This is a genomic window from Dorea ammoniilytica (assembly GCF_025567415.1).
Taxonomy (GTDB): domain Bacteria; phylum Bacillota; class Clostridia; order Lachnospirales; family Lachnospiraceae; genus Claveliimonas; species Claveliimonas ammoniilytica.
In genome coordinates this window covers 1-57,671 of sequence record NZ_JAOQJV010000010.1, presented here as the reverse complement: position 1 = coordinate 57,671, position 57,671 = coordinate 1, and the positions used below count along the sequence as shown (strand labels likewise).

Sequence of the window (57,671 nt, the reverse complement as noted above, 5' to 3'; positions counted from 1 at the left end):
GCTTCCAGACCTTTTTTCAAGCTGACTGCTACATCTTTCAGATTCTTCTTACCAACACTTACCATGATCAGGTCTGCGTCTGCCATAGCCTGGATGCCGTCCTCTGAATCAATCAGATATGCATTGTAATTCTCCAGTGCCAGCGGTTTTCTCTCACCAGGTCCGAAAGATACATGATAACATGGCTCTGTCTGCAGTGAATGAATCAACTCTTCATCCTTATCCAGAAATGTGATGGATTCTGACTGAAAGAAACGATTCAGATAACCTCTTCCGGTCTGTCCTGCTCCGATAATTACTACATTACTCATGTCCTTTCACCATCCCCTGCTCTTTTAATTCTTCTACAGATTTTAATACTTCTGCATATAATGGCTCGTCTTTATCCATCTCGCATACATTCTGAAGTACATATTCAATGCCGTGTGTCTGACGCATCTCTTTCAGTTTCATAGCTGATTCATCTGTCGGTTCATCAAAATACAGTGCCTTTGCAATGGTATCGATTAATGTCTTCGGATAAATGCCATGCTTCAATGCCATACGACAAGGTGCTACCAGACGATCCTGCGGCCCAAGCTTACGGATCGGATCTTTTGCATGACGGATAACCTTGTCCACGATGACTTTGTCACAGTATTTTGCTCTTGCTTTCTTAGCAAATGCTTCCTGTTGCGCCGGATCTACACCAAGCTCTGCTTCCAGTGTCTGATTGATCTCTTTGTATGCACTGTCCAGAAGCTTCTGGATTTCCGGGCTGTTAGCTGCATCTGCAAGAATATCATATCCAAGTAAATATCCTGTGTATGCAATAACAGCATTGCTCGTGTTATTGGTATACATTTTCTGTGTCAGGAAATTACCAAAATGATCCATCAATTCTACACTCTTGATCTCCGGGATCTCGCCTTTTAACCTCGACTTATCAATTGGCAGATACCAGAAATTCTGTACCCATACATCCTGTGGATACTTCTTAGCCAGTTCTTCATCCGGCTGTGTAGCAGTACGCATCAGTACAGCTTCTGAGATTCCCACATATTCTTCAAATATCTTACAGTTTTCTTCGTTTAATGCTTCCATCAGCGGCTTCTTAAATGTCTCTGCTGCATCTTTCCAGTTCTCACATACGATAATGTTCTTCACTACTTTCTGCGCTCCATATGTGTTGATAATATCTGCAACACTCTGAGCTGCTGCCGGAAGGTGATTGCCACCTACAGATACAAATGCCAGATCTGCTTTGTAGAACTCATCGTAAATCTCTTTTTTAGAATCGTATGTAAATGCCTGAATACCTGTAACATCACTGTCTAATGATTCATCTCCGAGTACATGTACATGATACTGTTTCTTTTCATTCAACACATTTACAATTGGTTCAAATACATCTACAAAGGTAATTTCAAAATCACTAAGATAAAGTAATTGTCCGATAAATCCTCTCGCAATCTTACCCGCTCCAAATATAATCGCTTTCTTTTTCATGAATTTCCTCCAAATGTTTATATTTCCTGCAATTTTAGTAAACAAAAAAGTCAGCAGATGCTGACTTTTTTATCATTAGTTTTCTGATGCAATCTTCACAAATGTCTGTGCTCTTCTGGTCAGTTCATCGTAATTTCCTTCTGCGATTACTTTCTTATCAAGGAGTCGTCCGCTGATACCAGCTGCAGAATATCCTGCTTTCAGGAAATCTGCAAAATTCTCTTCATTCACACCTGCTGCTGCAAGGAATTTCACATGGTTAACAGGACCTTTGACATCCTTCAGATATCCGAGTCCAAGCCATCCTGCCGGGAAGATCTTCACGATATCTGCGCCAGCATCATGTGCATCCAGAATCTCAGACGGTGTCATTGCTCCCGGAATAGATACCAGACCGGCAGCCTTTGTAGCTTTGATTACATCAATATTTACATTCGGTGACAGGCAAAATTCTCCGCCTGCTTCTTTGGTAGCAATTACGTGCTCTACACAGGTTACAGTTCCTGATCCGACTTTCATGTCCGGAAACTCTTCTCTGATCATACGGATTGCACCACAGGTCTTCGCGATTGCGTCCGGATCTGCCTGGTCGAATGTTACTTCAGCCATACGGACTCCTCCTTTATGAAGAGCAGTGATCACCTTGCGGAGATCATCTCCATAATATCCACGACAGATTACCAATACCTTGTTGTCTTCAATAAATTTTACTACGTCACTCATTGTATTACGCGCCTTTCTTATAACCTATACATATTTTTCAACCAATTCCTCTGAATCCGATACTACAACACGGAAGAATACTTTGATTCCTTTGTCGATCAGATTTCTCAGATCCTGATTCTCAGCTTCGCTTGTGGAAATATTCTTATATAATGTCTTACGTCCTGCTTTAGCGCCAATACCGCCCACATTAACAGATTCAAGTTTCACGCCTGCATCTGCAAGAGCTACCAGAACGCCTGGTGTCTTAACCAAAACCAGGATTTTCTTTCCATCATCTTCACCCTTTAAATAATCGATTCCATCTGCCACGTTGAAAATCTCAAGGTTAATCTTTGCAGGCACACTGGATTTCATGATCATCTGGATAAATGCGTCTTTTGCCACACCGTCATCTATAATTACTACCTCATTTGCATCAGCGTGCTGAATCCACTGTGTCATTACCTGTCCGTGAATCAGACGGTCGTCAATTCTTGTCCATACAATATTTTTCATGATTATTCTCCTTTCTTAACACCGAAATACTCTAAAATGTGATCTACAGCTGTATTGGTCATCAGATTGATTGCCTCTACACTTACTGCAGCAGTATGCGGACTTAATACCACATTATCAAGGTTTTCAAATTTCTCATTGATATGCGGTTCCCCTTTAAATACGTCCGTACCATATCCGTATATTCGATGCTCTGCGAGTGCCTCAATCAGCGCCTCTTCATCTACCAGAGAAGCTCTGGCAGTATTGATCAGAACTGTATTCTTATTCATAGAAGCCAGTTCCTTTTCTCCAACTAATGGAGTTCCATCCGGATTTCCCGGAACATGAAGGGTAATAATATCTGCTTTTTTGAAAATCTCTTCCGGCTCCATAACCGTGATATCGTTTTCCTTACAGTAAGCTTCGTCTAAGAATTTGTCATATCCAAGAATCTTGCAGTCAAAACCTTTCAGTCTCTTTACTACCTGGCGTCCGATAGAACCAAGTCCGACAACGCCTACGGTCTTGTGGCACAAGTTGATACCAGTCTCTTTCTGCCATGTTCCCGCTTTCAGGTTCTTATCTACCGTGCTGATATGACGCATTACAGAAAGCATCAGTCCGATCGCATAATCTGCAACTGCTTCTGTGTTGCAGTTTCTTGTAATGGTAACTTCAATATTTCTCTTTTTAGCTTCTTCCAGATCGATGTTATCAATACCTACACCATAACGAGAAATGATCTTTAATTTATCTGCTTTCTCTAATACTTTTTTGCTAACTGTGTCTGAACCAAGGATGATTGCGTCTACACCAGGTACTTCACCCATCATTTCCTCTTCATTCATAATGTGATGATATCTGTTGCCGACTACCTCCCAGCCCAGAGACTCCATGAGTTCTCTGGGTTTGGAGTCAAATTTTCCAAAGCTGTTAGATGTAATTAATACCTTCATGTCTAAATGCCTCCTACAGAATGCCGATCAGTCCACCGACAATACCTACTACAAAAATACCAATGATTACTTTGTTGATGCTTACTTTCTTTTTACCAATCAACCAGAATACCAGCATAACTGCACAGAATGGGAGCAGGTTCAGGATTACGGAATCAAGGATATCTGCCTGAATGTTCAGAACCTTTTCTCCAAGTGTCAGTTCCAGTGGTGTACTTAACTTAACCGTATTGGCCGCCAACGCTCCGATTGTTACAGAACCCATCGTAGTGATGATAGTCATGATCTTCTCCATACGGTTACCCTGGAAGAATTCTGCTACGAAAGCAGTACCTTTGTCGTATACTTTCATGAACAGTGTGTGGCTGATACCCCAGTTAAGTGCCAGAGTAGCAAGCATATAAAAGATTGGTGCAAACAGATTACCTGCCTGTCCAAGTGCAATTGCGATAGATCCGATGATTGGGATCAATGTTCCCTGACGGAGTGTATCACCGATACCTGCCAGAGGTCCCATCAAACTTGTCTTGATAGCACTGATTGCCTGTCCGTCGATGTCAGCTCCGTTAGCTTTTTCTTCTTCCATAGCGATTGCTGCGCCAAGGATTACAGGTCCTACCAGAGCGAACTCTGAGTTGTAGAATTCCATGTGACGCTGGCAAGCTTCTGCTTTCTGCTCCGGATCATCCGCATACAATTTATCAATGATGTTTCTCATACCTGAGAAGAATCCAGGTGCCTGCAGTCTTTCATAACTACAGCAAGCCTGTGCATATGTTTCAAATGTCCAATATGCTTTATTCAAATCTTTTTTTGTCAAAGATACTTTCTTCTGTGTTTCCATTGTCTGCTCTCCCATTTTCTACACCTCCTGATCTTTAAATTTCAGTTCGCCGTATACGTATGCAAGGATACCAGCGAAGATTGCAATTACCAGCATTCCAAGTCCTGAATATGTCTGAAGGAAGAATCCAAGTACGAAGAAAAGAAGGATTCCTTTTCTTGTGTTCAGCATCTTCAGAAGCATTCCGATACCAATTGCCGGAAGGAGGCTACCGATTACGCTCAGGATGTGAAGTGGTGTTCCTGATAATGCATCGATTGCGCCCTGTACTGCTGCTGATCCAAGGTATACCATTGCGGCTACAGGAATTGTAGTTACCAGGCATGCGAAAATCTGGGTTGGCCATTTCTGCCAGAACGCCATTTTCTTTGTATCACCTGTCAGTGCGTATTTATCCATCTGGTGTACGAAGTAAATATTTACCGTCTGACGCAGTGTCCAAATCATTGTACCTGCGATACCAAGAGGTACTGCGATAGCGATTGCTGCCTCAGCAGAAGCTCCTGATGAAAGTGCAAGTGCGGTACCTACGATACCACCGATACCGGCATCCGCCGGAAGTGTTCCACCTGCGTTGATAAATCCAAGGTACAGTGTGTTGATTGTTGCACCGATGATAACGCCCTGTGTTACATCACCAAGGATCAAACCTGTGATTGCACCACACACGATTGGCTGACGGATAGATACACTACCAAGACCGGTTACCCACGGTGTTCCGTTGTTTGTCAGGTAATACAGTAAGCCTAACAGAATTGCCTGAAATATTGAAATATGCATAATTCTCTTCTCCTCCTTTTAGATCTGAATCTTGTCTTTTAAGTTAACGATGCCGTCCGGACCTGAGGTCAGGCAAGCGTTCTTGAGTTCTTCCAGGGTCATATAGGATGTACCGGATGCCGCTTCCAGAACCATCGGTAAATTAACTCCGGTAATACACTCCGCCTTCACTTCACTGCCTAATTCATAAAAGCTTCGTGCAGTTGCATTGTACGGGCTGCCTCCAAGCAGATCGGTCAGAACCAATACTCCATCTCCTCCTGACTGCTCTTCCAGTCGGACGATTGCGTCCTTGACTGTATCTTTCAGCGCGTCTATATCGTCACCATGATATAATCCGTAGCTCTCAACCAAAGGTGCTTCTCCCATGATCAGCTTTGCGCTTCCTACTAATGCATTTGCCAGATCACCATGTGTGACCAATAATAATGCTACCATCTAATTCTTCCCTCCTTCATTCTCCGGAATTATTGCAATAATCTCGATGAACACACTTTAGCACCCAACTATTTTTTTGTAAAATTTTAGGTTTTTTTACACACTGCGCCTTTTGTGTATCTTATCTTTTTCCGCCATTTTATGCTGTTTTTGACAACTTTGTTCTATTTTTCACGAATTTTGCAGTTGAATTTTTACAGTTTTTCATAGATAATACAAAGTACCGACACGGTAAATACACTTTCTGTGTTCGAATTACGCAATAATTTACACAGTTTTCTTTATACTTTTTTTATTTTTTTGCTCAGAAGGGAGACACCATGGAGAAAAAAGAACAGGTATATCAACATATTCGTAATGATACGATTACCAAATTAAAAGAAGAACAATTTGAATCGCTGGGTCTGGACACGCTGACGGTCAGCCTGGACCTGAAAATGAACCGTGCCAACATATCCAGACTTCTTAATCAGCTTTATAATGAAGGAAGACTGATCAAAACGGATTCGAGACCGGTATTCTTTATGGACCGGTCAGCACTGGACCGCTATGTAGAACACGCTTACATTCCTTCCATCATTCCAAAGGACAAGACAATCAAGGACTATCTGGCTACCGCCAATGCATCTGCATCCAAGGTACGGCAGGATCATATCAACACCTTTAACCGCTATATCACCAATCTTCGTCATTCAAAAATGGCAGAACCGGTGCGCAAGGCAAAGTCAGCAATCCTGTATCCTTCCGGACTGAACACACTAATCATCGGCGATAGAGGTACCGGACGTTTTCAATTTGCGAAGGCAATGTCCAATTATGCAAGAGATGCACATTTTATTGATGATAAGAAGAAGGTTCATATTGTCGAGTGTCTGAATTATAGCGGTGCTCCCGATAACACATTGCTTAAATTGCTGTTCGGTGAATACATTGCAAAAACGAACACCTGGAAGCGAGGACTTTTTCAACAGTCTTCCAATCATATTATCATTATGAATAATATCGACCAGCTGCCGTCAGGTGTGTTAAGTTCCCTGTACAATGCCATTTTGGATAAATCATTTTCACCGATCAATTCCAACAAGACGATTCCGTTGTCATCCCTGATCATTGCCACTGCATCCACAGCAGTTCTGAGAAATGACGGGGATTTACGCAGATGTTTTCCAATGTTTATCGATATGCCGAATCTGTATGAGCGATCCATTGTAGAAAAACTGGTGATCATCATGCAATATCTTCAGGATGAAGCACTCACAATTGACAAGACGATCCGTATTTCCAAGGACGCGCTGAGCTGTCTTACCATGTCTGAATATAGCGGAAACCTGGCGCATCAGCGTTCCGAGATCCGTCAGGCATGTGCCAGTGGTTATCAGCGGTATATCGAAGAGAATTCTATGTTTATCGACATCGATCTGGATGATCTGTCCACACCTGTGCTGGAGAATATCTTCAATGTCGACGATCACATTGCAGAGCTTAATGAAACACTGAACCTGTTCTCAACAGAATATTTCTTCTTTTCAGCACAGAAACTCAATCCAGAACTGCAGCTTCTGTATGATCTGGATCAGCCGAACAAGAATGATAACCCGTTGACCGTCCGCAAAGTTGGTGATGAGCTCATCAATCAGTGTATTAGTGATATTGAATCTGCTGCTAATTCACAGCTGAACAGCCTTCGGTCTGTCATGTTACAGTCGCTTTATGACACGATCCATCCGATCGTCCAGAATCATGCAATCTGTAAAAGCGAGAATCTGCTCTATGGTCTGCTTCTTCACATTTCCGGAGAGCTGAACAATCTAAAATCAGGCGTTACCTCTTCCACCGTCAGTCTGAATAACAAGATTGCCAGAGGAAGTGATTACGCCTATGCCAGCAGGATCTCCTCCACACTGAACGAAACAGATCACGTTAAGCTTCCGTCCATTGAAGTGGATTATATTGCGACATATCTGTACCTGTCTTCCCAGTGGATTGACAGACGATATATCCAGCTTCTGATCATTTCCTCCGGAAGAGAAATTTCCAGAAATTATGCTGATTTTATTAATGGTCAGAAGTTCAAAACCCATGCATCCTATATGACCGTATCAGAGGATGAACCGGCAGAAGCAATTATGCATGAAATTGCTGAGAAAATGCGCAAAATCGACCGTGGTCGAGGTGTTATCATCATCACTGACCAGTCAATTATTCCAAAACACAGTTCGCTGATTTCAAAACATTTTTCCGGCAAATACACGATCGTAGAGGATATGACGATTCAGAAGATCGTATCGATTGCAGAACACGTCGAATCTCTGGGTGCTACGATTCAGTCCTCCAATGCTTTTGATTCACTGACCACCGAACAGGTCACGGCAGAGACTTCGGTAGAGACACCGGCGCAGGAACTTCTTCAGAATATTCAGGAAAAGCTGCTGTCTGAATCGTTGGTCTTCCTGAATCCAGAAAAGGCATGCCAGGCTCTGTTCCATGTTCTGTTGAACATTTTGCAGGATCTGTCCATTCCGTATTCGGACGACCTGTTGATCAAATTCATTTTTCATACATCGTTTGCTTTGGAACGTTGTATAAGAAAAGAGCCGTTCGTCTATCCAAAAGCACGTATACTGATCAAACAGCATGCGACACTATTCAATGTATTGGAGAAAAATTTTGAGATCATCACTGAATTATTTTCCGTACAGATTCCTGCCAGTGAAATGGGATATGTTATAGAGATATTCCTGCCTTACTATCAGCAGAATGAAGAAAGTTAAGAGAACCTATAAAAGCCATAGCTCTGAGCCATGGCTTTTATCTTCTATAATTATTTTAATCATTCTTCACCGGAGTTCCGCAATTAGTACAGAATGCAGCGTCATCTTCCAGTGGCGTTCCGCAGGCGGCGCACACCTTTCCTGACGGATTCGGTGTAGCCGGTGCTGGCTCACGATTGATAGCTGTTCCGCAATTCACACAGAACTTCGCATTCGGGTCCAGTTTCTTACCACAGTTCGGACATACCTCAACCATTGAAAGTTGCTCAATCTGCTGCTTATTCGCCTCCATTGTCTGATAAAGCTGATCAATCTGTTCAATCAGATCCGGACATTTCTCTTCACACTCGTCTTTGTGATTTGCATAGTATCTTAATCCAATCTGATAGATAAGCTTCTCAACTTCTTTTTCCATAGATTTATTCGCATTATTCAGGCGATAAATCTCTGTCGTATCTTTCGCCTTCTTGCTCAGATCCTGACTTTTCTCTGTCAGGCTGTTCTTCACATCATCAAAAAAGCCCATGTTCCTGCCTCCATTTATTATCTCAGAACAGCTGACGATAGATCTTCACCATCTGCTCCACATTAAACTTTACATAGCTCTGGTTCAGCAATCTCTGCTGGTTCTGCTCTACGCCTTCTGCAAAGCTCTGGATCTGATCCTCTGTCATGCCATACTCATGAAGCTTCTTTCTGGCAATGATCTTATCTAAGAGCTTCTCGATTTCTACATATACCTGATCTACTTCGCAGTGAAGAAGTCCGGCAAGATGCTCATTCAGCTCTTTTAATTCTCCATCTGGATTCACTCTCTGATATTCTGCAAATACAGCTGTCAGGAACAGATAGTTGGCTTCGCCGTGTGCCACATGATACTCACCACTCAGCGGATAGGACATAGCATGCACCGCACCTGTTCCCGCATTGCCAAATGCCACACCGGCAAGATCACTTGCTATCAAGAACTGATCCAGAATCTCCATGCGATATTCCGGTCCATGCTCCACAATCTTCTGGAATCCATCCAGGATCATTTCCATTGCCTGGTTGCTGAACATCCGTGTATACAGCGTTGCCTTTGGTGACACATAAGATTCGATGGCATGGATAAATGCATCAATCGCACTGGTAGCAAAAAATGAATACGGAAGCTTGGTCAAAAGCTCCGGCACAAGCACTGCCTCATCCGCAAAAATGCTGTCGTCCGCTAATCCCATTTTACTGTGAATACTGGTCAATTCTGCGATAGATACGTTGGACACTTCTGATCCTGCACCGCAAGTGGTAGGTACTGCAATCAGGGTATGCGCTTTCTTCAGAGGTACCTGTCTGCGGTACACCTGCTCAGCAGTATGTTCACCTTCCAGCACCAGAATCTTAGCCATATCGATGACTCCACCGCCACCGATCGCTATGATACGGTCACATCCGGATGCTTTATAATCTGCGATCAGCGCATCGATCATCACATCCGTCGGTTCTCCTTTTCCATACTCGCTCTTGTATTCCACATGGGCATCCAGACCTAACGGCGTAAAATACGCATCATAGGTACTCTTGCTCGCCAGGATAAAATCTCCCTTGCCAATCTGATACGCCTCTGCAAATTCTTTTGCCGTCTCACATTTGTTAATTACCGTCTTCTGCTGAAATAACTTCATTGCACATATCCTCCGTGTCTTTCCTTCAAATCTATCGTTTTATTCAATAACCTGCAGTTCTTTAGTATAAGAGTTCAGCACTTCCACACCGTCTTCTGTTACCAGTACCAGATCCTCAATTCGAACTCCTGTATCTCCCGGCAAATAAATACCAGGCTCAATAGAGAAGATCATGCCAGGCTCTGCTTTTGTCTCATTTGTCAACGATACATCACCAAACTCATGCTCAGACAATCCGATAAAATGTCCCAGACGATGATTGAATCCCTCACCGTATCCTGCTTCAGTGATAATATCTCTGGCTGTTTTATCCAGTTCACAAAGCGGTACGCCAGGTTTGATCTTTGCGATAGCTGAACGATTTGCATTCAGTACCAGATTATAGATCTCTTTATTCTTCGCTGTTACTTCTTTATAGCAGAAGGTACGTGTCATATCAGAGCAGTATCCGTCCTTGATACATCCCACATCAAACAGGATCACATCTCCTGCTTTCAGCACCGTATCATCTGGCATGTGATGCGGATCGGCTGCATTGGCTCCAAAAGACACGATCGGATCAAAGGAGAATCCCTCTGCTCCCAGTTCTTTGTAGATCTCAAGAGTCTGATCAGCGATCTCTTTCTCTGTAATGCCTTCTTTTACAAGCTCACGGAATCTCGCTATAGCCTGATCATTGACCTTAGATGCTGCACGCATCTTGTCTTTTTCTTCTTCATCCTTAATACCACGGGTAAGATCCACTGCCAGAGAAGAATTCTCAAATCCTGTAGCTGCCTGATTTTCCATCAGTGGCAATAAGAATCTTGCTTTGATATCTTTATCCACGCCTAATTTACTGCCTTTATCGATATATTCCATCACATAATCCATGACTGGATCCGTGTCACTGTACCATACCTGCTTCAGCTCCACACCGTCCGGAATGGTAAACAAGTTATTCAAAAATAATACATGCTCCCCATTTTTTCTTAACAACAGTCCAAAGAAACGCTCATATGGTTCAATGTAAATTCCTGTCATATAATAAATAGACATCGGATCTACTACCAACATCTGGCTTAATCCACGTTCTTCCAATGCCTTCATAATGCGTTCTGTTCTTGTATTCATTTGCTTATCCTCCTGTGAAATGGAATCTCATAACCTCAATAATCGAGCAGGCTGGCACCTATTCGACCTGTACAAAAATCCGCCGATAGTCATCACCATCGACGGATTCATTATATCACATTATTTTGCAAGCTTCAGCATAATCTCATTACTTCTCTGTACGAAAGCTGTCATCTCTTCCGGTGATAACGGCTTATGCGCCAGCATAGCCAGGTCATATAACTGCTTACAGAAGATACCTGTATTCTCTTCATCCTTATGTGCCTGTACATACTGTACCAGCGGATGATTCGCATTCAGTACCAGTGTGCCGGTCGTTCCAAACATAGACGGATCCATACCTGCCATACCATACATCTTCATCATATCCTGCATACGGCGACTTTCTTCTGACAGTGTGATCATAGCTGCCACAGACTCATCTTTGATCTTCTCTACCTTCACTTCCAGATTCTCATTGCCAAGCTCTTTACGGAACAGTGCAACCAGTTCATCGGTTGTCTTCTGGAATGCCTCCTTCTCTTCCTCAGATACTTCTTCCTTAGAAGATGCATTGACATCCGCATCAATTCTCTGGAACTTCAGTTCCGGATTGCGCTGCTCTAACTGTGTAATGAACGGAGAGTCAATGTTGTGTGACAGGATCACAGCATCCTGTCCCTGCGCACGGAACATATTGATGTACTGGCTCTGCTGCTGTTCATCTGTCACATAGTAGATGGTAGTCTGCTCTTTATTCTCAGCGTTGTCACCTTCCGGCTTCTCTGCTTTCTTATCTTCCAGCTTGCCACCATTATTCTCTACACACTCTTTCAGTGTCAGATACTTATGATCAATATTCTTGAACAAGATGTAATCTGTCATCTTATCACAGAACTTCTCATCCTTCAGGCATCCAAACTTGATAAACGGACTGATATCATCCCAATACTTCTCATAAGACTCTTTGTCTGTCTTGCACATTCCGCTCAGCTTATCTGCAACCTTCTTGGAAATATAATCCGCGATCTTATTAACAAATCCATCATTCTGCAGAGCACTTCTGGATACGTTCAGTGGCAGATCCGGGCAGTCAATCACTCCCTTTAATACCATCAGAAATTCCGGAATTACTTCTTTGATATTATCTGCGATAAAGACCTGATTGTTATACAGCTTAATGGTTCCCTCTACAGAATCATATTCGGTATTAATCTTCGGGAAGTACAGGATACCTTTCAAGTTGAATGGATAATCCATGTTCAGATGAATCCAGAACAATGGCTCCTTGTAATCCATAAATACCTTGCGGTAGAAATCAATGTAGTCTTCTTTGCTGCATTCATTCGGATGTTTCGTCCACAACGGTGTCGTATCGTTAAGCGGTACCGGACGCTTGTTGATCTTAACTTTATCCTTGGCAGGAGATACTTCTACCATCTCCTTCTCACCATTTTCATTCTCTTTTTCTTCCATCTTGGCTTCTTCATGGATACGCTCTACGACTACGTCATCCTCTTTCAAATCTGCCTCATCGATAGTCTCATACTCCTGCTCCGCATTCGCCTTCTCCAGATAGATCGGAACAGGCATAAATGAGCAATATTTCTCCAGTACTTCTCTTGCACGGTATTCATTCGCGAACTGTAAACTATCCTCATTCAGGAACAGTGTGATCTCGGTACCAACACCTTCCTTATCGCCTTCTGACATCTCATATTCTGTGCCTCCGTCACTTACCCAGTGTACCGGCTTTGCCCCTTCTTTATAAGAAAGTGTATCAATATGAACCTCATCGGCAACCATGAATGCAGAATAGAATCCAAGACCGAAATGACCGATCATATCATCTTCTGATGTCTTATCTTTATACTTCTCCAGGAATTCTGTTGCACCGGAAAATGCAATCTGGGTAATATATTCTTCAACTTCATCTTCTGTCATGCCAAGACCATCATCGATAAACTTCAAAGTCTTATCTTCCGGGCTTACAACAACACGAATCTGTGGTTTGTAATCATCCGGAAGCTGATATTCACCCATCATATCCAACTTCTTAAGCTTAGTGATCGCGTCACATCCATTCGACACCATCTCACGGAAGAAAATGTCATGATCGGAATATACCCACTTTTTAATAATTGGGAAAATATTCTCACTGCTGATTGATAATGAACCTTTTTTTGCCATGTCTATCACTCCTGTTTTTATTCTATATAATATCAGAGCCTGCCAGCCCTTTTTCCCGTACTTTATGTACAAAAATTATGATAATACTGTAAAATTTAAAAGTCAATAGAAAATTAGCACTCTTTCAAAAAGAGTGCTAATAATTTCCTTAAATTTATAAACTGTTTATTAAATCTGTCTTCCAGGTCCACCGGAGCATCTTCAAGAAGATTTACTCTACGCTCTTCAAGGACTCCACCATATTGATCTTCTTCAGTTTAAAATACATGATCCAGTTGATCAACAATGAAAATCCCACGGTAAACAACAGACTATAAATAAAACTCGGCAGATAGATACTACGTCCAAACATAGCTGCATCTACTTCCACCGTCTGAATCGTAAACAAATGCAGAACCTTGCCAAGCACAACACCCACTGCTGCGCCGATAAACGTCAACAGAATATTTTCACGGAATACATACTGTGCCACTTCTCCGTCGTAGAATCCCAATACCTTCAATGTAGCTAATTCCCGCTGCCGCTCTGTGATATTGATCGTATTAAGATTATAAAGTACAACAAATGCCAGCATTCCTGCTGAAATGATCAATACAATAATAACAAGATTAAGGCTGGACAGCATTTCATCCAACTGTTCCTGAATATCATGAACATAGCTGATACTTAAAACTTCATCCCGTTTCATAATCTTCTCGCCAACGTCTTCTACCTGTGTCTGGCTATAAGAATCATCCGTTTCAAACAAAACACTGTTATACTCCGGCATTGTACCAAACACCTTATTATAATAAGCTGGTGTCATATAGATATAATGTCCCATATAATTCTCACATATATGAGAAATGGTAAGTTCTTTATCGCCGTTTTTCTCATCCTGAATCGTGATACGATCTCCCACTTTAGCGTTTAGAAGCTTAGCAGTCTTTTCACTGATGATCACGCCATCATCTGTCAGTTTGTATTTCTCACCTGATTTCCGGTCGTGAAAATCTACATACCGTCCTATATTTTTCACATCTCCAAACACCGTAATGTAAGCCTGACGCTCTTTCTTTCCATTCTTAAGTGTAATGCTCTTCATATAAGCATCCATATAAGACACTACGTCTTTGTCCGTATCCAAAAATGTATTCAGGTGTTCTCGATCCTGCTCATCCAAATCTTCCTGCAGCACGATCTGACCGTCATAAAGCTGGATCTCAGAATACTGTATATCTGCAATCTCATATACAGAATCCCTAAGTCCATATCCCACGATCATCAGCGCCATACAGCCACCAATGCCAAATATTGTCATAAAGAAGCGCTTTTTATACCGCATCAAATTGCGTACTGTAGATTTCCACGAGAAATTCAATCGTTTCCATATAAACGGAATCTGTTCCATGAAAACCCTTTTTCCTACTTTAGGAGCCGGAGGACGCATCAGCTCAGACGGCTGTGCTCCCAGTTCCTTATAGCAGGCAAAAATTGTTGCCATCAAAGTGCACACAATTGCTGCTGCCGATGCCATAATACCGTATGACGGCACATATGGCACCAGAATCTCCGGAATGTGATGATATAAAATACCATATGAATAAATGATTATATACGGCAAAATCTTCTCACCAACCAACACTCCGAGAATACTTCCGGTGATAGTTGCCAAAAACGCATAACCAATATACTTCATAGCAATTGTTGATCTGCGATATCCAAGTGCTTTCATCGTACCAATCTGTACTCGTTGTTCTTCTACCATACGAGTCATACCGGTAAGACTGATCAGAGCGGCTACCAAGAAGAACAATACCGGGAAGACTTTTCCTATAGCCTTCATCCGATCTGCATTCTCCCCATAACCATTGTACTCCGGCAATGTACTTCTGTCATAAATATACCATTCTGCCTCCGGGATATCATCGATCTTTTTCTCACCATCTGCAATCTTATCTTCCCCATCCGCAATATCCTGTGCTGCTTTTGTTCTGCCTTCTTCCAAATCTTGTTTTGCATCTGAGATCTTATTCTCATTTTCCGTAATCTCAGACATCCCTTTTTCCAGTTCCTGTTCCTTCTCCGACAGTTCTTGCCAGCCGGCATTAATCTGCTCCTGTCCACTTGTCAGCTGCGCCGGTACTGACGCCAGCGCTGCCTCAGATGCATCCAGTGCGGCTTTCGTATCTGAAAGCTGCTGTTCCGCAGAAGCGAGCTGATCTTTTGCCATCTGCAGTTGAGCTGAAAGCTCTGTTTTCTGCTGCTCCAATCCCTCCAGCTGCTGCACCAGTCCAGCGTATTGTGCTCCTATCTCTGTATTCGGATTTCCATAAATGGATTCATCATTACCACACATATCTTTGAGTGCCTCTAATCCATTATTGCAGATATCAATCCCCGCCTGAATCTGTTCAAGAGCTGCTTCGCCTTCTGTAATCTTCTGTTCTGCCTCTGGCTTTCCTGCTTCAAATGCAGTCTTCCCTGCTTCATATTGAGCACGTCCATCCTGTAATTGCTGCACACCATCTGCATATTTTGCTTTTGCCTGATCCAGCTCCTGCTGTTTCTGTGTCAGCGTATTCTTTGCTTCCTCTATCTGAGCCCTGCCGCTTCTGATCTTTTCTTTCGCATCTGCCAGCTGACTTTCTGCATCCGCTATCTGTGTCTCCGCATCTGATAATTCCTGTTCTGCCTTCGCTTTTCCCTCTTTCAGATCTATCTTCGCCTGATCCAGCTCTCTGGTAGCATCATCGACCAGTTCCCGTCTCCTGATGATTCCCCGATCATTGGAGAGTTCCTTCACATCATCCATAGCATCATCTATCAGATCTTCGTATTCATCTGTATAAGCAATACACGCTTTCGCTCCCTTTACTAACAGATAGCATTCTGTGTACACGTCCTGTGTAAATGTCTCCCTCGGAACCACAAGAAATGCTGACAGACTTCCGTTACCGATCGTCGTACTGCCTCTGCCGTAAGATATATAATACGGACTGTTCCCTGTGCCAACCACAGTAAGTTCATCTGTTGCCAGTGTATCTGTAACCGGGTCTTCCGTACCGGACGTAAGCTTGATCTTATCTCCGACCTTATAGGTGCTCTCGTCATCTGCCAGACATTCGCCAGACTTCTCCGGAAGTCTTCCTTCTGTAACCGTAATCTGATTCATATCCTCAGACAACGACATCACATGCAACGCACGCTGTTTCTCCCCATCATAATTCAGAAAATCCCCACTATATGCGCCTTCTGCTTTATCGATACTGTCCAGTCCTTCGAATGCTTTCACATCATCTTTTGTCAATCCCAGTGTACTGATAACCTTGATATCCATCAGATTCGCCTGGTCAAAATACGCATCTCCTGTCACACGCATATCCGGTTCCGAAGCACGGATTCCAGAGAAAAATGCAACACCAAGCGCCACAATAAACAGAATCGACACAAAACGTCCCGAGCTTTTTTTAATCTCTCTGAAAAATTCAATCGTCGTAGTCTTCATATCCAAGCTCCTACCATTCTATCGTCTCGACTGATACCGGATGCGGATTCAACGTCATCTTCGATACCTTACCATTCTTAATCTGGATCACCCGGTCTGCCATTGGTGCGATTGCCGAGTTGTGCGTAATCAGGATTACCGTCATCCCCTTTTCTCTACAGGTATCCTGGAGCAGTTTCAAAATCGCCTTACCTGTATTATAGTCCAGGGCTCCTGTCGGCTCATCACAGAGCAGAAGCTTCGGATTCTTCGCCAACGCTCTCGCAATTGATACCCTCTGCTGCTCACCTCCGGAAAGCTGTGCCGGGAAATTCTTCAATCTGTCACCAAGTCCTACCTCCCGCAACACCTCTTCTGCCGGTAACGGATCCTTACAGATCTGAAGCGCAAGTTCTACATTCTCCAATGCAGTCAGATTCGGAATCAAGTTATAGAACTGAAATACAAATCCGATATCATCTCTTCGGTAAGCTGTCAGCTGCTTTGCAGAATACTTTGCAATATCTACTCCATCTACCAGCACCTGACCGGATGTTGCCGCATCCATGCCGCCAAGGATATTCAGTACTGTTGTCTTTCCTGCTCCACTTGGACCAACTACAACTGCAAACTCTCCCTTTTCTATCTGAAAAGAAATGCCATCAGCTGCAGCGATTTCAACTTCACCCATATGATATATCTTACGGACATCGTCCAATTTCACAAAATCTTTCATAAGTCCCTCCGTACCAGTAATTTGGAATTTAAAGATATATTTAGTATAACATTAGATGCGTCAGAAAAACATTCCCCGATTTCACAATTTAGAGTTATTTTAGGATTTGTATATAGAAACAGAAATGCCTCGGAGCGGCAACTCCGAGGCATTTCACTCATACTACATATGCAAATGGCTAGACAGAGGGAAATAGCATAAATCCAGCCTCAGGATTACTCTCTGTCTATCTGTAATATAGCATATATTATCCTATATTTCAAGTTTTATTTTTATTATTTGTATAAAATACTTTTCTTTTTCTTTTCATATTGTTTAATTATTTAAACCATGTTATACTCTATCTACTGTCTCACCTATACAAGGCAGTAGATAGGAGGTGAGGCCGTGAATGGATTAGAATCATTTATTCTCTCTGTATTGGCAGGTGTAGTATCTTACTACATATGCAAATGGCTGGATAGAGAGAAGTAGCATAGTCCAGCCTCAGGCTTAATCCACCTGGGAAAAACGGAATAGAAATGCCTCGGAGTGCCAGCTCCGAGGCATTTCGTTTTTTGTTCTTATGAACGAATTAGAATCTTTCAGCTTATCGCCTAATAAGATTATAGCATAAGCTTCATCCATTTTCAATCATTATTTTTAATTACCGTATCACGGTTCATCCATTTTATTCTTTACCATTAAAGCAGTATGTACATACTTTACACGGCTCGATACCGATAGACGCCAGCAGATCATCCAGTCTGTGATATCTCAGTGTGGTGAAGTTCTGCTGTTTCCGGATATCTTCGATCATCTGCTCATATTTACAGGTGCATGGATCTGCATATTCATCCAGTACTTCCTGTGGGCAGTTATCTCCTTCTCTCTTCTGGATCATCTGACGTGCGATCAGCTCCATCTCTGATCTGGAACGTGAGAAGTTCAGATATTTACAACCGTACATGATCGGCGGGCAAGCCGGACGCACATGAACTTCCTTTGCGCCGCTGCGATACAGAAATTCGGTTGTCTCACGAAGCTGTGTGCCGCGGACAATGGAATCATCGATGAGTAGAAGCTTCTTATCTTCAATCAATGCTTTCACCGGAATCAGCTTCATACGTGCGATCAGGTTACGCTGACTCTGATTGGTCGGCATGAATGATCTCGGCCAGGTTGGTGTATATTTGATGAATGGTCTTGCATACGGAACGCCGGATTCATTGGCATATCCGATGGCGTGTGCAATACCGGAATCCGGTACACCTGCTACGATATCCGGATGCACAGAATCACCGTCACGTTTTGCAAGCATGCTTCCGCAACGATAACGCATCTCTTCTACATTCACACCCTCATAAGCAGATGTCGGATATCCGTAATATACCCACAGGAAGGAACAGATCTTCATTTCCTTTCCAGGTTCTACCAATGTCTCCACACTCTCCGGAGTCACATAAACGATTTCGCCAGGTCCCAGTTCTTTATAATCCTGAAATCCAAGATTAATATATGCATGGCTCTCAAATGACAGACAGTATGCGCCTTCCTTATGTCCTACAACGATCGGAGTACGTCCCATCTTATCTCTTGCTGCATAAATTCCGTCCTTGGTCATCAACAGCATACTCAATGATCCATCCACCAGATCCTGCACATAACGGATACCTTCCGCAAAGCTGTCCTTCTCACAGATCAATGCTGCGATCAGTTCTGTCACATTGACCGTTCCATTCGTCATTTCCTGAAAGTGTGTCTTAGATCTGCTATACAGGTCTTCCAGTAATTCCTCATAATTATTAACTTTACCGACAAATGCAAGACTAAAACTTCCAATCTTAGAACTGAACAGCAGTGGCTGCGGTTCATAATCTGAGATACAGCCAATACCGATATTGCCTTTCATATTGCCGACATCTTTGTCAAACTTGGTTCGGAACGGTGTATTTTCAATATTATGGATTGCACGGTCGAAGCCGTCCGCCCCATGAACTGCCATACCTCCACGTCTTGTTCCCAGATGGGAATGGTAATCCACTCCGTAGAAAAGTTCCAGTACACAATCTTCCTTCGATGCTACTCCGAAAAAACCACTCATAACTTTCTCCTTATCTTATCTGTTATTCTGACATACTATATACAGTATAGCACCCGTCGATAAGATGCAGATATTATTTCTCCTAATCTTATTTATAAGCTGTGTTTTCTGAAATGCAGATAGGATGCTACAGCCGGAATCAGTGCCACGATTATAATAATCGTCAGACTCACATAAACCGGATCTACCCATGACTGAAAGCCAGCCAGAAAGGTTAACACACCGCCGAGTATCCACCATTTGCCAGCCATCCGGTGCGTATAATCCCAGTTTTCTTCGTCTGCCAGTGTCCATGGCAGTTTAATACCTATCGTATAGTTCTGTCTGCATTTCGGCAGATAATTACCGACCACGATCAGTATCACAGCCATCAACGCATTTATCCAGACTGTACTGTTTACGCCCTTATAGTCAAGTGCATTGCCATAAACAGTGACACCCGCATAAATAGATACCAGCGGACAGATACAGAGGATCAGACGATAAACTTTCGGACTGATATTCTTTCCTTTGGGATCCACACTGGTCACCAATGCACAGAATACATGTATCGCCAGGCAAAACAGATAAATCCCTATTACCGCAACCAACTTACTGCTGTATCCATTCGGTGTACCATCGGTTCCAAAGTGTGTCGCCACCCGTTCCGGCAGCTGATTCCATAACAGCAGTCCGACTAATATTGGCAATATCGTAATAATACACGTTACAATAAAAAACTTTTTATTTGCTTTCAGCATGAGTTCCATCCCCTTTCAGCTCTGACAGCCAGAGCATTACTTCCTCAACTACAGAAGTATTCAGTGTGTAGTAAATGTAATTCTTTTCTCTGGTCTCAAAGACCAGTCCGGCTTTTTTAAGTATTTTTAAATGGTAAGAAATTGTCGCACCTGTCATGTCAAAATGTGCTCCAATCTCTCCAGCCGACATCCGTCCTTCTCTCAATAAAGAAAGGATGTCCCGGCGTGCCGGATCTGACAGTGCTTTAAATGTCTCTCCAAATCCCATATTCACCATCCTTTACCTGTCATGAATCTATTTAGAAATATTTCTAATTAGTTTATAACACACCTCATCACAAAACGCAACAGGCATTTAGATATTTTTCTAAATACCTAAATGCCTGCCTGTTTTTTCTATAATAATGCTGTTAATAATAATGTCTCATTCTGTCTTAAGCTAACATCTCACGAAGCTTCTTATTAACCGCTCCCGGATTGGCCTTGCCTTTCATTGCCTTCATCGTCTGTCCAACCAGAGCTCCCAGTGCTTTTTCTTTACCGCCTTTATAGTCAGCCACGGCCTGTGGATTGTCTGCGATAACCTTCTTCAGCACTTCTTCCAGTGCTCCGTCATCCTGTACGATCTTCAGACCTTTTTCTTCTACGTATTTCTCAGGATCTACGTTCTCATCGAAGATCTTCTCAAATACTTCCTTGGCTACGGAGCTGTTGATCGTACCAGCTTCGGTAAGTTCAATCAGTTTTGCAAGATGTTCCGGTGCAAAGCAGATGTCTTCCGGTTCCTGTCCGCGTTCCTTCAACAGTCGCAACGTCTCTACCATCAGCCAGTTAGCCACCTTCTTCGGCTTACCACAAATTGCTGTTGTCGCCTCGAAAATGTCTGCCATCTTTTTAGAGTTGGTAATAATCTCTGCATCGTAACGTGGAATATCAAACTCTCTGTTGTAGCGCTCCAGCTTCTCGGTACGGAACTCTGGCTGTCTGGCTTTGATCTCTGCGATCCATTCATCGCTGATCACGATCGGCACCAGATCCGGTTCAGGGAAGTAGCGATAGTCCTGTGCATCCTCTTTAGAACGCATAGCATGCGATGATTCTTTATTGTCATCCCAGCGCCTTGTCTCCTGTACGACTGCACGTCCTGCTTCTATTAAATCAATCTGTCTCTGACGCTCTCCGTCAATGGCTCTTGCAATCGCTTTAAAAGAGTTCAGGTTCTTCATCTCTGTACGGGTACCGAATTCAGATGCCCCTACTTCACGAACAGACAGGTTCACGTCAGCACGCATGGAACCTTCCTGAAGCTTACAGTCTGATGCGCCCAGATACTGAATGATCAGACGAAGCTTTTCCAAATAAGCCATAACTTCATCGGCTGAACGCATATCCGGCTCGGATACGATTTCTACCAGTGGCACACCGCTTCGGTTATAGTCTACCAGAGAGGTATCATCCCATTCGTCATGCACCAGTTTACCCGCATCCTCTTCCATATGCATTTCGTGGATACGAATCTTTTTCTTCTGCTCTCCAACTTCGATCTCTACATATCCGTTTCTTGCGATCGGCAGATACAGCTGCGAGATCTGATAGTTCTGTGGGTTATCCGGATAGAAGTAATTCTTACGGTCGAATTTGCATACCTGTGTAATCTCACAGTTGGTTGCAAGACCAATAGCAGCTGCATATTCTACTACCTGTTTATTCAATACCGGAAGAGACCCCGGCATACCGGTACATACCGGACAGGTGTGTGTATTTGGTGCACCCCCGAATGCTGTACTGCATCCGCAGAATATCTTCGTCTTAGTGGCAAGTTCTACATGGACTTCCAGTCCAATAACGGTTTCATACTGTTTTGCCATGATTATCTGCCCCCTTTCTCAGCTGCTTCTGCCAGCTCCGGCCGTGCATAACTTCCTGTCTGTTCATATGTGTATGCTGCCTGGAGCAGTTTCTTCTCCTGATAACAGTCACCGATCATCTGCATACCAATCGGCAGTCCTTTGGAATCACGTCCCACCGGAATGCTGATACCCGGCAATCCTGCCAGGTTCACAGATACAGTATATACATCACTCAGATACATTTTCATCGGGTCGCTTAAGCTCTTACCAAGTTCCGGTGCAGTCGTCGGTGCAGCCGGTCCAATGATCATATCGTATTTTTCAAATGCGCGGTCAAACGCTTTCTTGATCAATGCCTTGGTACGAAGTGCTTTCAGATAGTATGCGTCATAATAACCGGAACTCAGCACAAAGGAGCCAAGCATGATACGACGTTTCACCTCCGCTCCGAATCCTTCAGAACGAGATTTCTTATACATATTGTGAAGTCCTTCATACTCTGCTGTCCGGTATCCGTATTTCACACCATCAAAACGGGACAGGTTGGAACTTGCCTCTGCCGACGCGATGACATAGTACGCTGGAATTGCATATTCTACCAGGCTTAAGTCAAACTCTTCTACAACCGCTCCTTTTTCTTCCAGTACCTTTACCGCTTTCAGGATGGCTTCTTTTACTTCCGGATCCAGTCCTTCACCGAAATAATCTCTTGGAATACCGATTTTCATACCTTTCACATCTTCTACAAGTGCAGATGTGAAATCGTAGCTGTCTCTTCCTATAGAAGTGCTGTCTTTTTCATCATGTGCTGCAATCGTTTCAAGAATTGCTGCGCAGTCCGTCACATCCTTTGCCACCGGTCCGATCTGATCCAGAGAAGAACCATAAGCAATCAACCCATATCTGGATACTGTACCATAGGTCGGTTTCATTCCAACTACGCCACAGAATGCGCTTGGCTGACGGATTGAACCACCTGTGTCAGATCCCAATGCACAGAAGCATTCTTCTGCTGCCACTGCCGCACAGGAACCTCCGGAAGATCCGCCCGGCACATGGGCAGTGTTCCATGGATTCTTTGTTACTCCATAATAGGAAGTCTCGGTTGTGCTACCCATTGCAAATTCATCCATATTGGTCTTGCCAAGGATGACTGCGCCGGCTTCTTCCAGCCGTTTTACCGCTTCTGCCATAAATGTCGGCACGAAATTCCCCAATATCTTAGAACTGCAGGTTGTGAGCACGCCTTCGGTACACATGTTGTCCTTAATGGCAACCGGCACACCTGCAAGCGGTCCCGTAAGCTCTCCTGCATCAATCATTTTCTGCACCTGATCTGCACGTTTCAGTGCTTCTTCTCTGCAAATTGTCACGTAACTGTGGACTTCTGATTCCACACTGTCTATCTGTGCAAGAGACGCTTCCACTGCTTCACGGACGGTAACTTCTCCTGCCTGTATTTTCTTACCCAGCTGAACTGCTGTCAGACTTCTGATACTCATCTCTTATCCTCCTGACTCTGTCTATCCAATGGTCTTTGGCACTTTGAAGCACTGTTCCTTCTGAAGTGGTGCATTCTTCAAAGTATCTTTACTTCCGTCTCCATTCGTCACTACATCTTCCCGGAATACATTATTTACCGGAAATACATGCGACATCGGCTCAATCCCCTCGGTGTCCAGCTCATTCAGTGTATCGATATAATCCAGCATCCGTTCCATATCGGATCTGGCTGCTAACTTCTCTTCTTCAGACAATTCCAGCTTTGCCAGAATGCCTACATATTCGATGGTCTCATCTGATATCTTATTTGCCATAACTACTCCTTTATCCGTACTCTGTTCTATGGTTCCAGTCTGCTTAAGTCTCTTGGGAAGAGTGTAGTCTCACGGACATTGTCCTCTCCCACCAGCTTCATGGTCAGGCGCTCCAGACCAATACCCAGTCCACCATGCGGCGGCATACCGTGTTTGAATGTATCCAGATAATGTTCCAGACCTTCCTCTTCCATACCACGGACTGCGATTTTCTCGCGAAGTGCTTTGTAATCATGGATTCTCTGACCACCTGTGGTAATCTCCATCCCCTTATACAGCAGATCAAAACTTAATGTGTATCTGGTATCTGCCGGATCATCCATTGCGTAAAACGGACGTTTTTTCGAAGGATAATGGGTAACAAATACAAAATCACTTCCCCATTCTTCCTGCGCATACTGTCCGATCAGCTGCTCTTCTTCCGGTTCCAGATCAAATGGATTCCGCATCTTATGACCGTATTTTTCAGATACCTTCTGTTTGATCTCATCAAACCTCACTGCCGGGATCTTGCTGACATCCGGAAGTGTAATATTCAAAATCTTCAGTTCTTTCGCATAATCCTTAGCGAGCATTGCCATCATGTACTGCAGGAATCCTGTTTCCATTGCCATAATGTCTTCAAATCCATCGATGTAACCCATCTCGAAATCCAGACTGGTGTACTCATTCAGATGACGCTTGGTGTTATGTTTTTCTGCCCTGAATACCGGTGCTGTCTCAAATACTCTGTCAAACACGCCGACCATCATCTGCTTGTAAAGCTGAGGACTCTGCTGCAGTACTGCCGGTCTGTGGAAATAATCCAGACGGAACAGGTTCGCTCCGCCCTCTGCACTCTTAGCTCCGATCTTCGGTGTATAAATCTCCGTAAATCCCTGTTCATAAAGAAAATCACGAAATGCTCTTGTAATGCCTTCCTGCAATTTGAACTTTGCACGTTCTCTCACATTACGCAGTGCGATCGGTCTGTAGTTCAGCTTGGCATCCAGTGAGGTGTTCAGCTTCCATTTGGAAATGGCAAGTGGCATCATATCTGCTTCCGGCTCACTGAGGATTCGCAGTGATTCCATGCGAATCTCGATGCCGTTCGGCGCTTTTTCATTCTTCTCCAGTGTTCCCTCGATCTCTACGGCATCCGCTTCCCGCAGATCCTTCAGATCAAATCCGGCTGTGCCTTCCTCATATACACCCTGCAGCAGTCCTTCTCTTTTTCTCAGAACAACAAATGCTACGGTTCCCATGTCACGGATCGTATGAACGGCTCCGTTAACCTTAACCTTCTGTCCTGCCAGATCTCCGGCAAGCAGTTCACTGATTTCTAAAGTCTCTTTCTTAGCTACTCCTGTTAAATATTCCATGATTGGTCCTCCTTTTTTTGAACGGGACGGATCTGTAATTCATTGCACAAAAAAGTCCCGGAACATGATCTCTCATATTCCGGGACGGATCTGACATAATCCGCGGTACCACCCGCTTTGAATCTCCGGGAATCTTCTCCCTTTTAATTCCTCTCTTATGCTTAACGCGCATGACACGTACTGTCCTACTAAGTCATAACTTTTCAGCCAGTCTGCTCCCAAGTGTTCCCATATCTCTCATTCCCTAAAAGGTGCTCTCAGTCGGTGACACCTTATTCCTGTCAGGTTCCAGAAAGTTGAGTCTTGTTCTCAGCATTCTCTGAAATTTGATTCAATCTTAGCACAGCCATCTTTGTTTTGCAAGTTATAATTTTAATACTTTCATTTTTCAAATATTTAATCAATAAATTTGATGTTTCATTCTTCTTTTCCAGTGTATTTAAAATGTGCGTGTCACAATTTATTTCAACCATATTTACAGCATTGAAAGAAGCACACAACCATGATATGATGCATGTATGTGTGCATGTCATATAGTCATATAGGATAAGGAGGTTACTCTATGAATCACATTTTCGGTTGTCCCATGCATTACGGAGTGGGTGCCCCGGGACTGATCAACAGTCTGGATTATCTGCAATCTTTTTGCCCTGAACTAGATATTGATATACTTCCGGAAATTACCAGACCGGAAGAGAACCTGAGCAATCTGAAACATCTGAACAGCGTAATTGCAAGCTGTTCACAAATTGCTGAATCTGGATATCATGCATTATGCAAAGGTGAATCACCACTTTACATTACCGGCGATCACAGTTCCGCCATCGGAAGTGTCTCTGCCGCCGGAACATATTGCGAAGATCTTGGTCTGATCTGGATTGATGCACATCCAGACATCAATACCGACAAAACCACTGTCACCGGTAATATCCACGGAATGCCCGTTGCCGCTCTAATTGGTATGGGCGAACAGTCATTGACCAGAATCTTGTCAGACAAGCCTAAAGTCAAACCATCTAACATTGTCATGCTGGGGCTTCGCGACATTGACCCGCCGGAGATGGCGTTTCTGAACAAGCTTCATATTCGCTATTATACCTGGCAACAAATGGCAACTCTTGGTATCCAACGCTGTATCGATGAAACACTTCAATATCTGTCTCATCTGCAGAATGTCCATATCAGCTTTGATATTGATGTAATGGATCCCGCATACCTTCCCGGAGTCTCCGTTCCGGTTCCAGGCGGTCTGTTGGAGGAAGAAGCGTTTACGCTTATGCACCAGCTTCTTACCGGTCTTCCTGTAATATCATGTGATATTGTTGAATTTAACAAGGATTATGATATATCTGACCGGACTGCCACGTTCGCACGCCAAATGGCACACCAAATTCTGACAGATTTTTAAAAACAATCCCCTGCGCAGGTTTCTTAACTTTCCTCCGCAGGGGATCCTTTTATTTTGTATCTTTTTTTGATTTATCGTTCTTTGTATTGCTGTTCTTCACTTCACTAGCCGATTTTACTGATGGATCCTTCTGTGCGATCGGCAGTGCATCCTGCACTTTCTTCACGCCATCACCTACAATCCCATCTGTTCTGTTCAGAGATGCTGTCACATCATCTGTCAGATTCGTAAGTCCTGTATTCTTTTCCAGATTCTCCGGATCATCCAGTGGCAGAATAAAATATTCATTATCCGGATTCTGATCCATGTATACCCAGGTTGGAATAAAATCTGCGCCATCAAGAGAAATATTGCCTTTGGCATCTCTCTTCACAGTAAGCTTCACCATCATGCCATCTTCCGAATAGCCATTAGTCAGACCTTCCATGTATTCGGTACGCTGATTGGACAGATGATTGCCAATCGCATATGCACATACCATTTCATGGTCACCGTCTGTGCTGGTCAGAAGATCCACAGGCTCAATTACATGCGGATGACTGGCGATGAGCGCATCCACGCCCATATCGCACAGCTTCTGCGCGATCTCGTCCTGATCAGAATTCTCTTCCGTCTGGTATTCTACACCCCAATGCATACACGCAACAGTATATTCCACACCTTCCTCTTTCATATCAGATAAAATCTGCTCTACATCACTATACAGCGACTCCGGATCTGCTTCTTTAAAGGAATTGATCAGATCTGCACTCTCATCGTTCACTGCGATACCGTTGATTGTCTTCTGTCCATTCACTTCTTCAGTCTCAAATACATAATTGAAGAAGCCAACCTTGATTCCGTTGATATCCTTCACCACATACTTCTTATCGTCAGCTTTCTTACGCACGCCGGTATACATGATGCCATCCTTATCCAATACTTCCATAGTACGTTGAAGTCCTTCGCCTCCACCGTCATAAATATGATTATTCGCAAGCAGGCACATATCGATCCCATTCTCTGCCAATGCATCTGCAATAGCATCCGGCGCACAGAACGTTGGATAACCACTGTAATTACCGCCAGTCAGCGCATACTCTGTCGTACAGATAGAAAAATCTGCATCATTATAATAATCCTTTACATATTGAAAGATTGGATTATAATCATAGTCTTCGCCATTCTTATACACCGAAGAAGTCAAAAATGGCTTATGCATAATAATATCACCTGCGATATTAATGGTCGCTGTCGCTTCCTTGGATTCCGCCTTATCTTCCTTCTTCACTTCCACAGAAGTTGTCTTTGCCGGTTCTTTTTTACTGCTTCCGGTCACTTTCTTCACTACTGCTCTTACCAGCAACACAGCCAGAAGCAGGATCAACACCATTGCCGCAATCAAAATTGCTCTCTGGATCTTACGCTTCTTTCTCCGTCTTTCTCTTGCCGCACGGCGTCGCCTCATCTCTGCACGATCTCTGTCCTCTGCTTCATGTCTTTCCGCTGCAGCTTTATGTGCCTTAATACCTCCCGGTCTCGGTGTATGCTCACCCGCAGATCCCTTTTGTTCTGTAATTTCTTCCATAATGCTTTTCTCCCTCCACAGCCATCTCTCTGACTGCTTCCTTTTTTCACTTTCCTATACCTAATAAGATACTCGAAAAATGTCAAAAAGACAAGATTACGGAAGAATTTCAGTATACCGGAATTGTCATATCACCCCTTTCCCTATTTCATATACCTGATCTGAGCCATTTGCCACATCCACGGAATGTGTGACCAGTATCACACATTTGCCCTCTTCATGCGCCAGTTTCCGGAAGATATGCATAATCTCTTCCTGTGTATCGTGATCCAGATTGCCGGTCGGTTCATCATCAAGAATGATCTCCGGATTATACGACAATGCTCTTGCTATGGCAACTCTCTGCTGCTGACCCCCGGAGAGCTTCAACACTCTCCGTCCAGCCTCATCTTCATTAAGTCCCATTTCTTTCAAAAGTTCCAGTGCATGTGCCTTTTTATCACCACGTTCTTTACCGGATATCTCCATCGACAATTCCACATTCTCTGCCGCCGTAAGCTTGGGAAGCAGATTAAAACTCTGAAAGATCACACCCACACACTGACTGCGGTATTCATACTGATCCATCGTACGGATGTCATTGCCATTCAGACAGATTCTGCCTTCCGTTGGCTGTGCCAGTCCTGACAACAGAGACAAAAGCGTCGTCTTACCTGCTCCGGATCTCCCCACAATGCTGTACACTTTTCCGTTTTCAAAGATATAGGATAAATTCTCTAATACCATCTTATCTGATTCTGCATAATGATAACTTACATTTTCAAGCTGTAATACATTCATCGTTCTGCCTCCTATTCTAATCTCTGCTGCTCAGTATCCGAAGCGGATCATAGCGCAGGATAAATACGACTGCGACGCAGCCGGCGATCAGTGTCAGTCCGATACCGATCAGGATTAGTTTTCCTACAACTGCCAGATCTGTTGCAGAGCTGATCTGATTAACATACTGTGCCGCCTGTCCCGGAATTCCCTTATTGTTATTTTGATGATTCTGTTGTTTCTTATCGCCATTCTGCACTTTCGTATTATCATCCGATTGCGATGTGCTGCTATCTGAACTATTGCTATCTGTGCCACTTGCAGCTCCGCTGTTATCTGATGGTGCTGCCTCTCCTCCAGGACCTCCGCCCTGCGGACCGCCTGCTTCCCGTCCGAAATTCTCTGCCTGTGATGCACTTAACTCCTGACTGCTCTCGATCTGCTGTGCAAGTAATTTATTTGTCACCGGTACGGATGCTGCTGCGCCGACTCCAGTACCAAGTATGATTGCGATAAATGTTACGCATAATAATTCGATAAGGAACTGCATTGCAATCTTGCCTTTTTTCATACCAATCGCCGCCAACACGCCAATCTCATATTTTCTTTCCCGGATATTAAAGATATTTAATACAACCAGAATAATACCGCCGATTGCCAACACCACTGCCAGGAAATATTTGGCATAAGTGCTCAGATTCTCCAATGGCTGAAGGCTCTGTTCATAGGAATCTACGTCAGCAGAACCTACAGTATAATTATCACCCAACGCAGCTTCTGTCTCTTCTTTAAATGCTTCATAATCATCCACTGAATCGAATGTGTAGGTTCCGTTCGTCTGACTCTGCAATGTATCAGATGCTTCTGTAATCGCACTTACATTTTCATAACTGGTGTAAATACGGTTCGCACTGTCAAATGCCGCACCAAAGCCACCCATCATATTGCTGTAGGAATCACCGGAGTCTGATGACTCGTAAATTCCGCAGATAGTAAATTCATACGTTTCATCTGTCGCATTTGGATTAACCAGAGTAATCGTATCACCTACTGATAGATCATTGTACTCTGCAAGTTCACTGCTGATAATACACTGGTTCGTATCGTCACTCTCATCAAACACGCTTCCTTCTGTGATCGTACTTGCACCGCTCAAAAAATCCGTCATGGCTTCATCTGAACTGTATCCTGTGATCGTAAAGTCACCCTGGGTTCCCATACGACCCGCATCATCCGGCATGCCCTGCCCGCTATTCTGATTACCGCCCTGGTTCATATCATCCGGTGCCTGCGTATTGTCGCCAGAATTATCTCCGCTGCTGCCATCTGTCTCCGTACTGCTATCTGAACTGTCCTTTGATACACCGCTGGTATCTACTGCTTCCAGATCTCCAGACGCATCCAGAGAGACGGATGACGTAAAATAGAAACTTTTCACATAATCGGAATCTGCATAAGACTTCAGATCATCCAGCGAAAGTTCCTCCATATTCGTCATGGCTTCTTTCTTATCTTCCTTGCTGTACTGATTCTGCATCATTGCCTGTCGGTTCACAGATATCTGTCCTGTGATCGACAACTGATCTTCGCTGTCCTGCCTTGCTGTTTCCGCCGCTTCCCCGATGGAGAGTGCAATACACGCTGACACTGCAATTACAAATAGAATAATGCCAATCAGTATGTTTCTGCCCTTAGACCTGGTAATACTCCGCCAGGCATTCTTCAATATATACATTCTGCTCCTCCTCATTGTTATCATGCAGGAACATATACTTTTCGCCGCTCCTGCCTTAAATATTTACCTGCTTATTCTATAAAAATATCGTTACCAAACTTTGTGCAGGATGTGAAAAGTCTGTGTTTTTGGATATTTATAGATATTTTCTATAAGTCAGAATATTTATAAAACTTTTCAATTTTACCCTCATTTTCCCAAAAGGTATACTATACTTGATATTATTTTTAATTTAAGGAGGATTTGACATGTTAGAATCAAACGTAAAAATCGGAGTAACTGAGATCAGTCCGAGAGCCGTACAGCAGGCTGCTGAGCTGAATTTCAAGAACGGCTACTACTGCTGCGAAGCACTGATGGCTACAATAAAGCAGGAGTTCAAACTGGATGTTCCGGATTCTGTAATCGCTATGGCTTCCGGCATGGCTGTCGGTGCGGGTAAATCAGGCTGCGTCTGTGGTGCATTCAACGGCGGTATCCTTGCACTTGGCATGTTCTTCGGCCGCACCGAGCAGAACGGTCCAACCAATCCAAAGAGTGTAAAATGTATGGAACTGACGCATGAACTGCATGACTGGTTTAAAACAGCCAATAAGAAAAATGCGATCTGCTGTCGTGTGCTCACAAAAGAATTCAATATGGGACAGGGCGAACACAAAGAACAGTGTATCTTCTTCACCGGCTTATGTGCATGGAAGGTTGCAGAAATCATCTGTCGCGAGTGCGGTATCAAGAATCTTGATGAGGTTGATGAGCCATGCGAGCGCCGTGCTCTTGCAGATATTGTCTAGGCACACACATTTTAAGGCATCAAACTATCTACTAGAAATGAGGTAAAACTATGAGTAATGTAATTAAAAAAGTACCAATTCCACTCTGCGGAGTTATGCTAGGAACTGCCGCACTGGGCAACCTCCTTCAGAGTTATTCCGAAGGCATCCGCTATGTATGCGGAGTATTCGCTGCATTCCTGTTGGTACTCGTACTGTTGAAACTGATCATGTTCCCGGGAGCTGTCAAAGAGGATATGAACAATCCGATCATGGCAAGTGTATCCGGAACATTCCCAATGGCACTGATGATCTTAAGCACCTATGTGAAGCCATTTATCGGACTGGCAGCTTACTATATCTGGCTGTTTGCTATCGCACTTCATGTCGTGCTGATAATTTATTTTACCATTAAATTTATCGCAAAATTAGCAATGCCAAAGGTATTTGCAAGCTACTACATCGTATATGTAGGTATCGTTGTGGCAGCCGTTACCGCACCTGCTTATGAGAAACAGTCTCTCGGAAGTGCCACATTCTGGTTCGGTCTGGTGACTCTGATCATCCTGCTGGTACTGGTAACATACCGCTATGTGAAGTTCAAAGAAGTTCCGGACCCGGCAAAACCGCTAATCTGTATCTACGCTGCACCGACAAGTCTCTGTATCGCAGGCTATGTACAGTCCGTTATGCCTAAGAATTATAACTTCCTGATGGCAATGTTTGTTGTCGCTACTGTAATCTACATCTATGCTCTGATCAAAGCGATCGGACATCTGAAGATGCCATTTTACCCAAGCTATGCAGCATTCACCTTTCCATTCGTAATCAGCGCGATCGCAACCAAACAGACAATGGCATGCGCTGCCAATATGGGACACCCGATGCCTTTCCTGGCAAATATCGTACTGATCGAAACAATCATTGCAGTCGTATTGGTAGTATATACATACATCCGTTTTATGGGCGCCATCTTTGGTGGGAATAAATAAATTGTGATTATATGAAAGAAAATAGCTTCTGACCGGGAAATCCTCAGTCGGAAGCTATTTTTACTTAATACTAGTACTCACCTCTCTATACGTATCCAGAAATCATCCTCTGCCATCCTACCCTCTGTCTTTTCTATAATCATCATCGGATCATAAAATGGCAGATCCAGTTCCCGCAAAATGAGTTTCATCTTATCTCTTGTTCTTGGAAAGCATCTGGATTCCAGAAATTCTTCATAATCTTCATAGGTCGGATGCTCATTATTACCAAATGCTTTTTTCAGAAAATGATTCGTATAATTTCGTACATTTACTCTTCTTTTTTCCTCATCCACATCGATGATCGTGCACAATTCATCACGGAACATATATGACATTCTGATTGGCATTTCTTTTTCCGGTATGATTAGTTTTTCTTCCCACGCAGGCTCATTCATTAATATATAAACCAGTGTCACGACCGGACCTGTCACTGGCTGTCCGCTATATTCCCATCGCTCCACCGTCTTCTTAGACACATTTACAAGTTCCGCAAATTCTTTTTGGGATACCCCAAGCCTTTTGCGGCACTTTTTCATTTCCAATCCTGTTATGCTTTTTTGCACTGCATATTTTCTCATGATATCATTCACCCTTATTTTAAGGATATTTTTCATCGTTTTACCCTTATATATAGGATATAGTCAATATTTTTCTGCGTTCATCAGTTCATCCACGGGAACGAAGCCCACAAGGTCATATTCGATGTACGCTTTCTGTTTTCGCTGGTGGCGATGCTTTTCATGCGGAGAGTCAGTTCCCGCAGCTCCGGCACATTTCTCTCCTTGATGATTAAAAATGAAATTGAGCCGTTACATAAGGCATTATCTGACTTAGCAAAGCTTCGCCACCGTTCGCTTGTACATAACGGGCCAAAATTTCATGGAAATATTTATTCTCATCGCCAGGAGCATATATATTTTTTCTGATTACCTGTTCATTGGTAAATTCATAGTGCGAATCATTTGCGGTTTCTTTATCCAACGAGTATTTCTCAAATCTACCATCATCACGGACGAATACGCTTAAAAACCACAGTTGTTTGCTATCCAACTGGATTCTCAGACGCCATTTTTCCATAGATTTGTCATGACTGATGTGATATGCACCTGAATATTTTTTATCCGGATGCTCTTCTTTCGCCATAATATATTCCAATGTATATTGAGGCACTTGTACAAACGAAAGATTAGTATACTTGCTGCAAAACCTTGTCATCGCTTCCTTAATTTGTTTAGTTATTTGGGATGACCAATCCTCTCTTTGAGGAACAGAAGGCTTTCCCCAGTCTGTCCGGTATCTTTTACTTTCACTGCGATTTAATATCGGAGTGCACCAGCCGACATGGTAATTTGTTCCGGCTCTTGCGACGCAGACATCCCGAAATTCATCCGCAATGTCGATAAATTCTTTTGGGAGATACGTCATTGCCTGCGTTTTGATTTTCTGCATAGAGCTATCAAAACGATTTGTAGCCCAGTTGCCATATCCGGCATAATAGATCCATGCAATTGAACCGGTTATCGCTCCGGTCGTGTCACAATCGCCGCCAATCGAAATGGCATTTCGGATAGCGTCTTCAAAATTTTCAGATTCCAAGAATGCAACGATCGCTTGCGGAACAGAACCTTGGCAGGAACCATCAAACTGATAGCTATCTCTTATGGAATCCAAAGTAAAATCCAAATTGTAATAGTGTTCGCTGACGTACTGCCTGATTTCTTCTTTTGATTTGCCGCTCTTTGCCAGAAAGACCGCTGCGCTGACCGCTTCCGCTCCCTTGATACCCTCCGGATGATTATGACTGACACAGGCACTTGCACGAGCCAAGGCTAATGCTTCGTCCATGGTAACTGCTACCAAACCGCAGGGAGAAACACGCATTGCGGAACCATTTCCATAACTTCCATAAGGTTTCGGATTTGATTGAAAGAGCCATTTGGCAAAGCTGCCACCATAGGCGCCGGTAGGATTCGGATATCTTCTACCGTAATCCTGCATTATCTCAACAAGAAATTCCTGAAAACCCTTTCCGTTTTCGCTCTTCTCAAACTGCTCTTGATAGCTGAGCATGATTGCTTTAGCAACCGCTACAGTCATAATCGTGTCATCTGTATAATCGCATCCCCGCGAAAATAAAGGAAACTTCTTGGTCTTAATATTATTAAATTCGTATTTTGATCCAACAATATCTCCAATAAAAGCACCAAACATAATGTACCTCCATTCATGTCTCTTGTGTGTATACACATTATGGCACAACGATTTGGCATTTTTCAATAGCCTTTCCGAGATTTATCGCATGCGTCCTCCATTCGTACCATAACTATTCAAAATGTAGTTTTTTTGTAATAAAATGGGCATTTTCATAGTGTCAATTCTAAAGAAAGAATAGTATAATAAATGGGAATGTTTTTGAGAGTACAAAGGAAAAAGAGGTTTCTATCATGTCCAGAAAAGAAGTTTTATTTCAATATTATTATGAGCATATCCGCCATAACATCGTGAATTTCCTGAAGTGGCTTGTGTTAGCTGTTCTGACCGGCCTGATCGTTGGCGGTGCCAGCGGTATCTTTGCCAAATGTATCGGCGCGGCAACCGCTTATCGTGACGCGCATATCAGGGTTTTTCTCCTGCTGCCATTTGCAGGACTATTGATCGTCTTCTTATATCAGAAATTAGGCAGCCAGGACGGCGGTACCAATCAGGTGCTCGCCACGATCAAGTCCAAAGATAAGATTCCATTTATCTCAGCTCCACTGATCTTCCTGTCCACACTGCTGACTCACCTTACCGGCGGTTCTGCCGGACGCGAGGGTGCTTCAATCCAATTCGGCGGAAGTCTTGGAAGCTGGCTTGGTAAGATGGCAAAGCTGGATGAATTTGACCAGCACGTGATGATCATGTGCGGCATGAGTGCTGCGTTCGCTGCCGTATTCGGCACACCGATGGCTGCTGCCGTATTTGCTATGGAGGTCGCAAGTGTCGGCGTCATGTATTATGCTGCATTGTTTCCATGCATGATCGCATCCATCATTGCGTCACGGTTTGCTGATGGAATGGGAGTAAACCCGGAGACATTTCTGGTAGTAAAGATACCGGAGCTTACGATTGCAAATGGTCTGAAGATTGGTCTGGTTGCAGTCGGATGCAGTTTTTTGAGCATCCTGTTCTGTATTCTGTTGAAATACACCAGCAAGTTCTATCAGAAATATCTGAAGAATCCATACCTGCGTGTCTTTGCCGCTGCATGCATCATCATCGCATTGACTGCACTGTTGAATACACGCGACTATATGGGTGCCGGAGGCAATCTGATCACCCGCGCCATCGAAGAAGGTCAGGCAAGACCGCTTGATTTCCTATGGAAAATGATTCTGACCGCACTGACCATGCGTGCCGGATACCGAGGTGGCGAAATCGTACCGGCATTCAGTATCGGCGCCACATTCGGATGTGTTGCCGGAAGCCTGCTCGGATTATCACCGGGGCTGTCCGCTGCCGCCGGAATGGCTGCCCTGTTCTGCGGCGTTACCAACTGTCCAATCACTGCCATGTTGATCTCCTTTGAATTGTTTGGATTCTCCGGTGTTGCGTATTATCTGATCGCGATATCCATCAGCTATTCGCTGTCCGGATATTACAGTCTGTATAAGGATCAGACCATCATTTATTCAAAGTACAAAGCAAGATATATTAATAGAAAAACACAATAAAAATCTGATTATCCGCTAAAACACAGTATCTATCAGCATTTTCAAGGAAACAAACACATCAATTTACTACTTATTTACTACTAACGAATGAGCCTTGATACGCTAGTTTTCTTAGATATGCAAAGATATGGTACAGCACATCAGTATTGAAACAAGAAAAATTTAATATTTCATAGACTATGGAACGCCTAACATGACGTTCCTTTTCTATTTCCAGCCGTTCTTATTGGACGGCTATTTTATTACTCAAAACGAAAGGAGCATTAGACTTATGAAAAAGATATTAAAGCGATTGTGTACGGGCTTCTTAGCTCTTGCAACTGTCGTTACTGCTTTACCGAGTACACCCGTTCATGCAGAAAGTAAGCAATACTGGACGGAAAGTGCAGAGCGTGTCGGTATCATTGAAAAAGTAATGAATGACGGTTCTATCGGTTCTACATTCAATGAGGGCATGATGAAAGTTGAGGGCGAAACTGCCTATTGTATTGACATCAATACAGATTTCAAAAATGGTTACAAGACCAGAGCTGACGCAAGCTCACGCATGAGTGCCGACCAGATTTCAGATGTGGCGTTATCCTTAGAGTATGTCAAACAGTATGGCGAAGCTCACAAGGAACTGAATTACAAGCAAGTCTATCTGTTGGAACAATGTGTTGTCTGGCAGAGATTGAGCGTACATCTTGGCTGGCAATGTGATAACGTGCGAGCTTCTTATGATGAAATTCCAAAGGCAACACAGGACGAAGTTTTCTCTGGTGCAAAAGCCTTTGTCAAAGAGAATAAAGGACGCTATGAATGTGGCGGTTATATCTACTCTGGCGAGGGGCAGGAATTAGGACAATTCTGGGCGAAACTGAATGTCGGAAATGCGAAACTACAAAAGACTTCCAGTAATACCAGCATTACAAACGGTAACGGGAATTACTCTGTCGCTGGTGCAATCTACGGTGTCTTTTCTGATAAGGACTGCACGAAACAGCTTGCCACCCTTACGACTGATGAAAACGGAAATACAGATGTTGTAGAGGTAAAAGCAGGCACAGTCTATATCAAGGAATTATCCGCACCAGCAGGATATAAAGTAGATAAAACTGTATATTCCTTAAAGATTGAAGCTGGAAAGACAGCGACATTGAACGTATCTGATACGCCAAAAGTAACGGACACTTTGATTGAGCTTTTCAAGATTGACATGGAAACACAGAAAGACAATCCGCAAGGAAACGCTTCTCTAGCAGGTGCGGAATTTACATGGAAGTATTATGCAGGCTTCTATACTAAAGACAATCTCCCTGCCGAAGCTACTCGTACATGGGTTACAAAGACAATCGCTGAAACAGACAGCGATGGGACAACCCACTACATCACAAAATTAGCGGACGCATACAAGGTGTCTGGCGACAGCTTCTATATGCAAGACGGTAAAGCCGTTTTTCCACTTGGAACACTAACCGTTGAAGAAACGAAAGCTCCAAATGGCTACTTACTTGACGGTGCATATATGCAGGCTGGCGATAAGTCCGAACAGATTAAGGGCTTATATGTAACACAGATTACCGAGGACGGCGACCTTGCCGTATTATCTGGAAGTAACCAGTTTTCCGTTTCTGACAAGGTTATCCGTGGCGGTGTCAAAATTCAGAAACGAGATTTAGAAACGGGCGATACAAAGCCACAAGGAAGTGCCACTTTGAAAGATACTGCCTTTGACATCATTTCCTTAAAAGATAATGCAGTATTGGTTGAGGGCAAGCTATACAAAAAAAATGAAGTGGTAAAGACAATTCGTACCGATATTGAGGGTGTCGCTTCTACTTCTGCCGACCTTTTACCTTATGGAAAGTTTCGTATCGTTGAAAGTGAAGCTCCAAACGGATATTTGACTGACGGTGCAAAACCGATTGATTTTACAATCACAGAAAATGGAAAAATTGTGGACTTAACCGACAAAGCCCATTCTATCTACAATCAGATTAAGCGTGGGGATATTGAGGGCGTGAAAATCGGTGCAGGCACACACAAGCGTCTTGCTGATGTTCCTTTTAGGATCACAAGCAAGACGACGGGCGAAAATCATGTCGTGGTAACTGATGATAACGGGCAATTCTCCACTTCTGCTGACTGGGCTTCTCATAAGCACAATACAAACGCAGGCAAGACCAGCGAGGACGGTGTGTGGTTTGGGATTTCTGAACCAGACGACAGCAAGGGTGCATTACCTTATGATACCTATATCATTGAAGAAATGCGTTGTGACAGTAACAAAGGCTTTGAACTTATCCCACCTTTTGAAATCGTGGTATCAAGAAATAACCTTGTGGTTGATTTAGGGACGCTGACTGATGAATACGAAAAAGAAATCTCTATCCATACCACAGCGACCAGCAAGGACGGCGAAAAGACTATCCTTGCAGGAAAAGAGGTAACAATCGTTGATACAGTCAAATTGGACGGACTTACAAAAGGCACAAAATATCAGCTCAAAGGCTGGCAGATGTTAAAGGAAGAAAACACCGAGCTTATCATTGACGGGAAACGTGTAGAAAACGACTATACCTTTATCGCTGATGATGAGGAAATGAAAGTGGAAATTTCCTATACATTCAATGCGTCTGCTTTAGGTGGCAAGAACCTTGTTACCTTTGAAGAATTGTATAATTTCAGCAATCCAGACGAACCCGTAAAAGTTGCGGAACACAAAGACATTGAGGACGACGGGCAGACGGTACTTATCACAGAGCGTATCATCAAAATTCATACGACTGCTACCGATAAGGACGGCAACAAAGAGCTTGAAGCTGGAAAAGACGTTACAATCATTGATACGGTTACTTTAGAGGGCTTAGAAGTCGGCACAAAATATCAGTTAAAGGGCTGGCAGATGTTGAAAAAAGAAAATGCAGAACTTCTTATCAATGGAAAGCGTGTGGAAAGTGATTACACTTTTACCGCTGACAGCGAAAACATGAAAGTAGAAGTTGCCTTTACTTTTGACGCTACTTCTTTTAACGGAAAACAGCTTGTAACTTTTGAAGAATTGTACGATTTAAGCAATCCAGACGAGCCGAAGAAAGTTACCGAGCATAAGGATATTGAGGATAAGGGACAGACGATTACCTTTAAGGAAAAACCAGAAGTCCCAAAAGAACCAGAGAAACCCGAAACACCACAGACACCAGAAAAGCCTAGCAGACCTAGCGACAGTCCCAAAACGGGCGATAACACCAACCTTTACGAACTGCTTGTACTTCTTTTAACTTCTGGTGCTGGACTGGCAGGTATCTTCTTCTACAAACGCCGTAAAATGAAGAAATCATAAGGCGGTAATGGTATGAGAAAAGGAAAATCACGCTCTCCGCCGAAGCTGTCAAACGGCAGACTTCCGCTTATTCTGGCTTGTCTGCCAACAACCTGCAAGAACACGGATAGTCAAGGGTGCGTAAGCATTGATTTTACCCTTTACTATCGGTGGGATTGCTGGTACTTCCCGAACCGCCAGAATAAGAAATCACAATCAAAAAACTTATCAAAAATAGAAAGAAACGAGGTAAAACAATATGGAAATGAAATATGTCGTGCCAGATATGGCACAGTCTTTTGGAACTCTTGAATTTGCAGGCGAAAGCGACCATGTTTTTGACAGAGATAAAGATAACCGCAGATTTTTCGCAAGAAGAAGCTATAACCTTTATTCAGATGTGCAGAGAGGGGAAAATGTTGTGGTGGAAATTCCCGTGCAGGCTGGCGAAAAGCATTTCAAGTATGAACAGAAAGTAAAACTTGTCAATCCGAAGTTATACGGCAGAGGTTACGCAATCGGGGATATGGGACATACCGATTATGTGTTGCTTGCTGATGATATTGTAGCAGTTGAAGAAAAGTAAAGGAGTGAAGCATTTATGAGATTATCAAACGGGTTTGTTATTGACAAAGAGAAAACATTTGGAGAATTAAAATTTACAGCGGTGCGTGATGTGTTCTTGCAGAATGAGGACGGGACACCGAGTACCCAGCTTAAAAAGCGTATCTATGATTTGAAGTGCAGTCTGCATGGTGGAATTATCCCCGTGTCCGTACCGCCAGAAGTACCGTTAAGGGAATTTCCGTACAATGCAGTTGTGGAACTTGTCAATCCAGTAGCCGATACGGTATCACGAAAAACCTATACAGGTGCAGATGTGGACTGGTATGTAAAGGCAGAGGATATTGTGTTGAAGAATAAAGGCAATCAGAACGCAGGTAATCCACAGAACCCTACACCGCAGGGACAACAGAAAAAATAGGATTGCCGAGTAAAAATTATATTGTAGAGCATACTGCATAACGGTATAATTATTTCATATCAAATATAATGGAGTGATGAAAATGAAGCATATCTTAATTGTTGATGATGATATTCATATAAACAAAATGTTGGACGAAGTTTTAGTACATGAAAGATATATGGTTTCCCATGCTTACTCTGGTACAGAAGCATTATTATTTTTAGCAGATACAAAACCAGATTTGATTTTGCTAGACTTAATGTTACCGGGATTGTCTGGGGAAGAATTATTACCACAAATATCAGATATTCCCATTATTGTTATGAGTGCAAAAGTAGATGTTGAAGATAAGGTATCTCTTTTACTTGGTGGTGCAGTTGATTATGTTACTAAGCCTTTTGATACAAAAGAATTATTGGCAAGAATTACTGTTGCACTTAGAGTTAAAACACCCTCATTAAACAGAACATTAGAATTTGAAGATATTACATTGGATACATTTACTTATGAAGTGTTCATAGAGGACAAAAAAGTAAAACTGACGAGAACGGAATATGCTATTTTGAAATTGTTAATACAAAATCCGAAGCAAGTTATTGTAAAGTCATTTCTTTTAGAAAAAATTAGTGAGGACACACCAGACTGTACTGAAAGCTCATTAAAAATGCACATTAGTAATTTAAGAAAAAAACTTCGTGATATAAGTGGAAAAGATTATATTGAAGCTGTTTGGGGAATTGGATTTAAAATGAGAACAGAATAAATCTTTACTGTTTCTTTACTGTTTTCTTTACCGTTTTCTTTACTCTTACAAGATAGAATAACTATATCAGAAAACAGGAGGTAAAAATCATGGAATATGTTCTTAAAACAAATTCTTTATGTAAGAACTACGGGCATTTTAAAGCACTCAACGGCTTATCAATGAATGTGCCTAAAGGTTCGATTTATGGTCTTATCGGCAAAAACGGAGCAGGCAAAACAACTCTTATACGGTTGATATGTGGTTTACAAGAGCCTACATCTGGCGACTATGTTCTTTATGGCAAAAAGCACATAGATAAGGACATTACAAAATCTCGTCGCAGAATGGGAGCAATCGTAGAAACACCGTCAATTTATGTTGATTTAACAGCGTATGAAAATTTAAAGGAGCAATACAAAGTATTAGGTATTCCCTCTGATGATGGAATTTCCGAAATATTAAAATTAGTTGGTCTTGAAAATACGGGAAATAAAAAAACAAAAAATTTTTCTCTTGGTATGCGTCAAAGACTAGGTATTGCGGTTGCTCTTGCAGGTTCGCCAGATTTTCTCGTTCTTGATGAGCCAGTCAATGGACTTGACCCACAAGGAATTATAGAAATTAGGGAATTGATCTTGAAGCTCAATCAAGAACATGGAATTACCGTTTTGATTTCTAGTCATATATTAGACGAGCTATCAAAACTGGCAACATACTATGGCTTTATTGACAATGGTAAAATGATAAAACAGATTAGCTCTATTGAATTGGAAAGTAAATGCCGAAAATGTACTCATTTAAAAGTATCAAGCACAAAAACCCTTGCTTATGTTTTAGACACTATGAACATTGAATATAAAATACTTTCTAATACAGAAGCGGATATTTTTGAAAAAGTTAATATTTCAAAATTAACGACAGAATTATCCAAAAAAGATTGTGAAGTTATTTCGATACATGAACATGATGAAAGTTTAGAAAGTTATTTTGTTAGCTTGGTAGGGGGTGCAAGACATGAATAAATTATTATCTGCTAATTTCTTTCGATTAAGGAAAAATAAATGTTTTAGGGGTTCATTAGCTTTTATGTTTGTGATTGGAATAGCTAGCCCACTATTGAGATATAGGGATATGAAACAGTCTGGATATATCAATAATCTTGACAATGGATTTTTCATGTGTGCATTGTTCATAGGAATTATTCTTGCTGTATTTTGTAGTCTTTTTATCGGTACAGAACATAATGACGGAACAATCAGAAACAAAATTATCGTAGGACAGAAAAGAGAAACTATTTATTTATCAAATATGGTAACTTGTTCTATTATTGCAATTACAATGTGTATTGTGTTTTTTGTTCCGTATCTCAGCGTTGGAATTCCTTTACTTGGATTTTTTGTTGCTGATATGAAAATGATTGTAATGATAGGAATAACTGTCTTGGTTTTATCAGTTACATTTGCTTCTCTTTTCACACTTGTAGCAATGCTCTCTCAAAATAAAGCTATTATTGCAGTAGCTTGTATTCTATTTTCATTTGGGCTTTTGTTTGCTGGTGCAATGTGTAATAGAATGTTGGACGCTCCAAAAACTATTCCAGCTTATTCGATAGGAGAAAATGGAGAAAACACAGCTCAAGAAATGGAAAATCCAAAATATTTAGACGGAACAAAACGAGAAATTGTGCAATTCATTTATGATGTAAATCCAGGCGGTCAAGCAATTCAATGTTCAACAATGCAAGTTGTTAATTTAACACGATTGCCTATATATTCCTTAGTAATCGTTATACTTACAACTGGTGCAGGTGTTTGGATTTTCAAGAAAAAAGATTTAAAGTAAAGGAGTGAAAAATTATGCTATGGTTATGGCTTTTCATAAGTGGACTGATTTTAGTGATTGTCTTGTTACTTATCAAGATACATTTATTACGAAAATCTGCAAAAGAAATAGAATGTTCATTCGCTGAAAAGCTCATAACCGATAGTAATACTCTGATTGATATTTCAAGCAACGATAAATATATGTGTCATTTAGCAAATGAAATAAATATCCAGCTACGAAAGCTCCGAGCTGAACGCAGAAAATTTCAAAAAGGCGATATAGAATTAAAAAATGCTGTTACAAATGTTTCTCACGATTTACGCACACCGCTAACCGCAATATATGGCTATTTGGATTTACTTGAACAAGAAGAAAAAAGTGAAAAAGTGAATAGATATATTGCTGTCATAAAAAATCGTACAGAAATGCTAAAACAACTAACAGAAGAATTATTTCGTTATTCTGTGATTTTAACTTCAGAAGAAGATTTAAAAATTGAACCTATTACTATTAACAATGTATTAGAGGAAAGTATCGCTTCATTTTATACAATTTTAAAAGAAAAGCAAATTTCTCCTAAGATTATCATTCCACAGAAAAAGATAGTTCGTAATCTTGACCGTTCCGCATTATCAAGAATATTTGCAAATTTATTGAATAATGTGGTCAAGTACAGTAATGGTGATTTAGAAGTTACATTATTTGAAAATGGAGAAATTCATTTTATAAACCATGCTTCAAATTTGACTGAAATAGAAGTTGGAAAATTATTTGGCCGATTTTATACAGTTAATAATGCTAGAAATTCAACTGGACTGGGATTGTCTATTTCAAAAGCATTAGTTGAAAAGATGAATGGTACAATTTCAGCCGAGTATAACAATGAAATGCTTAATATTTGCATTGTGTTTGATTTGTGAAAATAACTTTTTATAGCAGTTAGTCTTATGATTGACTGCTTTTTTCGTACCCAGAAAGGAGTGATTGATTTATGCGTAAGATTTGGAATAAAGGACACCGTATCAGAGCCAGCGACAAGCACCTTGTTTACCATTTTTCCATAGGAACGCTTCTGTTTATATTTGTGGCGGTTCTCCTGCTACTGAATATGAAACAGCTCATGCGTACCGATTGGGAGCATTTCAGCTTGTTAGAGAATGGCTTGACACTCTCCCCTTACAACTTCATAACCATACTGATAGCGACTGGTGCTTGTGTATTGGTCGCTTTTCTGTATTACCGCTTCTGTTACGACAGTTTCAAGAAGCTCCTGCACCGTCAAAAGCTGGCAAGAATGGTGTTGGAAAATAAGTGGTATGAAGCCGATACCGTACAAGACAGCGGTTTTTTTACTGACCTGCAAAGCAGATCAAGGGAAAAAATCGTCTGGTTTCCGAAGATTTATTATCAAATGGAAAAGGGACTGCTCCATATCCGCTGTGAAATCACGTTGGGAAAATATCAAGACCAGCTTTTACGGTTAGAGGATAAATTGGAAAGTGGTTTGTATTGTGAGCTGACCGACAAGACCTTGCATGACGGATATATCGAATATACTCTGCTTTATGATATGATAGCGAACCGTATTACCATTGATGAAGTACGGGCAGAAAACGGCTGTCTAAAGCTGATGAAAAATCTTGTCTGGGAATATGACGCACTCCCTCACGCCCTTATCGCTGGTGGGACTGGTGGCGGTAAAACCTATTTTCTGCTGACGCTCATTGAAGCCCTACTGCATACTGACGCTATCCTTTACATTTTAGACCCTAAGAACAGCGACCTTGCAGACTTGGGAACAGTCATGCCTAATGTCTATCACACCAAAGAAGAAATGATTGAATGCGTCAATGCCTTTTATGAGGGCATGGTACGGCGAAGTGAGGAAATGAAGCAACACCCGAACTATAAGACGGGCGAAAACTACGCCTATCTGGGACTTCCACCCTGCTTTCTTATCTTTGATGAATATGTGGCGTTTTTTGAAATGTTGGGGACAAAAGAAAGCGTGAGCTTACTTAGCCAGTTAAAGAAAATCGTTATGTTAGGGCGACAAGCAGGTTATTTCCTTATTGTTGCCTGCCAGCGTCCAGACGCAAAGTATTTTTCAGATGGTATCAGAGATAACTTCAATTTCCGTGTGGGACTTGGGCGTATCAGCGAATTAGGTTACGGTATGCTGTTTGGTTCAGATGTGAAAAAGCAGTTTTTCCAGAAGCGTATCAAGGGGCGTGGCTATTGTGATGTGGGAACAAGTGTTATAAGTGAATTTTATACGCCTTTAGTCCCGAAAGGACATGATTTTTTGCAGACTATCGGTTCTCTTGCACAAGCAAGGCAGGACGTGACGGCGACGTGCGAAGCGAAAGGCGACGGCACGGACTAGCCGTTGCTGGTGTGGCGAAGCCACGCCAGCAGGTAAAACCCCTCGGTATCTAACAGAGGGGTACGTTTGCAAATAGACAATAGAGAAAAAACATAGGAAACATAAGGCTTCTGGCATGATTTCCTAGCAAAATTCAGTTGTGAAGTCGCCTTAAAAAACTTCACACTTTACAGATTGGGGGTATAGTTCTGAATGAAGAACAATGGATAAAAGAATTACGGGAGAAACGGATTGCTTACGGTATCTCACAAGGCAGGCTGGCGGTGGCTTCTGGTATCACAAGAGAATATCTCAATAAGATAGAAAGCGGAAAAATGAAGCCGTCAAAGGAGCTTTTGGAAACTCTGCATAAAGAACTGGCAAGGTTCAATCCAGAAGCACCGCTTACCATGCTGTTTGATTATGTGAAAATTCGTTTTCCCACGCTGGATATACAGCACATCATCAAAAATATATTAAAACTGAATATCAATTATATGCTCCATGAAGATTACGGGCGTTACAGCTATACGGAGCATTATTCTTTAGGGGACATCTTTATCTATACGTCGGCTGACGAAGAAAAAGGTGTCCTTTTAGAGTTAAAGGGGCGTGGTTGCAGGCAGTTTGAAAGTTACCTGCTGGCACAGCAAAGAAGCTGGTATGACTTCTTCATGGACGCACTCATAGACGGTGGCGTGATGAAGCGTATCGACCTTGCTATTAACGACCATACGGGCATTTTGGATATTCCAGAGCTTGCGGAAAAATGTAGGAAACGGGAATATATTGGAAAGTCCAGAAGCTATAAGTTTTACCAGTCGGGCGAACTTATCAAGCACAGAGAGGACGACAGAGAATATATGGGGCGTACCCTTTATCTTGGTTCGCTGAAATCAGATGTGTATTTCTGTATCTATGAAAAGGACTATGAGCAGTACGTCAAGTTAGGGACACCGCTGGAAGAAGCCGACGTTATCAACCGTTTTGAGATACGGCTTAGAAATGAACGTGCCTATTATGCAGTACGGGATTTGCTGACCTACTATGACGCAGAGCAGACCGCCTTTTCTATCATCAACCAGTATGTGCGGTTTGTTGATGAAGAACCGGACAAGCGGAAAAATGACTGGAAACTCAATGACCGCTGGGCTTGGTTTATCGGCGATAACAGACAGAGTTTGAAGCTGACGACAAAGCCAGAGCCTTACACCTTAGACCGTACATTGCGGTGGGTACAAAGGCAGGTAGCACCGACCTTGAAAATGCTGAAAAAGATTGATAAAGGAAACGGTACAGACTACATGGAAACAATCGAACAGCAGGCAAAGCTCACAGAAAAGCATGAAATGATAATCAAACAGCAGACGACCCCTGCAAAAGATTTAGTAGAAAGTTAGGAGTGATAAAAAATGTGGGTATTATTAAAAGACTTCCTGCTGGTATCTATGGGAATGGGTATCGGCGTAGTCTTGATGTGTATTTTGAATGTTGGCAAAGAAGCTGACTATGAAATGAAACAATTAGAAGAAAGCGAGGACAATTAAATGAATTTCGGACAAAATTTATATCAATGGTTTTTATCAAACGCACAGAGCTTAGTGCTTATGGCGATTGTGGTTATCGGTATCTACTTAGGGTTCAAGCGTGAGTTTTCCAAACTTATCGGCTTCTTGGTAGTTGCCTTAATTGCTGTCGGCTTGGTGTTCAATGCTGGCGGTGTGAAAGATGTACTGTTAGAGCTGTTCAATAAAATTATTGGTGCATAAAATTTTATTGTGGTGCTGATATGAGAATGGTATAATTTAGAATATGAAATAAAGTGAATACGATTTGAGGTTGAAAATATGATTATTTATAGCAATTTGGAAATCAATAGAATAAAAGATTTTTGGGAGTTATTAAATTGTTTAGATACTGAAACAGATTACATGATGTACGAACCAAATGAAAGAAAAGCGAAAACTACTGTTCAAGAATTAAAATTAGATATTCAAGACAATGTAATTCAAGGTTTTGATTTTTTGCAGGTGGCAACAAAAAATGACAAAATAGTTGGTTATATTAGAGCAGAAAGAGGAAAATTTGAAAGAAATTTTCATACGGCATATATTGTTATAGGTATCTTAAAAAATATAGAGGAAAAGGTATTGGAACTACTTTTTTTAATAATTTAGATTTATGGGCTAAAACAAATAATATTGTCCGTTTGGAACTGACAGTTGAATGTTGTAATAATACTGCAAAAAATTTGTATGAAAAAAATGGTTTTAAAATTGAAGGAATAAGAAAAAAATCAATGTTTGTTGCTGGTTCCTTTGTTGATGAGTTTTATATGGCAAAAATTCTATAAAATAAATTTTCAACTTCATTATTTACAAAGTAATTGGGCTTAGGATTGAGGTGTTTTATTATGAATGAGAGAGAAAAAATCATTCGCTTATGGTTCGATATGTGGCTTAAACAGCAAGATTTAGGAATGGATAAAATTTTTACAGAAGATGTTGTTTATACGGAAAGCTGGTGTCCTAAATATGAAAATCTTAAAACAGTAAAACATTGGTTTAATGAATGGAATACTCGTGGTAAAGTCATTATTTGGGATATTAAACAGTTCTTTCATAAAGAAAATCAAACTGTCGTAGAATGGTATTTTAAAAATGAAATGAATACGGGAAGTGTTGAAGAATTTGACGGTATTTCCTTAATTGAATGGACAGAAGATAACAAAATCAAATCATTAAAAGAATATGGTTGCAATTTGAATAACTACAATCCATATCAGCACAGCGATAACCCTCAATTTAGAAATGAAAAAATAAGCTGGTTTTAAAACTTAATCAAATTATATCTATACACACAAAGCAGTTAGTCTTAGGATTGACTGCTTTTTTCTTACCTAAATTTCAGATTGGAGTGACGAAATGAACGATATTTTTAAGGATATGCAGGCGAAAGTCGGCTGTGAATACATTTCCGACCTGCCCTCTTACAAGCGTAAGGTGTGGCAGGAAATGAAACGACTGAACCCTGCCGATTATGAAGAAAGACAGTTAGAAGATTTTTCTAAATATGTGTTTGGTATGTCGTACCAGACCTTAAAAGATGTGATGAAACAACAGAGAGGACGTGAGGAACAATGCAGGAAACAAGGGTGCTGGTGGAAACGAAAGGAACAACTGGCGAAGAAACAATATCATACTGGTTCGACCTGCCGATAGATGTTGCAGAGTTTGAAGAAAAGTTAGGTATCGGTGCAGAAAGTGGGGATTACCTCATTATCGAAAAGGTAGTACCCTTTGCTGATGAAGTCCACGAACATACAAGCGTGTACCAGCTCAACGAATTAGATTTTATGTACCGCCAGCTTTCAAGTGATATGCAGGAAGAATATGTATCACTTCTTACCGTATATGAAAATTTAGAAGCACTTTATATTTGCAGGAATGTGATTACGGTTTATCCCAACTGCAAAAGCATGATTGATGTTGCAAGGCAAAAGCTGATGAACGACCCGACGTTCAAACATCTGTCCGAGGACTGTCAAGCATACTACTTTGACTTTGAAGCCTACGCTTCTCACTTACTGGAAAATAGACGCTATCTTGTAACGGAACACGCTGTCTTTGAACTGCCAGAGTAGGAAATGAGGTGGTGCTTATGATTGATGATATGGCGGTTTACATTGCTAATCTTGGCAAATACAATGAGGGCTATTTAGTCGGTGCTTGGTTCACATTTCCCATTGACGAGGAAGATGTGAAAGAAAAAATTGGCTTGAATGAACAGTACGAGGAATACGCAATCCATGATACTGACAACTTCCCCATTGCGATTGGCGAGTATGTTTCCATTGAAGAACTTAATGAGATGTATGAAATGATAGAGGAACTTCCCGACTATATCGTAGAGTGTCTGGACGAATTTATCAGCCACTACGGGACGCTGGAAGAAGTCGTGGAACACAAGGACGATATTTATTATTATCCCGACTGTGAAACTATGACAGACGTTGCCTATTACTACATAGACGAATTGCAGGCACTTGGGGATATTCCAGCCAGCTTACAGAACTACATTGACTATGAAGCCTACGGGCGAGATTTGGATATGGGCGGTTGCTTCATTGAAACAAGCCGAGGTATGTGCGAGATACCATATTAACGCTGGAAGATCAGCGACAAGCATTGTTGCTACTGACAGCATATTTCTCTTTTAAGGGACAGTCTGAAACATGGCTGTCCCTTTCTATTTTGAAAGGAGCTGAAAGAACTTGAAAAAGATTAAATCTTATACGGGTATCTGGAACGTGGAAAAAGTCTTATATGCAATCAATGACTTTAACTTGCCCTTTCCCGTTACCTTTACGCAGATTACATGGTTTGTGATTACGGAATTTATCATCATTCTGTTTGGGGATATTCCCCCACTTTCCATGATTGAGGGAGCATTTCTCAAATACTTCGGTATTCCCGTTGCTCTCACTTGGTTTATGTCGCAGAAAACTTTTGACGGAAAGAAGCCGTACAGCTTTTTGAAATCACAGATAACTTATGCCCTGCGACCGAAAATCACTTATGCAGGAAAAGCCGTAAAACTGCATAAGCAGATACTCAATGAAACAATCACGGCAGTAAGGAGTGTGAACTATGTTCCCGATAAAATATATTGACAATAACCTTGTCTGGAACAAGGACAATGAGGTGTTCGCTTACTATGAGCTGATACCGTACAACTATTCTTTCTTATCCGCAGAGCAGAAATTTATTGTGCATGACAGCTTTCGCCAGCTTATCGCACAGTCCCGTGAGGGTAAAATTCATGCCTTGCAGATTGCCACGGAAAGCTCAATCCGCAGTATGCAGGAGCAGTCAAAGAAACTGGTAACGGGGAAACTTCGTGAGGTGGCAGTCCAGAAAATAGACGAACAGACCGAAGCGTTAGTATCTATGATTGGGGACAATCAAGTGGACTACCGCTTTTTTCTTGGCTTTAAGCTCATGGTTACAGAAGAACAACTCAATCTGAAGAATATTAAAAAATCGGCATGGCTGACGTTCACGGAATTTCTCCATGAAGTGAACCACACGCTGATGAATGATTTTGTTTCCATGCCGAATGATGAAATCAACCGCTACATGAAAATGGAAAAGTTACTGGAAAACAAAATCTCCCGTCGTTTCAAGGTGCGTCGCTTGGAAATCAATGATTTTGGGTATCTCATGGAACATCTTTACGGCAGGGACGGTATCGCCTATGAAGATTATGAGTACCAGCTACCCAAAAAGAAATTGAACAAAGAAACGCTGATAAAATACTACGACCTTATCCGTCCGACAAGGTGTGTGATTGAGGAAAGCCAGCGGTATTTACGTTTGGAGCATGAGAACAAGGAAAGCTATGTGTCCTATTTTACCGTCAATGCGATTGTAGGCGAGCTTGATTTTCCCTCAAGTGAAATCTTCTATTTCCAGCAACAGCAATTCACATTCCCCGTTGATACGTCCATGAATGTAGAAATCGTGGAGAACCGAAAAGCATTAACAACCGTCCGCAACAAGAAAAAGGAACTGAAAGACCTTGATAACCACGCCTATCAAGCAGGAAGTGAAACCAGTTCAAATGTGGTGGACGCATTAGACAGCGTGGACGAGCTGGAAACAGACTTAGACCAGACAAAAGAAAGTATGTATAAGTTAAGCTACGTCATACGGGTGTCTGCACCCGATCTTGACGAGCTGAAACGCCGTTGTGATGAAGTCAAGGACTTTTACGACGACCTCAATGTAAAGCTGGTGCGTCCTGCTGGGGATATGCTGGGGCTTCATTCTGAATTTTTACCTGCCAGCAAGCGATATATCAATGATTATGTGCAGTATGTAAAATCAGATTTTCTAGCAGGGCTTGGCTTTGGAGCAACACAACAATTAGGGGAAACTACGGGTATCTATATGGGCTATTCCGTTGATACGGGAAGAAATGTGTACCTGCAACCGTCCCTTGCCAGTCAAGGTGTAAAAGGTACAGTTACAAATGCCCTTGCTTCTGCTTTTGTCGGTTCGCTTGGCGGTGGGAAATCGTTCTGTAACAATCTTCTGGTATATTATGCGGTGCTGTTTGGCGGTCAAGCAGTCATTTTAGACCCCAAAGCCGAGAGAGGCAACTGGAAAGAAACGCTCCCAGAAATCGCCCATGAAATCAATATCGTAAACTTAACCAGCGACAAGGACAACGCAGGACTTCTTGACCCATTCGTGATTATGAAGAATGTAAAAGACGCTGAAAGTCTGGCAATCGACATCTTGACATTTTTAACGGGTATTTCTTCAAGGGACGGCGAAAAATTCCCCGTACTTCGTAAGGCGGTGCGTTCCGTTACCCAAAGCGACAGTCGGGGCTTGCTCCATGTGATAGACGAGCTACGCCGTGAAGATACACCCATATCAAGAAATATCGCAGACCATATCGACAGCTTCACAGACTACGACTTTGCACACCTGCTGTTTTCAGATGGTACGGTGGAAAATGCAATCAGCCTTGATAACCAGCTCAATATCATTCAAGTAGCCGACCTTGTGTTACCAGATAAGGACACGACCTTTGAGGAATACACAACCATTGAATTGTTGTCGGTGTCTATGCTGATTGTGATTAGTACCTTTGCTTTAGATTTTATTCACAGCGACCGTTCTATCTTCAAAATCGTAGACCTTGACGAAGCGTGGGCGTTCTTAAATGTGGCACAAGGAGAAACGCTCTCTAACAAGCTGGTTCGTGCTGGACGAGCTATGCAGGCAGGCGTTTATTTCGTTACACAATCTTCTGGGGACGTGTCAAAGGAAAGTCTGAAAAACAATATCGGCTTAAAATTCGCTTTCCGTTCTACTGACATCAACGAGATAAAACAGACCTTAGAATTTTTCGGTATCGACAAGGACGACGAAAACAACCAGAAACGCTTGCGTGATTTGGAGAACGGACAATGCTTATTGCAGGACTTATACGGGCGTGTCGGTGTGGTGCAGATACACCCAGTCTTTGAAGAACTGCTACACGCTTTTGATACCAGACCGCCCGTACAGAGAAATGAGGTGGAGTGATGAAAGAAAGGATAAAAGGTGCGTTCACAAAAAAGAAGATTTTCCACTTTCTCAAAATGGCTCTGTTCGTGGTGGCACTCTCCCTTATCCTGCTTTCACTTCTGGGGACGGTGGCTCATGCGACGGGGCTTGTGGACGATATCATAAACGCAGAAAATCTTTATTCAAAATATCCCCTTTCCAACTACCAGCTTGATTTTTATGTAGATAATAGCTGGTCATGGCTTCCGTGGAACTGGCTGGACGGTATCGGAAAATCGGTACAATACGGGCTGTACTGCATTACCAACTTTGTCTGGACTATCAGTTTGTATTTGAGTAATGCAACGGGCTATGTGGTGCAGGAAGCCTATAAGCTGGACTTCATCAACGATATGGCAGACAGTATCGGGAAAAGCATACAGACCCTTGCAGGTGTAACACAGAACGGTTTTTCCAGTTCTGGCTTCTATATTGGTTTCCTGCTTCTCATTATCTTAGTGGTGGGAATTTATGTTGCTTATACGGGACTGATAAAAAGAGAAACCAGCAAGGCACTTCACGCTGTTATCAACTTTGTGGTGGTGTTCATTCTGTCCGCTTCATTTATTGCCTACGCTCCCGACTACATCAAGAAGATAAATGAATTTTCATCAGACATCAGCACCGCTTCTTTGGACTTGGGAACAAAAATCATGCTCCCCAACTCTGACAGCGAGGGCAAGGACAGCGTGGACTTGATACGGGACAGCTTATTTTCCATTCAAGTGGAACAGCCGTGGTTACTCTTACAATTCGGGAACAGCAACGCAGAGGAAATCGGAACAGACCGTGTAGAAGCTCTTGTATCGGCAAGCCCAGAGGACGAGGACGGGAAAACCAGAGAGGAAGTCGTGAAAACAGAAATCGAGGACAACGACAACAACAATCTGACGATACCGCAGGTAGTGAACCGTTTGGGTATGGTGTTTTTCCTCTTGTTCTTCAACTTGGGTATCACAATATTTGTATTCTTGCTTACGGGCATGATGTTGTTCAGCCAGATACTTTTTATTATCTTCGCAATGTTTTTACCTATCAGTTTTCTACTTTCCATGATACCGAGCTATGAAAGCATGGTAAAACAGGCAATCGTGAGGGTGTTTAATACCATTATGACACGGGCAGGAATCACGCTCATTGTAACGGTGGCGTTCAGCATTTCCAGTATGTTTTATAACATTTCCACGGACTATCCGTTCTTCATGGTGGCGTTCTTGCAGATAGTATGTTTTGCTGGTATCTATATGAAGCTGGGCGATTTAATGAGTATGTTCTCTTTGAACGCTAACGACAGTCAAAGCATGGGACGCAGGATATTCCGCAGACCGTATCTGTTTATGCGGCATAGGGCTAGGTGTATGGAACACCGTATTGCAAGGGCGGTAAGTGCTGGCGGTATTTCGGGCGGTGTCGCTGGTGCGGTGGCTGGAAGTGCCGTTGCTGGCAAGAGGGCTGAAAGAAAAAATACCGCTTCTAAAGAAAATCGGGGCAATACCACTTCCAGCGTGGGACAGCGTGCAGGCTCAAAGGTGGGTGCTGTCTTAGATACGAAAAATAAAGTGAAAGACAAGGCAAACGCTGTCAAAGAAAACATCAAGGATATGCCGACACAGACCGCTTATGCGGTGTATTCCGCAAAGGAAAAGGCAAAGTCCAGCGTGTCTGACTTTAAGCGTGGCATGGTGCAGGAACAGCAGTCCAGACAGACGGGACGATTGGAAAGACAGGAACAGCATAGACAAAATATCGCTGACAAGCGTATGGAGCTTCAAAAGGCACAAGAAGCAAGGCAGGCACAGCGAAAGGCTGACGGATCAGCGACAACGGGAGCTACCCGTCCCCATGAGCGACCAGCCACAGCTTCAACCATTCCAAAGCCGAGTGTGGAAAAAATGCAGGAAGTCAAACGCCCTGCCACAGCGACCACTTCAAAGATAAGTGAGCCAGTCAAGACAACTGTTATCAAAGAGCGTCCGTTATCTTCTGGTGCTTCTGATAAGAAAGCGACCCAGTCGGCACAGCCAGTACATAGGCAGAATGTAGAAAAAGTGGTATCGCAGGAAACACGCCAGAATTACAAAGCAGAGCGTACCACAAAGGCACAGACCTTTGAACAATCAAAGCGTACAACGGAACATACCGAAAAGAACCGTAACCTTGTAATGAAGAAAGGACAGAAGAAAAAATGAAACTGAAACATATCGCTCTTATTGGCAGTCTGTTTCCTATCCTCTTTTCTCTGGTGCTGTTCTTTGGTGTCCTCATTAGTGCGGACAGCGACGACGAAAACAGCAACTTTTCTGCTGGCATTACGGGTATGAATTTATCCGCAGAAGTTTTGAAACATCAGCCTATGGTGGAAAAATACGCCAGAGAAAACGGTATCTCCGAGTATGTCAATGTGCTACTTGCTATCATTCAAGTAGAAAGTGGCGGTACGGCAGAAGATGTTATGCAGAGTTCGGAAAGTTTGGGACTACCACCCAACTCTTTAGATACAGAAAGTTCAATCAAGCAGGGGTGTAAATATTTTGCGTCCCTGCTTTCTTCCTGCCAAAATCAAGGTATCGACGACTTGAATGTAGCGATACAGTCCTATAATTATGGCGGTGGTTATGTGGGATATGTGGCAGGAAAAGGAAAGAAATATACCTTTAATCTTGCAGAGAGCTTCGCCCGTGAGAAATCGGGTGGAAAGAAAGTAACCTACACCAACCCGATAGCCGTTGCAAAGAACGGGGGCTGGCGGTATGGCTATGGAAATATGTTCTATGTGGAATTAGTCAATCAGTATTTAACTGTTCCGCAGGTATCGGGAGAGCTGGCACAAAAGGTAATGAATGAAGCGTTAAAATATCAAGGCTGGAAATATGTGTATGGCGGTAGCAATCCCAACACTTCCTTTGACTGCTCGGGACTGACGCAATGGTGTTATGGAAAAGCTGGTATCTCCTTACCGAGAACAGCACAAGCACAATATGACGCTACCCAACATCTTCCGCTTTCGCAGGCAAAGGCTGGGGACTTGGTGTTTTTCCATTCTACCTATAACGCTGGTACTTATGTAACGCACGTTGCAATTTATGTAGGGAATAACCAGATATATCATGCAGGCGACCCGATAGGATATGCAGACCTAAGTAGTAGTTACTGGCAACAGCACTTAATCGGTGCAGGACGAGTAAAACAATAGAAAGGACTTGAAAATATGTTTAAGAAGAATAAGAAACAAACAGAAACTATCAAAGAACCAAAAGAAAAAAAGGTGCGTACTGTTAAGGTAGGCACACATAAGAAAACCGTGATTGCGTTGTGGGTGGTGCTTATCGCAAGCGTAAGCTTTGGAGTGTATAAGAATTTTACGGCTATCGACCAGCACACCACCCATGAAAAAGAAATCATTGAGCTTCGCTTGCAGGACACCAACGGGATTGAAAATTTCGTGAAGAATTTTGCGAAGTCCTACTACACATGGAATAACAGCAAAGAAGCGATTGAAGCAAGGACGCAGGCAATCAACGGTTATCTGACAAAGGAATTGCAGGACTTGAATGTTGATACAATCAGAACGGATATACCGACCAGCTCCACGGTTACAAATGTGATTGTATGGAGTATTGAACAGTCGGGAACGGACACTTTTTCTGCTACCTACGAAGTAGATCAGCAGATAAAAGAGGGAGAACAGACAAGCAATGTGAAAGCAACCTATACCGTAAAAGTCCATGTAGACGCTGACGGGGATATGGTAATCGTTCAGAACCCTACCCTTGCACCAGCAATCGAAAAATCAGACTATGAGCCTAAAACACCAGAAGCAGACGCAAGCGTGGACGCTGATGCCGTAAATGACGCTACCTCATTTTTGGAAACATTCTTTAAGCTCTACCCGACAGCTACAGAAAAAGAACTTGCTTACTATGTATCGGGAAATGTGCTTGAACCTATCGGCAGGGACTACTTTTATTCTGAATTGGTAAACCCTATCTTTATAAAGGACGGCGACAATGTAAAAGTCAAGGTTGCCGTGAAGTTCCTTGATAATCAGACAAAAGCGACGCAAGTATCGCAGTATGAGCTTGTATTACATAAGGATAGCAACTGGAAGATTGTAGGTTAATAAAATATGGAAAGTTTGCTTGACATTCTTTGCTCGCAGGAGTATCATAAGATTAGAAAAGGAAAGTAAACTTTCCATTTGTTCAAGAAAGGGGTATGTTGTGAAAAATCGTTTAGAAGAATTACGAAAACAAAGAGGTATTAAACAAGAAGATTTAGCGACTGCTCTTGAAGTATCTCGTCAAACAATAGGCTCTTTAGAAAATGGACGCTACAATCCCTCTATTATGTTAGCCTTTAAAATTGCAAGGTACTTTCAAATGAGCATTGAAGAAATTTTTATTTATGAGGAGGAAAGTAAATGAAGCATAAGATACAAAAAGTAGAATTATTTGTCGGTGTAATAGTTCTTTTAGGTGGTTTACTAACTTATGGTTTAGGAGTACATCAACTATTACCTGTACCTCGTCCAGATTTGGTTGTCTATGGTACAACACTTATTGGAATAATATTGATTTTAATGGGGTGTGATATATTCAGTAAGCCGACAAAAGAAATGCAAATATTAGAAAATGATGAAAGAAATATCGCAATTACTAATGCTTCTCTTGCGAATGCTTATAAAGTAACACTTACATTATTGGTTCTTGTATTATTTGCTCTTATCTTTATGGGATATATGAGTAAAGTTGTATTTTTTTCGATAGTAGGAGTTATTGCTATGATGTTGTATCATAAAAGTTGACACCCTATTCTCAAGGATTTTGATATATAATTATAATCAATACGAGAACAGGAGAAATAACCTATGGCACAGAATC

Annotated in this window: 55 protein-coding genes (1 of these 55 running past the window's edge); 29 read left to right on the top strand and 26 right to left on the bottom strand. The window is 42.2% G+C overall.

Going from position 1 to position 57,671, the window contains the following annotated elements; all coding sequences use genetic code 11:
• The 8 genes from OCV65_RS08740 to OCV65_RS08705 all read right to left on the bottom strand — a co-directional run.
• A protein-coding gene (locus OCV65_RS08740; protein ID WP_262581727.1) for a mannitol dehydrogenase family protein crosses the window boundary here: on the bottom strand, window positions 1–311 show its 5' portion. The gene continues 763 nt to the left of window position 1, outside the view; only the first 311 of its 1,074 coding nucleotides appear in the window; it begins with the start codon at window positions 309–311; its stop codon lies off the left edge, out of view.
• The gene (locus OCV65_RS08735) at window positions 304–1,488 is read right to left on the bottom strand and encodes a mannitol dehydrogenase family protein (RefSeq protein ID WP_262581726.1); all 1,185 of its coding nucleotides are present in this window, start codon (window positions 1,486–1,488) and stop codon (window positions 304–306) included. Before OCV65_RS08735 ends, OCV65_RS08740 begins: the two co-directional genes overlap by 8 nt.
• A 75-nt stretch (window positions 1,489–1,563) precedes the next feature.
• Window positions 1,564–2,211, bottom strand: a complete 648-nt coding sequence (locus tag OCV65_RS08730; RefSeq protein ID WP_262581725.1) for a bifunctional 4-hydroxy-2-oxoglutarate aldolase/2-dehydro-3-deoxy-phosphogluconate aldolase — start codon at window positions 2,209–2,211, stop codon at window positions 1,564–1,566.
• A gap of 24 nt (window positions 2,212–2,235) precedes the next feature.
• Window positions 2,236–2,709, bottom strand: coding sequence for a PTS sugar transporter subunit IIB (locus OCV65_RS08725; protein ID WP_118383627.1), 474 nt, complete (start codon window positions 2,707–2,709; stop codon window positions 2,236–2,238).
• A gap of 2 nt (window positions 2,710–2,711) precedes the next feature.
• On the bottom strand, window positions 2,712–3,647 hold the full coding sequence (locus OCV65_RS08720; protein ID WP_118383625.1) for a phosphoglycerate dehydrogenase: 936 nt from the start codon (window positions 3,645–3,647) through the stop codon (window positions 2,712–2,714).
• A gap of 13 nt (window positions 3,648–3,660) precedes the next feature.
• Window positions 3,661–4,506, bottom strand: a complete 846-nt coding sequence (locus OCV65_RS08715; protein ID WP_262581724.1) for a PTS system mannose/fructose/sorbose family transporter subunit IID — start codon at window positions 4,504–4,506, stop codon at window positions 3,661–3,663.
• Window positions 4,507–4,509: 3 nt separating this feature from the next.
• Window positions 4,510–5,271, bottom strand: coding sequence for a PTS mannose/fructose/sorbose/N-acetylgalactosamine transporter subunit IIC (locus tag OCV65_RS08710; RefSeq protein WP_118383621.1), 762 nt, complete (start codon window positions 5,269–5,271; stop codon window positions 4,510–4,512).
• 18 nt (window positions 5,272–5,289) lie between these two features.
• Window positions 5,290–5,709 carry a PTS sugar transporter subunit IIA gene (locus tag OCV65_RS08705; protein ID WP_262581723.1) on the bottom strand — a complete coding sequence of 140 codons (420 nt, stop codon included), beginning with the start codon at window positions 5,707–5,709 and terminating at the stop codon, window positions 5,290–5,292.
• 320 nt (window positions 5,710–6,029) lie between these two features.
• On the opposite strand from OCV65_RS08705, the gene OCV65_RS08700 reads away from it, so the two are divergent.
• Window positions 6,030–8,480, top strand: a complete 2,451-nt coding sequence (locus OCV65_RS08700) for a PRD domain-containing protein (RefSeq protein WP_262581722.1) — start codon at window positions 6,030–6,032, stop codon at window positions 8,478–8,480.
• Between the two features lie 55 nt (window positions 8,481–8,535).
• On the opposite strand, the gene OCV65_RS08695 is transcribed toward OCV65_RS08700, so the two are convergent.
• The 13 genes from OCV65_RS08695 to aspS form a co-directional block, all read right to left on the bottom strand.
• Window positions 8,536–9,006 (bottom strand): zinc ribbon domain-containing protein, encoded by a 471-nt coding sequence (locus tag OCV65_RS08695; protein ID WP_262581721.1) that lies wholly within the window; start codon window positions 9,004–9,006, stop codon window positions 8,536–8,538.
• Between the two features lie 22 nt (window positions 9,007–9,028).
• Entirely contained in the window at window positions 9,029–10,144 is a 1,116-nt protein-coding gene (locus OCV65_RS08690) for a 4-hydroxybutyrate dehydrogenase (RefSeq protein ID WP_262581720.1), read from the bottom strand.
• Between the two features lie 39 nt (window positions 10,145–10,183).
• A complete protein-coding gene (locus tag OCV65_RS08685) occupies window positions 10,184–11,257 on the bottom strand; it encodes a M24 family metallopeptidase (RefSeq protein ID WP_262581719.1) in 1,074 nt (357 codons plus the stop codon).
• Window positions 11,258–11,377: 120 nt separating this feature from the next.
• Entirely contained in the window at window positions 11,378–13,426 is a 2,049-nt protein-coding gene (gene htpG / locus OCV65_RS08680) for a molecular chaperone HtpG (RefSeq protein ID WP_118383611.1), read from the bottom strand.
• Between the two features lie 211 nt (window positions 13,427–13,637).
• On the bottom strand, window positions 13,638–16,913 hold the full coding sequence (locus tag OCV65_RS08675) for an ABC transporter permease (protein ID WP_262581718.1): 3,276 nt from the start codon (window positions 16,911–16,913) through the stop codon (window positions 13,638–13,640).
• A 10-nt stretch (window positions 16,914–16,923) separates the two neighbouring features.
• Entirely contained in the window at window positions 16,924–17,628 is a 705-nt protein-coding gene (locus OCV65_RS08670; RefSeq protein ID WP_262581717.1) for an ABC transporter ATP-binding protein, read from the bottom strand.
• A gap of 670 nt (window positions 17,629–18,298) precedes the next feature.
• On the bottom strand, window positions 18,299–19,711 hold the full coding sequence (locus tag OCV65_RS08665; protein ID WP_262581716.1) for an amidophosphoribosyltransferase: 1,413 nt from the start codon (window positions 19,709–19,711) through the stop codon (window positions 18,299–18,301).
• A 92-nt stretch (window positions 19,712–19,803) separates the two neighbouring features.
• Window positions 19,804–20,451 (bottom strand): SdpI family protein, encoded by a 648-nt coding sequence (locus tag OCV65_RS08660; protein ID WP_262581715.1) that lies wholly within the window; start codon window positions 20,449–20,451, stop codon window positions 19,804–19,806.
• Window positions 20,435–20,719: an autorepressor SdpR family transcription factor gene (locus tag OCV65_RS08655; RefSeq protein ID WP_262581714.1), complete on the bottom strand. Its 285-nt coding sequence runs from the start codon at window positions 20,717–20,719 to the stop codon at window positions 20,435–20,437. Before OCV65_RS08655 ends, OCV65_RS08660 begins: the two co-directional genes overlap by 17 nt.
• A gap of 166 nt (window positions 20,720–20,885) precedes the next feature.
• Window positions 20,886–22,319: an Asp-tRNA(Asn)/Glu-tRNA(Gln) amidotransferase subunit GatB gene (gatB, locus tag OCV65_RS08650; protein ID WP_262581713.1), complete on the bottom strand. Its 1,434-nt coding sequence runs from the start codon at window positions 22,317–22,319 to the stop codon at window positions 20,886–20,888.
• A 2-nt stretch (window positions 22,320–22,321) separates the two neighbouring features.
• Window positions 22,322–23,803, bottom strand: a complete 1,482-nt coding sequence (gene gatA / locus OCV65_RS08645) for an Asp-tRNA(Asn)/Glu-tRNA(Gln) amidotransferase subunit GatA (protein ID WP_262581712.1) — start codon at window positions 23,801–23,803, stop codon at window positions 22,322–22,324.
• A 21-nt stretch (window positions 23,804–23,824) separates the two neighbouring features.
• Complete coding sequence (gene gatC / locus OCV65_RS08640; RefSeq protein ID WP_118383598.1) at window positions 23,825–24,118, bottom strand: Asp-tRNA(Asn)/Glu-tRNA(Gln) amidotransferase subunit GatC; 294 nt, start codon at window positions 24,116–24,118, stop codon at window positions 23,825–23,827.
• A gap of 26 nt (window positions 24,119–24,144) precedes the next feature.
• Complete coding sequence (gene aspS, locus OCV65_RS08635; protein ID WP_262581711.1) at window positions 24,145–25,479, bottom strand: aspartate--tRNA(Asn) ligase; 1,335 nt, start codon at window positions 25,477–25,479, stop codon at window positions 24,145–24,147.
• A gap of 562 nt (window positions 25,480–26,041) precedes the next feature.
• Between aspS and OCV65_RS08630 the strand changes: the two genes are divergently transcribed.
• Entirely contained in the window at window positions 26,042–26,887 is an 846-nt protein-coding gene (locus OCV65_RS08630) for an arginase (RefSeq protein WP_262581710.1), read from the top strand.
• A 49-nt stretch (window positions 26,888–26,936) separates the two neighbouring features.
• On the opposite strand, the gene OCV65_RS08625 is transcribed toward OCV65_RS08630, so the two are convergent.
• The 3 genes from OCV65_RS08625 to OCV65_RS08615 all read right to left on the bottom strand — a co-directional run bounded on the left by OCV65_RS08625 (window position 26,937) and on the right by OCV65_RS08615 (window position 30,948).
• Entirely contained in the window at window positions 26,937–28,454 is a 1,518-nt protein-coding gene (locus OCV65_RS08625; protein ID WP_262581709.1) for a CapA family protein, read from the bottom strand.
• 126 nt (window positions 28,455–28,580) lie between these two features.
• Window positions 28,581–29,234, bottom strand: a complete 654-nt coding sequence (locus OCV65_RS08620; protein WP_262581708.1) for an ABC transporter ATP-binding protein — start codon at window positions 29,232–29,234, stop codon at window positions 28,581–28,583.
• Between the two features lie 16 nt (window positions 29,235–29,250).
• Window positions 29,251–30,948: an ABC transporter permease gene (locus tag OCV65_RS08615; protein WP_262581707.1), complete on the bottom strand. Its 1,698-nt coding sequence runs from the start codon at window positions 30,946–30,948 to the stop codon at window positions 29,251–29,253.
• Between the two features lie 248 nt (window positions 30,949–31,196).
• Here OCV65_RS08615 and OCV65_RS08610 point away from each other — a divergent pair, with 248 nt between their 5' ends.
• Together OCV65_RS08610 and OCV65_RS08605 are read left to right on the top strand one after the other, a co-directional pair.
• Entirely contained in the window at window positions 31,197–31,739 is a 543-nt protein-coding gene (locus OCV65_RS08610) for a C-GCAxxG-C-C family protein (protein ID WP_262581706.1), read from the top strand.
• A 50-nt stretch (window positions 31,740–31,789) separates the two neighbouring features.
• The gene (locus OCV65_RS08605) at window positions 31,790–32,710 is read left to right on the top strand and encodes a TDT family transporter (protein ID WP_262581705.1); all 921 of its coding nucleotides are present in this window, start codon (window positions 31,790–31,792) and stop codon (window positions 32,708–32,710) included.
• A gap of 77 nt (window positions 32,711–32,787) precedes the next feature.
• On the opposite strand, the gene OCV65_RS08600 is transcribed toward OCV65_RS08605, so the two are convergent.
• Window positions 32,788–33,330 (bottom strand): helix-turn-helix domain-containing protein, encoded by a 543-nt coding sequence (locus tag OCV65_RS08600; protein WP_262581704.1) that lies wholly within the window; start codon window positions 33,328–33,330, stop codon window positions 32,788–32,790.
• A 211-nt stretch (window positions 33,331–33,541) separates the two neighbouring features.
• Entirely contained in the window at window positions 33,542–34,963 is a 1,422-nt protein-coding gene (locus tag OCV65_RS08595; RefSeq protein ID WP_262581703.1) for an ADP-ribosylglycohydrolase family protein, read from the bottom strand.
• Between the two features lie 233 nt (window positions 34,964–35,196).
• Here OCV65_RS08595 and OCV65_RS08590 point away from each other — a divergent pair, with 233 nt between their 5' ends.
• The 25 genes from OCV65_RS08590 (at window position 35,197) to OCV65_RS08475 (ending at window position 57,595) form a co-directional block, all read left to right on the top strand.
• Window positions 35,197–36,465 (top strand): chloride channel protein, encoded by a 1,269-nt coding sequence (locus tag OCV65_RS08590; RefSeq protein ID WP_262581702.1) that lies wholly within the window; start codon window positions 35,197–35,199, stop codon window positions 36,463–36,465.
• A gap of 271 nt (window positions 36,466–36,736) precedes the next feature.
• Complete coding sequence (locus OCV65_RS08585; protein ID WP_195557107.1) at window positions 36,737–39,790, top strand: SrtB-anchored collagen-binding adhesin; 3,054 nt, start codon at window positions 36,737–36,739, stop codon at window positions 39,788–39,790.
• A gap of 238 nt (window positions 39,791–40,028) precedes the next feature.
• Window positions 40,029–40,355, top strand: a complete 327-nt coding sequence (locus OCV65_RS08580; RefSeq protein ID WP_005340715.1) for a YdcP family protein — start codon at window positions 40,029–40,031, stop codon at window positions 40,353–40,355.
• 15 nt (window positions 40,356–40,370) lie between these two features.
• Entirely contained in the window at window positions 40,371–40,754 is a 384-nt protein-coding gene (locus OCV65_RS08575; RefSeq protein WP_055297303.1) for a YdcP family protein, read from the top strand.
• Between the two features lie 82 nt (window positions 40,755–40,836).
• Window positions 40,837–41,499 carry a response regulator transcription factor gene (locus OCV65_RS08570; RefSeq protein WP_028088146.1) on the top strand — a complete coding sequence of 221 codons (663 nt, stop codon included), beginning with the start codon at window positions 40,837–40,839 and terminating at the stop codon, window positions 41,497–41,499.
• A gap of 89 nt (window positions 41,500–41,588) precedes the next feature.
• Complete coding sequence (locus OCV65_RS08565) at window positions 41,589–42,503, top strand: ATP-binding cassette domain-containing protein (RefSeq protein WP_021739605.1); 915 nt, start codon at window positions 41,589–41,591, stop codon at window positions 42,501–42,503.
• Entirely contained in the window at window positions 42,496–43,323 is an 828-nt protein-coding gene (locus OCV65_RS08560) for an ABC transporter permease (RefSeq protein ID WP_021739604.1), read from the top strand. Before OCV65_RS08565 ends, OCV65_RS08560 begins: the two co-directional genes overlap by 8 nt.
• Before the next feature lie 11 nt (window positions 43,324–43,334).
• Window positions 43,335–44,225 (top strand): sensor histidine kinase, encoded by an 891-nt coding sequence (locus OCV65_RS08555; RefSeq protein ID WP_416810579.1) that lies wholly within the window; start codon window positions 43,335–43,337, stop codon window positions 44,223–44,225.
• A gap of 71 nt (window positions 44,226–44,296) precedes the next feature.
• Complete coding sequence (locus tag OCV65_RS08550) at window positions 44,297–45,691, top strand: FtsK/SpoIIIE domain-containing protein (RefSeq protein ID WP_161234427.1); 1,395 nt, start codon at window positions 44,297–44,299, stop codon at window positions 45,689–45,691.
• 182 nt (window positions 45,692–45,873) lie between these two features.
• On the top strand, window positions 45,874–47,070 hold the full coding sequence (mobT, locus tag OCV65_RS08545; RefSeq protein WP_262581746.1) for a MobT family relaxase: 1,197 nt from the start codon (window positions 45,874–45,876) through the stop codon (window positions 47,068–47,070).
• A gap of 12 nt (window positions 47,071–47,082) precedes the next feature.
• Complete coding sequence (locus OCV65_RS08540) at window positions 47,083–47,217, top strand: DUF3789 domain-containing protein (RefSeq protein ID WP_005340705.1); 135 nt, start codon at window positions 47,083–47,085, stop codon at window positions 47,215–47,217.
• On the top strand, window positions 47,218–47,439 hold the full coding sequence (locus tag OCV65_RS08535; RefSeq protein WP_002323342.1) for a hypothetical protein: 222 nt from the start codon (window positions 47,218–47,220) through the stop codon (window positions 47,437–47,439).
• 78 nt (window positions 47,440–47,517) lie between these two features.
• Window positions 47,518–47,847: a hypothetical protein gene (locus OCV65_RS08530; RefSeq protein ID WP_008393087.1), complete on the top strand. Its 330-nt coding sequence runs from the start codon at window positions 47,518–47,520 to the stop codon at window positions 47,845–47,847.
• The gene (locus OCV65_RS13370; protein WP_330368318.1) at window positions 47,778–48,023 is read left to right on the top strand and encodes a GNAT family N-acetyltransferase; all 246 of its coding nucleotides are present in this window, start codon (window positions 47,778–47,780) and stop codon (window positions 48,021–48,023) included. The genes OCV65_RS08530 and OCV65_RS13370 overlap by 70 nt, the downstream gene beginning before the upstream one ends.
• A gap of 60 nt (window positions 48,024–48,083) precedes the next feature.
• Window positions 48,084–48,503: a nuclear transport factor 2 family protein gene (locus OCV65_RS08525; RefSeq protein ID WP_008393089.1), complete on the top strand. Its 420-nt coding sequence runs from the start codon at window positions 48,084–48,086 to the stop codon at window positions 48,501–48,503.
• Window positions 48,504–48,594: 91 nt separating this feature from the next.
• On the top strand, window positions 48,595–48,891 hold the full coding sequence (locus tag OCV65_RS08520; protein WP_008393090.1) for a hypothetical protein: 297 nt from the start codon (window positions 48,595–48,597) through the stop codon (window positions 48,889–48,891).
• Complete coding sequence (locus OCV65_RS08515) at window positions 48,810–49,313, top strand: antirestriction protein ArdA (protein ID WP_008393091.1); 504 nt, start codon at window positions 48,810–48,812, stop codon at window positions 49,311–49,313. Before OCV65_RS08520 ends, OCV65_RS08515 begins: the two co-directional genes overlap by 82 nt.
• A gap of 17 nt (window positions 49,314–49,330) precedes the next feature.
• Window positions 49,331–49,834, top strand: coding sequence for an antirestriction protein ArdA (locus OCV65_RS08510; protein WP_008393092.1), 504 nt, complete (start codon window positions 49,331–49,333; stop codon window positions 49,832–49,834).
• Between the two features lie 109 nt (window positions 49,835–49,943).
• Window positions 49,944–50,342: a conjugal transfer protein gene (locus tag OCV65_RS08505; RefSeq protein ID WP_003061368.1), complete on the top strand. Its 399-nt coding sequence runs from the start codon at window positions 49,944–49,946 to the stop codon at window positions 50,340–50,342.
• On the top strand, window positions 50,320–52,770 hold the full coding sequence (gene tcpF / locus OCV65_RS08500; protein WP_008393095.1) for a conjugal transfer ATPase TcpF: 2,451 nt from the start codon (window positions 50,320–50,322) through the stop codon (window positions 52,768–52,770). Before OCV65_RS08505 ends, tcpF begins: the two co-directional genes overlap by 23 nt.
• Complete coding sequence (locus OCV65_RS08495; protein ID WP_262581700.1) at window positions 52,770–54,980, top strand: CD3337/EF1877 family mobilome membrane protein; 2,211 nt, start codon at window positions 52,770–52,772, stop codon at window positions 54,978–54,980. Before tcpF ends, OCV65_RS08495 begins: the two co-directional genes overlap by 1 nt.
• Window positions 54,977–55,984 (top strand): C40 family peptidase, encoded by a 1,008-nt coding sequence (locus OCV65_RS08490; protein ID WP_008393097.1) that lies wholly within the window; start codon window positions 54,977–54,979, stop codon window positions 55,982–55,984. The genes OCV65_RS08495 and OCV65_RS08490 overlap by 4 nt, the downstream gene beginning before the upstream one ends.
• Window positions 55,985–55,999: 15 nt before the next feature.
• Window positions 56,000–56,911 (top strand): conjugal transfer protein, encoded by a 912-nt coding sequence (locus tag OCV65_RS08485; protein WP_055201491.1) that lies wholly within the window; start codon window positions 56,000–56,002, stop codon window positions 56,909–56,911.
• A gap of 100 nt (window positions 56,912–57,011) precedes the next feature.
• Window positions 57,012–57,215: a helix-turn-helix transcriptional regulator gene (locus tag OCV65_RS08480; protein ID WP_039930565.1), complete on the top strand. Its 204-nt coding sequence runs from the start codon at window positions 57,012–57,014 to the stop codon at window positions 57,213–57,215.
• A complete protein-coding gene (locus OCV65_RS08475) occupies window positions 57,212–57,595 on the top strand; it encodes a hypothetical protein (RefSeq protein ID WP_262581699.1) in 384 nt (127 codons plus the stop codon). The genes OCV65_RS08480 and OCV65_RS08475 overlap by 4 nt, the downstream gene beginning before the upstream one ends.
• Window positions 57,596–57,671 lie beyond the last annotated feature (76 nt).

Excerpts from the sequence above, each read along its gene's own strand:
- OCV65_RS08735 (WP_262581726.1), bottom strand. The coding sequence starts at position 1,488 with ATGAAAAAGAAAGCGATTATATTTGGAGCGGGTAAGATTGCGAGAGGA.
- OCV65_RS08730 (WP_262581725.1), bottom strand. The coding sequence starts at position 2,211 with ATGAGTGACGTAGTAAAATTTATTGAAGACAACAAGGTATTGGTAATC.
- OCV65_RS08725 (WP_118383627.1), bottom strand. The coding sequence starts at position 2,709 with ATGAAAAATATTGTATGGACAAGAATTGACGACCGTCTGATTCACGGA.
- OCV65_RS08720 (WP_118383625.1), bottom strand. The coding sequence starts at position 3,647 with ATGAAGGTATTAATTACATCTAACAGCTTTGGAAAATTTGACTCCAAA.
- OCV65_RS08715 (WP_262581724.1), bottom strand. The coding sequence starts at position 4,506 with ATGGGAGAGCAGACAATGGAAACACAGAAGAAAGTATCTTTGACAAAA.
- OCV65_RS08710 (WP_118383621.1), bottom strand. The coding sequence starts at position 5,271 with ATGCATATTTCAATATTTCAGGCAATTCTGTTAGGCTTACTGTATTAC.
- OCV65_RS08705 (WP_262581723.1), bottom strand. The coding sequence starts at position 5,709 with ATGGTAGCATTATTATTGGTCACACATGGTGATCTGGCAAATGCATTA.
- OCV65_RS08700 (WP_262581722.1), top strand. The coding sequence starts at position 6,030 with ATGGAGAAAAAAGAACAGGTATATCAACATATTCGTAATGATACGATT.
- OCV65_RS08695 (WP_262581721.1), bottom strand. The coding sequence starts at position 9,006 with ATGGGCTTTTTTGATGATGTGAAGAACAGCCTGACAGAGAAAAGTCAG.
- OCV65_RS08690 (WP_262581720.1), bottom strand. The coding sequence starts at position 10,144 with ATGAAGTTATTTCAGCAGAAGACGGTAATTAACAAATGTGAGACGGCA.
- OCV65_RS08685 (WP_262581719.1), bottom strand. The coding sequence starts at position 11,257 with ATGAATACAAGAACAGAACGCATTATGAAGGCATTGGAAGAACGTGGA.
- htpG (WP_118383611.1), bottom strand. The coding sequence starts at position 13,426 with ATGGCAAAAAAAGGTTCATTATCAATCAGCAGTGAGAATATTTTCCCA.
- OCV65_RS08675 (WP_262581718.1), bottom strand. The coding sequence starts at position 16,913 with ATGAAGACTACGACGATTGAATTTTTCAGAGAGATTAAAAAAAGCTCG.
- OCV65_RS08670 (WP_262581717.1), bottom strand. The coding sequence starts at position 17,628 with ATGAAAGATTTTGTGAAATTGGACGATGTCCGTAAGATATATCATATG.
- OCV65_RS08665 (WP_262581716.1), bottom strand. The coding sequence starts at position 19,711 with ATGAGTGGTTTTTTCGGAGTAGCATCGAAGGAAGATTGTGTACTGGAA.
- OCV65_RS08660 (WP_262581715.1), bottom strand. The coding sequence starts at position 20,451 with ATGCTGAAAGCAAATAAAAAGTTTTTTATTGTAACGTGTATTATTACG.
- OCV65_RS08655 (WP_262581714.1), bottom strand. The coding sequence starts at position 20,719 with ATGGGATTTGGAGAGACATTTAAAGCACTGTCAGATCCGGCACGCCGG.
- gatB (WP_262581713.1), bottom strand. The coding sequence starts at position 22,319 with ATGGCAAAACAGTATGAAACCGTTATTGGACTGGAAGTCCATGTAGAA.
- gatA (WP_262581712.1), bottom strand. The coding sequence starts at position 23,803 with ATGAGTATCAGAAGTCTGACAGCAGTTCAGCTGGGTAAGAAAATACAG.
- gatC (WP_118383598.1), bottom strand. The coding sequence starts at position 24,118 with ATGGCAAATAAGATATCAGATGAGACCATCGAATATGTAGGCATTCTG.
- aspS (WP_262581711.1), bottom strand. The coding sequence starts at position 25,479 with ATGGAATATTTAACAGGAGTAGCTAAGAAAGAGACTTTAGAAATCAGT.
- OCV65_RS08630 (WP_262581710.1), top strand. The coding sequence starts at position 26,042 with ATGAATCACATTTTCGGTTGTCCCATGCATTACGGAGTGGGTGCCCCG.
- OCV65_RS08625 (WP_262581709.1), bottom strand. The coding sequence starts at position 28,454 with ATGGAAGAAATTACAGAACAAAAGGGATCTGCGGGTGAGCATACACCG.
- OCV65_RS08620 (WP_262581708.1), bottom strand. The coding sequence starts at position 29,234 with ATGAATGTATTACAGCTTGAAAATGTAAGTTATCATTATGCAGAATCA.
- OCV65_RS08615 (WP_262581707.1), bottom strand. The coding sequence starts at position 30,948 with ATGTATATATTGAAGAATGCCTGGCGGAGTATTACCAGGTCTAAGGGC.
- OCV65_RS08610 (WP_262581706.1), top strand. The coding sequence starts at position 31,197 with ATGTTAGAATCAAACGTAAAAATCGGAGTAACTGAGATCAGTCCGAGA.
- OCV65_RS08605 (WP_262581705.1), top strand. The coding sequence starts at position 31,790 with ATGAGTAATGTAATTAAAAAAGTACCAATTCCACTCTGCGGAGTTATG.
- OCV65_RS08600 (WP_262581704.1), bottom strand. The coding sequence starts at position 33,330 with ATGAGAAAATATGCAGTGCAAAAAAGCATAACAGGATTGGAAATGAAA.
- OCV65_RS08595 (WP_262581703.1), bottom strand. The coding sequence starts at position 34,963 with ATGTTTGGTGCTTTTATTGGAGATATTGTTGGATCAAAATACGAATTT.
- OCV65_RS08590 (WP_262581702.1), top strand. The coding sequence starts at position 35,197 with ATGTCCAGAAAAGAAGTTTTATTTCAATATTATTATGAGCATATCCGC.
- OCV65_RS08585 (WP_195557107.1), top strand. The coding sequence starts at position 36,737 with ATGAAAAAGATATTAAAGCGATTGTGTACGGGCTTCTTAGCTCTTGCA.
- OCV65_RS08580 (WP_005340715.1), top strand. The coding sequence starts at position 40,029 with ATGGAAATGAAATATGTCGTGCCAGATATGGCACAGTCTTTTGGAACT.
- OCV65_RS08575 (WP_055297303.1), top strand. The coding sequence starts at position 40,371 with ATGAGATTATCAAACGGGTTTGTTATTGACAAAGAGAAAACATTTGGA.
- OCV65_RS08570 (WP_028088146.1), top strand. The coding sequence starts at position 40,837 with ATGAAGCATATCTTAATTGTTGATGATGATATTCATATAAACAAAATG.
- OCV65_RS08565 (WP_021739605.1), top strand. The coding sequence starts at position 41,589 with ATGGAATATGTTCTTAAAACAAATTCTTTATGTAAGAACTACGGGCAT.
- OCV65_RS08560 (WP_021739604.1), top strand. The coding sequence starts at position 42,496 with ATGAATAAATTATTATCTGCTAATTTCTTTCGATTAAGGAAAAATAAA.
- OCV65_RS08550 (WP_161234427.1), top strand. The coding sequence starts at position 44,297 with ATGCGTAAGATTTGGAATAAAGGACACCGTATCAGAGCCAGCGACAAG.
- OCV65_RS08540 (WP_005340705.1), top strand. The coding sequence starts at position 47,083 with ATGTGGGTATTATTAAAAGACTTCCTGCTGGTATCTATGGGAATGGGT.
- OCV65_RS08535 (WP_002323342.1), top strand. The coding sequence starts at position 47,218 with ATGAATTTCGGACAAAATTTATATCAATGGTTTTTATCAAACGCACAG.
- OCV65_RS08530 (WP_008393087.1), top strand. The coding sequence starts at position 47,518 with ATGATTATTTATAGCAATTTGGAAATCAATAGAATAAAAGATTTTTGG.
- OCV65_RS08525 (WP_008393089.1), top strand. The coding sequence starts at position 48,084 with ATGAATGAGAGAGAAAAAATCATTCGCTTATGGTTCGATATGTGGCTT.
- OCV65_RS08520 (WP_008393090.1), top strand. The coding sequence starts at position 48,595 with ATGAACGATATTTTTAAGGATATGCAGGCGAAAGTCGGCTGTGAATAC.
- OCV65_RS08515 (WP_008393091.1), top strand. The coding sequence starts at position 48,810 with ATGCAGGAAACAAGGGTGCTGGTGGAAACGAAAGGAACAACTGGCGAA.
- OCV65_RS08510 (WP_008393092.1), top strand. The coding sequence starts at position 49,331 with ATGATTGATGATATGGCGGTTTACATTGCTAATCTTGGCAAATACAAT.
- tcpF (WP_008393095.1), top strand. The coding sequence starts at position 50,320 with ATGTTCCCGATAAAATATATTGACAATAACCTTGTCTGGAACAAGGAC.
- OCV65_RS08495 (WP_262581700.1), top strand. The coding sequence starts at position 52,770 with ATGAAAGAAAGGATAAAAGGTGCGTTCACAAAAAAGAAGATTTTCCAC.
- OCV65_RS08490 (WP_008393097.1), top strand. The coding sequence starts at position 54,977 with ATGAAACTGAAACATATCGCTCTTATTGGCAGTCTGTTTCCTATCCTC.
- OCV65_RS08485 (WP_055201491.1), top strand. The coding sequence starts at position 56,000 with ATGTTTAAGAAGAATAAGAAACAAACAGAAACTATCAAAGAACCAAAA.
- OCV65_RS08475 (WP_262581699.1), top strand. The coding sequence starts at position 57,212 with ATGAAGCATAAGATACAAAAAGTAGAATTATTTGTCGGTGTAATAGTT.